The organism is Streptomyces paromomycinus (genome assembly GCF_003865155.1).
GTDB classification, from domain to species: Bacteria; Actinomycetota; Actinomycetes; order Streptomycetales; family Streptomycetaceae; genus Streptomyces; species Streptomyces chrestomyceticus.
In genome coordinates this window covers 4603780-4658398 of record NZ_BHZD01000001.1, presented here as the reverse complement: position 1 = coordinate 4658398, position 54619 = coordinate 4603780, and the positions used below count along the sequence as shown (strand labels likewise).

The following is a 54619-nucleotide window of genomic DNA, read 5'->3' as shown; positions in this document are numbered from 1 at the left end:
CGTCGGGCGACCCGTCATCCAGGGCACGCTGTGCGTACTTTTTCACCTCGGGCGAGGCGGTGTTGAGGGTGGAGAAGACCTCCACCCGTTCGTCTTCCTGCTGTGCGGTGTGCTGGGTCTGCTCCAGGAACTTCTTCAAGGCTGACCGGGTGCCCTGCTCCAGCGCCTTGGCGGCTTCCCGTTTCACAGCGGCGCCGCTGTTGTTCATGACGGTGAACACCGCCACCCGCAGGTCCTCTTCCACGGGCTTCTTGTAACCGTCACGCAGGTACGCGGCAACCGCGTCGTCTCCGGCGGTCAGTGCCGTGCCGGCGGACTCGCTGACAGCCACGCCCCCCTGGGCCATGCCGGTGAGGATCGCGAAGCGATTGTCTTCCGCCTTGGCGAAGGGCAGTTCGCGGGCGAGGAAGGCGGTCACGGCGGCCGGGCTGCCGACCAGAGCGGCGGCAGCCGCCTCACGGACCGCCCGGCCCCCGGACTTGTAAGCCCACACGGCCTGGCCACGTTCGGTGTGGGGCAGGACGTCACCCGTCTCACCGCTGTCGGAACCCGCAGCGTGGGCGGGAGCGGCTGTCAGGGTGACGATGGAAGGCAGGGTCGGGGCCGCAGCCGCTCCGGCGAGCGTGCTGAGTAAGCGGCGTCTGCTCCACAACGATGTCGTCAAGACGTACATCCTTCACATGCATGTCATTTCATTTCAGACGCGCATGAAGGGATTCAAATCATGGAAGTAGCAGTGAATTCAGAACTTCATGCTGCATCTGCGGCAACAGGCGGGCACATTACCTGATTGTTGCAGGTGTTCACAGAGTGTCAGGCTGGTGCGTGCGTGCTTCGGCATGTGCCCTTCGGCATGTGCCCTTCGGGGTGTGCGCGGAGTGCACCCGGGGGCGAGGACAGGGTCACCTGCTGTCGGCAGGCCTCTCCTGTCCCTCAACAGGCCGTCTTCGCCGGTGAAGGTGCACGGCAGGGTATCGATGTGGGCTGCCGAGCAAACACCCCTCCGACCGCGTTTTGGCAGTTCAGAGGGGTGTCACGGGCGGCAGGGGAAAGGATGCGACCTGCCGGACCGGCTCTTCTCGCCTGTGGCTCCGGAGAGCCCTTCAGAATCTTCGGAACCGATGCTGCGGGCCCTGCGCAGTCCGGCTGGGCGGGGCCCGGTGTTTCACGTGCAACACCGTGGCTGGCGTGTTGCGGTCACCTCTGCGCCGGTGCCGGGCCACGCAGAACTGGAGGTCAGGCCTCGCCGTTGAGCATGGCGGCGGTCAGGACGTTGCCGCCGACCCCCCAGCCGCCGTCGGCGACCTCGTCGACCAGGACGACGGTGGTGGGGCGGGCCCGCTCGCCGTAGATCTCCGCGTACAGGTCGGTGGTGCGCTCGACGATCTTCTGCTTGTCCTCGGCGGTGACGGTGCCCGCGGGAACCTTGAAGTGGGCGAAAGGCATGAGTGTTTCTCCTTGATGTGGTTTCTTGCGGCTCTTCAGGAGCCGGGGAGACGGGGGCGGCGTGCTGGTCAGGTCACACCAGGCCTCCGTTGGCCCGCAGGATCTGCCCGTTGACCCAGTGCCCTGCCGGGCTGCTGAGGAAGGCGACCACCTGGGCGATGTCCTCGGGGGTGCCCAGCCGCTCCAGAGGCGGGGCCTTGGCGAGCTGGTCGACCTGCTCGGGCGTCTTGCCTTCGAGGAAGAGATCCGTGGCCGTGGGCCCGGGCGCGACGGTGTTGACGGTGACGTCCCGCCCGCGCAGCTCGCGGGCGAGGATCAGCGTGAGCGCCTCGACCGCCGCCTTGCTCGCCGCGTACGCGCCGTAAGCGGGGAAGCTGGTGCCGACCACGGAGGTCGAGAACCCCACGAACGCGCCGCCCGCGCGCAGCCGCCGGGCGGCCTGCTGAGCGACGACGAAGGTGCCGCGGATGTTCGTGCGGTGTACGGCGTCGAGCACCGCCAGATCGAGTTCGGCGACCGGCGACAGGGCGAGGCGGCCGGCGCAGTTCACCACGACGTCCACGCCGCCGAACTCCCGCTCCGTCCGCTCGAACAGGGCGGCGACCGCGTCCTCGTCCGCCACGTCCGCCCGCACGGCGATCGCCCGCCCGCCGGCGGCGCCGACCGCCGCCGCCGTCTCCTCGGCGGCAGCCGCGTCGTGGGCGTAGTTCACCACGACGGCCAGGCCGTCCTGGGCGAGCCGGAGGCAGACCGCCCGGCCGATGCCGCGTGATCCGCCGGTGACGACGGCGACCCGCCCGGCCGCCGCAGCGGGGCCGGGACCGGGGCCGGAAGCGGATACGAGATCGGGCACGTGGGCGGGAGGGGGATGGTTGGCAGTCATGCCCTCCACGATGCGCGGTGCCGGGCGGCGCAACCAGGGGATGCCATCCCCTGGGTCGCCGGCCCGGCCGGGCGCACAATGCCAGGCATGGGGTCTGCGAAATACACCGAGCTGGGAGCCTTCCTGCGCTCGCGGCGTGCCCGTATCCGCCCGGCCGACGTGGGGCTCGCCCACGGGCCCCGCCGCCGGGTGCCCGGACTGCGCCGCGAGGAGGTCGCCCAGCTCGCGGGCGCGTCGGCGGACTACTACAACGAACTCGAACGCGGCGCCGGCTCCCAGCCCTCCGAACAGATGATCGCCGCACTGGCCAGGGCCCTGCGCCTGACCGCCGACGAGCGGGACTACCTCTACCGCCTGGCCGGCCGCCCGGTGCCCACGCACGGCGGGCCTGCCTCGCACGTCCACCCCGGCATGCTCGACCTGCTCACCCGCCTGCCCTCGACACCCGCCCAGGTGATCACCGACCTGCACGTCACCCTCGTACAGAACCGGCCGGCGGTGGCGCTGCTCGGCGACCACTCCGGCCTCCGTGGCGCCCGGGCCAGCTTCGTGCACCGGTGGTTCACCGAGCCCGCATCCCGGCAGCTCTACCCGGAGGCCGACCACCCGGCCCAGTCCCGGGCCTTCGTCGCCGACCTGCGGGCGGCCGCCGCCCGCCGCGACGCCAAGGACACCGAGGCCCGCTCGATGATCTCCGCGCTGCTCGCCGCCTCCGCCGAATTCGCCGCCCTGTGGGCCGAACACGAGGTGGCGTTCCGGCGCGACGACCGCAAACGCCTCCTCCACCCCGCGCTGGGCCTGATCGAGGTCAACTGCCTCAACCTGTTCAGCGAGGACGGCCGCCAGCGCCTCCTCTGGTTCACCCCCGCGGCCGGCACCGACAGCGCCGGCCTCCTCGACCTGCTGGCGGTCCTCGGCACCCAGGAAGTCACGGGCCCGGCGCGCTGACAGCCTTCCGTACGGGCTGTACGTACGCCCGCATCAGACCGTCCCGGCCCGCTACACGGCCAACGACGGATGCCGAGTGACCGGCAGCACCGACTCCTCATCGACGGCCGCCTCCACCCGGTCCACCCCATCCACCCCGTCCACCTGGTTCATCTCGGCCCAGACGGCGTCGAGGGACAGCCCGAGGGTGTCGGCGATCGCGGCGATGGTCGGGAAGGCGGGGGTGGCCACCCGGCCGGATTCGATCTTCCGCAGGGTCTCCGGCGAGATGTGGGCGGCGAGCGCCACCTCCAGCATCGAGCGGCAGCCCCGGGCTCGGCGGAGCAGGGCGCCGAGGCGCTGTCCGCGTGCGACCTCGGCGGGGGTGAGCGGCAACCTGACCATGACCCCATTATAATACCGGTATAGTTTGACCGGGATAGTTATTGGACTTACCGGAAAGGCCCCCATGATCGAGATCCTGAACGCCGCGCGGCTCGACCGGGCGAGGGACGCCGGCGCCCTGGTCGGAGACATCCTGCACACGCTGAAGCGGCGCTGCGCGGTCGGGACGAACCTGCTGGACATCGACCAGTGGGCCAAGGAAATGATCATCGAGGCGGGGGCGCAGTCCTGCTACGTCGACTACGCGCCGTCCTTCGGACGCGGCCCGTTCGGGCACTACATCTGCACGGCCGTCAACGACGCAGTGCTCCACGGGCGGCCGCACAACTACACGCTGGCGGACGGGGACCTGCTGACCCTCGACCTCGCCGTGTCCAAGCGCGGGGTGGCCGCGGACGCCGCGATCAGCTTCCTGGTGGGCGAGACCCGGCCGGCGGAGAGCGTCGCCCTGATCGAGACGACCGAACGCGCACTCGCCGCCGGCATCGCCGCCGCGAAGCCAGGGGCGCGCATCGGCGACCTCTCGCACGCCATCGGCACCGTCCTCGGCGAGGCGGGCTACCCGGTCAACACCGAGTTCGGCGGTCACGGCATCGGCTCGACCATGCACCAGGACCCGCACGTCGCCAACACCGGCCGGCCCGGCCGCGGCTACAAGCTCCGCCCCGGACTGCTGCTCGCCCTGGAGCCCTGGATCATGACCGACACCGCCACGCTCGTCACCGACGCCGACGGCTGGACCCTGCGCAGCGCGACGGGCTGCCGGACCGCACACAGCGAGCACACCATCGCCATCACCGACGACGGAGCCGAAATACTCACCCTGCCTTCGCAGGCACGGGCGTAAGAGAGCAGGCGGAGCGCACGGCACACGCAAAACACCCCCCTGATCGCGTCTCCGCGGATCAGAGGGGTGTTAGAAGCGGTAGCGGTGGGATTTGAACCCGTCCGGACGAGGCTTCTCGCATGCGGCTTCATCCAACGTCCGGACCAAGGCTGCCGATTCGATGCTGTCGGATCCTGTCTGGCCCCTCAAGCTCCACCCGGTGTTGCAAGGGCGACACAGGCCTTGATGCCGAGTCGCCGCTACCTCGGCGGCCTCTTCGTGGCGCGCTGTTCCAGTGGATGCCCAGGGTGGATCAGTCCGTTCCGACCCGCGCTCCTGCGGCACGCGCCATCGCTCGTGCCGCAGGACTGACGCCCTTCTTGCGGGGCGGCATCCGGGAGTCCGTCGCCTCCCGCTGGGCGACCCACAGGAGATGCCGTGGCCCAGGGGCCGCGACGACGCCCAGGTATCGAGGGTCGCCTGCGAACCAGGTTTCGGTGACGTGCCCGGACTTCACCGCGCGTACCCAGAAGTGTCCCCTCGTCCCGATCAGGCCGCCATGGCCCAGGCTCACGGTCTTCTCCGGCCGTTCCGGGTCCGACACGACGAACCGCGTACTGCCGTTCTCCTTCGGCTTGGCCTCCGCGACACCCACCTGCCAGGGATAGACGCGCAGCACTCGACGTGTCCGTGCCAAGGAAGTCGTCGCGATCACCGCGAGCAGGGTGTACCAGATGCCGACGCACAGCACCGGAAGCCACAGCACCAGAAGCCAGGCAGGCGTCATGACGACTGCGAAGAGCCATGCGAGAAAGCCCAGCAGCCAGGCCGGCAGAGCAGCACACCGGAGCACCGCGGTACGGCGCCACGCCCGGCGGGTCATCGGGTCTTGCCAGGCTGTCTTGCAGTGCACCGGATATGCCATCTCTGCCTCACACGTTTCTCGTCAGCCGAATGCGTCTCGCGCGGCAGCACTTTCCCTGGCCTCCGGCATCTGCTCGCGCAGGTGTGGCGGAAGAGGATTGTCGAAGCTCACCATGCGGGTGATGCCGTGAAACACGTCTCGGTAGTGCTCGTGGCCGGACTCAGCCGTTGTGCTGAGCGCCAGCACAGCGACACGACGGCCTTCGGGATGCGGCAGATGGGCGGTCATCTGAAAGACCTCTTGGCCCTCGCGTTGATCCAGACTTTCCACCACGGCTGCTGGACCGCAGGGCAGGTCGACCAGGTCGGCGCTGCGGGCCCCTCCGGATGCCAACGCAGCCTTCGCCGCCGCGAGTTTCGGTGGGGTCCACGGCAGCTCTTGCCACTTGATCAGAAACACGGAGTGCACCACACTGCCTGACTCGTCGTGGTGCACCCCTATCGAGAGGTGGGCGGCGCCGCTACGCGCCAGTAGGCCTCCCATGGCACGAGCTTCTTGCATGCGTTCGCGGAACGCCCCGTACTGTTCCTCCGGTACGAGAGTAGAGAGCAACTCCAGCCCGTCCGCCGATACGTCGGCATCGGGCACCAGCGGGACCTCGATGAACCCGGGCGGCAAGGCGAACCAGATGTCGCATTCGGCACTCATCGCCGATCCGACGATGGTGAACTCATTCATGTTTACCTCAGTGGCCGGCATCGAGGAGGACCTGCAAAGTTTTCAGGGCCGTAGCGCCGTGACCGGCACCGTCGAAACTGCCGGCGCGGACGCCGTCCATGCTGGTACCCACGTTGTTGGCGGTGTCGTCGTCCAGGGTGTCGATCAGGTCCTTGGCCGTGCCGTATGTTCCGGTGGCGGTCCCGGCACCGGTGACGCCGAGATCGATCATTCGTCCGGCTCGCTCCGGGTTTGCGGCACCTCTGACCACCCAAGTGGTCAGAGGGTTCTCGGCCCCGGCGATCCGGTTCGCGGCCAACCACGTCTTGCTTCCTGCGCTCGCCAAGTGGTCGGTGAGGGTCAGAGTTCCGGTTGCGGCGCCGGCCGAGCGAACTGCTCCGTTGATGCCACGTGCCACGGCGCCGACTCCAGGCACCATGCCCAGCGTGTCCCCGGCCACCCCTACCGCGTTGCTCCAGAAGCCAGCGTCGAACTCGCCTTTGGTGAAGCCATCCTTGAGCGAAGCCCTGACGGCGGGGTCCGACAGGCGGGAAGCCAGAGTGGCTGCGCTCGCTGTGGCGGCAACGAGGAGAAACGCCACGCCTATGGGACCACTCAAGACCAATGCGAGGAGGCCCGCGATCGCAGCGACCGTTCCCAGCACATCCGTGAGGTTGTCGTCCAGCCAGTCCATGGCCTTGCCGAACCAGCCGGGCTCCTTGGGCGCCAGTTTGTCTGTCGCGTCGCGGATCGAGCTGGCCTTGCCTCGCGCTGTGGACGAGTGTTCGCTCTCCAAGTCGTGGGCTCGCCGTTTGATGGACGAGAGGAGCCCCTGTGCATCGATGACGGATCCACGCGCGTCGTTGAGCGCCGTTGTGGCCTTGTCCAGCCGGGCCTGCGCGTTCTGCAGTGATGCTGCGTCAGTGAATGTCTGGTGAGCCAGCTTCAGGTCTGGGTTGTTACTGGCCTTCTTCTCCTGTTCTTTGGCCAAGTCGAGCTTGTCATGCGCGGCTTTGGCTTCAGCATCCAGCTTCTTGGCATCGCCTAGGTAGCCATGCAAGGCACGGCTCCAGCCAGCCAAGGCGTCCGCAGCTTTCAGCAGGGATGTATGGGCTTTCTTGAGGTTGTCCGGAAGTGCACCGTCCAGTTCCTCGCGAAATGCGACGGCAGCGTCGCCTTCCCACGAACTACCGGACTGCAACTGCTGCACCAATCGATACGCCTTGGCCAAGGTTTCCGCCAAGGAGGTCAGCTTCGCCTGCAGAGCCGAGACGGCGGCGATATTTCCGGGAGCGGGATCGAAGCCTAGGTGAGGGTACGGCTGTGTCACGTCGGTCCCGCCCTGCCTGTGGCTTTCTTGAAGACCTCCTCCAGGGACCGTTCGACCTCTTCGTAATTATCCTTGGTCTTGCTGACGGATTCGGTGAGTTTCTTGGTCTGCTCTGCAATCTGCTCGGAGCCGTACTTCCAGTGTTCTTGGAAGTCGTTGCAGGCCTGGTCCAGGTCGGTGGTGCCCATGCGGTCCGAGGTGACCTGATTCATCTGGTTTCGCACTTCTTCTAATGACTCATGCGCTTTCTTGAGTGTTCTCATGAAGTCACCCAACTCGCCGGTGTCGACCGAGAAGTTATTCCCCATGCGATTCCTCTTTGGTTGAACCCGGGGCATTGGTTCGCCGACCGGGCGGCTGGAGCGTGCGGAGACCGTACATCGTCTGGCGGCCGGCTCGCGCCTTGTTCAGCTCAATCGGCAACTGTTCCGTCCGCCGACCGTGCCGGGGTTGTTCGGATGTGCAAGTTGCATCGAACAACCTCGGTATTTCTCTGAGCGGCGGCGCCAGGTGGTTTTCTGCGGTCAGGTGGTCACGGACAGGTCCCGCGCAAGCATCCGAGGTGGTGGAAGTCATGGCATGAGCCTTGGGGTCACCACACTTTCCACGCTTCTCTGTCCGCGTTTCTGCAGATCAGGGGGTAAGCGGTGGCGATGGGACCTGGATCTGGCCTGCGGCCTCTCGGGGAAACCGTAAGAAGCGCGCCGAGGCGGCGCCGTACTGATCTGACGTGATCCGCCGCCGACGCAGGTGCGCCGCCCCCCGAACTGGTCTACGTATTCTCGTGCGGCCCTCGCCGCTTCCATGGCTTCTTGAATCCGCAGTCTGTGATGAAGCTTCTGCCGGCCATCAACAGGTGTGGTCGCGACCGGTGCCACGAACGAGGACCGCAGAGCGGTTGTTGATGTCTGCGGTCATCGGCACAGCGGAAGCCGGGCGCCCGCTCGCTCTAGTGACCGATTCAGCCTCTTCCGGGCCGCAGAGTGCTCGGTACACCGCCCTGCGCACTGCGGTCCTCCACCAGGTCATGGGTGTGGCACGTGCAACACCACCGTGCTGCACGTGCCACACGCAAAACACCCCCCTGATCGCGTCTCCGCGGATCAGAGGGGTGTTACAAGCGGTAGCGGTGGGATTTGAACCCGTCCGGATGAGGCTTCTCACCTGCGGTTTTCTCGAAGAGGCGGACGAATGGGGGCGTCTGGGACCTGTAGTGCCCGGTCCGGTCCTGCCCAATCGGGCTCCGTGCTGCACATGCAGCACGGAGGGAGCGGCGGGATAACCGGGTCGACGCAGCCACTCGGCACTTCGCAGATAAGCGTCGTCAAGCGCTATGGACGGCATCTGAGCCAATGTCTCAATACCGTGTGCATCAGCTCCTGCCTTTTCACTCTCCGTGGTCTATGGGCCTGCGTGGGGACCACCGAGGCCGCGACCGCACCGGCCACACGTCCTTGGACCACCCCCGCCTGCGTGGGGACCACAACCAGAACACCCGGTCCGGCGTCGGCGTCCAGGAACGCGGCATCCTCCATGAGGGCTGCTCGCCAAGGGACAGGTCGCAGCCGTATGCGCGGACCGCCGTGCTCTTGCCGAGTCCCGGATGGGCGTCCACCAGGGCGGCTGGTTTGGTCTTGTTGCCGTCCTGACGGTTCGACTCGATGATTTCGCGCAAGCCCGCGTGGGGAGCGAAGAGTTGAGGAGTGCCGATGGGGCCGATGTTGGCGTGCCGGACCTCCCGGCTGTCGTTGTGCACCGTGGGCGCCCGCGGCGAAGGCCGGCGGGCTGGGCCCGGCTCAGTTGCTCGGGCCGGATCCGGTCGGGGCCGTAGACCTCCTGAAGCCATCCGGGCAGCCGGGTCGGGCTGTACTGACGGTCGTCGCCTTCGAACGGCTCGGCGTCCGCGGCACTGCCCGCCGTCCTCAACGGCTCTCCCGGACGTCGGCGCCCGTGCCCGCTGTCAGGCTTCTCCCCACGCAGTCACAGCCACCCCGCCAGAGAGAGCCATTGTTCGGCTCCGCGGTTGAGATCACGCCGCTCGGACTCCCAGCTCGCAGGTTCCGCAGTCCATGCGCAGTGGGCCCAGCTCCTTTGTTCCTTCCGAGGGGGATGGGCGCTGTTCTGTGCGGCTGATCTGAGCAGAGCGGCGCCAGCGAGGGCGGGTCGGCGTCACTCTCTGCGGTCGCACGCTTCTGCGGCCGGTTGGGTTCTGCTTTCCGGGTAAGGCCACACACGCTGAGCGTCGTAGTGTGCGCGAGGACTCACTGGGAGTCTGGGTGGCTGCCGTCGTGCCGTGCGCCGCGTTCCCGGCCGGGTGCTGAACGACGGGGGCGAGCTATCGCTGTGCGGAGCCGTAGCGAGCCCACCCCTGATCGAGCAGCTCGAACCCCACCTCCATGGCCGACTCGGGATCGCCCTGACGGGCCATGAGCGGGATCTGTAGGGCGAACCGCGCGTAGAAGCGGATTTCCGCACTCGGTTCGGCGAGCCCGAACTCTTCGGTGAGCACCGCGATGAGGGCGTCCTCGTGACGCAGCCACATCCTCTCGGCGTACTCGATGAGGGAAGGGGTGTCCTCCATGAGGGCCATGATCCGGCTCATGGGCTCAGTCTGCAGCAGGGTGATCTCGGCGAGATAGTGCGCCTTCAGTGCTTCGGAGACCGTCGTTTGCGGGGTGCGGTTTCTGACGGCCGCCACGAGCCGGTCCTGCTGCTCGTTCTCCGTGCTGAAGACCAGCGCCTCTTTGCGGGGGAAGTGCGCGAAGACCGTCTTGGGCGTCACGTCCGCCTTGTCCGCGATCTCGCGCACCGTGACCGCGTCAAACCCGCGCTCAAGGAACAGGCTGGTCGCCGCTCCCAAGATCGCCGTCCGGGTCGCTGTCTTCTTCCGCTCACGTCGCCCGACGGGCGCGTCGTTCTCCATGCCCTCGATTGTACCCCCGAGATAGTCCTACACCAGGACTATAGATACACTAGGTATAGTAAGAGTCCGAGTGAAGCCAGCGAGGACTCTTGGGGCCCGGTTCGGGCGCCGCCTCCGGCGGACGAATGAAGGGCGCGAACATGACAGAAGGCATCGACTCGGTCCCGCCTCGCGACTCCGGACCTGCCGCGCCCGCTCAGCGCCGGAGCGCGGGAAGACTGCTGGTCGCCGGACCGGTGATCTTCCTGCTCGCGGAGTTCATCGCCGCGATGGCGTGGACCGATCCCGCTTACAGCTACACCCGTCACTTCATCAGCAACCTGGGCGTTCACGGGCCGTCGACTCTGTTCGGGCAGTACATGTACTCGCCGCTGGCCTGGGTGATGAATGCCGGCTTCTTCTTGTTCGGCCTCACGATCCTGGCGGGGATCGTCGCGTTGCGGGACCTGGCGGGGCGGGGCCGGTGGGCCACGTTGGTGCCCGCGGCGATGCTGGCCGTGGGCGGTGTCCTGCTCGCCCTGTTTCCCGGATCCGGCGAGGCGCTAGAGGACGGCTCCGGGCAGTACCACAGCACGGGCGCGTTCCTGGGCTTCGTCGGTGGAAATGTGCTGGCCGTCGTGCTCGGGCGTCGCTGGCAGCGCATCGGTGTCTCCCCGCGTACGGGGCGAGCTCTCATCACGGTGGGCGTGATCGGCCTGGTGTCGATGGCCGCCTACCTCGGCCTGATCGTGAGCGCGGGCGATGACCCCGTCGGCGTCATCGGGCTGATCGAACGCGGCGCCGTCCACCCGTTCCTGATCGGACTCAGCTGCGCCGGGGCGGCGATCAGTAAGCGGCGCGGCGCCAGCACGGCACCGTCTCTTCCTGCCGGCGCGCACGCAGCCGACTGACATCTGTCCCGTCGACTCCGGCACTGCCGGTATCCCTTCCCAGCAAAGGACAACGGCCATGGAAAACAGCGATGGCAACGGCGCCCGTGCCGCGGGTGCTCACACCACGTCGGGCTGGGTACGCACCTGGGGCGCCTCGCCGCAGGCCCCGGACAACACGGTCTCCGGCGTCGATCCGTTCGAGAACGCCACGTTGCGGCAGATCGTGCGGGTGAGCGGCGGCGGCAGCCGCATCCGTATCCGCCTCAGCAACGAATACGGCACCGCGCCCGTGACGATCGGTGCGGCCCGGGTGGCCCTCGCCGGCGACGGCCACCTGATCCAGGACGGCAGCAGCCGCACGGTGACGTTCAGTGGCCGGTCAAGCGTCACGATTCCCGCCGGGGCGCCGATACTCAGCGACCCCATCGGTCTGGTGCTGCCCGCGCTGGCGCATATGACGATCAGCCTGTACCTGCCGGGCCGGGTCGAAACCGTCACCGGACACGGCACCTTCCACGCGCCGGGCTGGATCGTGCCGGGCGACGCGACCGCGTCGAGCGCGCTGGACGCGGACGCGGCCCCGTTGCCCGCCCAGGCATTCATCTCTGCCGTGGAGGTGCTGCCCGACCGGCCGGCGAACACGATCGCCGTCCTCGGTGACTCCCGCGTCGACGGGATCGGCTCCACGCCCGGCGCCGACCGGCGCTGGACCGACGTCCTGGCCGAGCGCCTCATCGGCCGCGACGCGACGACGCGCTACGTGGTCAGTCAAGGCATCGGCGGTAACCGCCTGCTCAACGACGGCATCGGTACGTCCGCGCTGGCCCGCTTCGACCGGGACATCCTCGCCACGCCGGGTCTGGAACACGTGGTGATCGCCGTCGGCAACGACCTGGTCTTCTCCTTCGCCCCCGACACCGAGGAAAGCGCCGGCTTCCTCGCCATGTTCGGCGGCGAGCCCGTCACGGTCGAAGACGTGATCGCCGCCCACCAACAGGCCGCCGCCCGTGCCCGCGCTCACGGTGCGAAGGTGCACGCCGCCACCATCGCACCCTATGGCGGCTCGGACATGTACACAGCCGACGGAGACAAGGCCCGCGAACAGGTCAATGAGTGGATCCGCTTCAGCGGCGTCTTCGACGGCGTCCTGGACTTCGACGCCGTCTGGCGCGACCCGGCCGACCCCTCCCGCATCCGCGACGACCTCCACATGGGCGATCACCTGCACGGCAACGACGCCGGATACGAGGCCCTGGCCCGCTCGATCGACCTCTCCCTCTTCGACTGAAACCCCCGGCCCGCCAGCAGCCGGACCCCACCCCTGCTGGCGAAGGAGCTTTGCATGTATGGCGTAGTGATCGCAGGTGCGGGCCCTGTCGGCCTGTTCCTGGCGAACGAACTCGCCCTGGCCGACTGTTCCGTTGTGGTCCTGGAGCGCGACGCGGACCCGCACCCGCCGCTGAAAGCACTCCCGCTCGGGCTGCATGGCCTGAACGCCGCCTCCGCCGAAACGTTCTCTCGCCGGGCCTGCTCCAGCCCCTGCTGCAAGCGTCGGGCATCGGCGCCGCCACCGTCGGCGCCGATCCCGACGCGGCCCAGGCCCCCGCTCCCCGAAGCCTGGGCCACTTCGCCGGGATCACGCTGGACGCCGCGGACATCGACCCGGAAGCGCTGGTCCACCGGCTTCCCGGACCTGCGATGGACGGCCTGGTAGCCGTGCAGGTGCTCGGAATCGTGCCCGTCGGGTCCGGCCCGGCAGCTCGCGTGCGGCGGGCTGTCCCTGTGGGATCCGTGGGAGCAGGTCCCACGGAGGGGAGGGTGGGAAGGCCCGCGCCCCAAGGGAGGCGCTGCCGATCCGGGTCAAGCGGAGCGCATGTGCAGCACCGCTGTGCTGCACATGCAGCACGCAAAACACCCCCCTGATCGCGTCTCCGCGGATCAGAGGGGTGTTACAAGCGGTAGCGGTGGGATTTGAACCCACGGAGAGGTTGCCCCCTCACGCGCTTTCGAGGCGCGCTCCTTCGGCCGCTCGGACACGCTACCGAGAGGAACTCTAGCCCACGGGGGGCCGTACGCCGAAATCGGTATCCGGCGGTGGGGGTGTGCGGGGGGTCAGCGGGAGCGGAAGAAGGTGGTCAGGAGGTCGGCGCAGGGGGCGGCGAGGACGTCGGTGATCACTTCGGGGCGGTGGTTGAGGCGGCGGTCGCGTACGACGTCCCAGAGGGAGCCGGCGGCGCCCGCCTTCTCGTCGGCCGCCCCGTAGACGACGCGGTCCAGGCGGGACAGGACGATGGCGCCCGCGCACATCGTGCACGGTTCCAGGGTGACGACGAGGGTGCAGCCGGTCAGCCGCCAGTCGCCGGGCTGCCGCGCGTCGTCCGAAGGTGTGCCGTCGGAACGTGCGCCGTCCGAAGGTGTGCCGTCGGAACGTGTGCCGTCGGAAGGTGTGCCGTTCGAAGGTGTGCCGTTCGAAGGTGCGCCGTCCGAAGGTGTGCCGTCGGAGCGTGTGCCGCGCAGGGTGCGGGCCGCCTCGCGGATGGCGAGGATCTCGGCGTGCGCGGTCGGGTCGCCGGTGGCCTCGCGTTCGTTGCGGCCGGTGCCGATGACCGTGCCGTCGGGGGACAGCACGACGGCGCCCACCGGGACGTCACCGGTCCCGGGGGCACGGGCAGCCTCGTCCAGCGCCCGTCGCATCGCCGCGGTCCAGGGATCGCGCAGCGGGTCGGGCGCCGGGGTGTGGAGGGGGTCGGGCAAGGAGGCGGTCATGCCTCCCAGTGTCCGTGACGGGGGTTACCTCACGGCCTCCAGGACATCCGTGCAGCCGAGGGCGTCGGCGATCTCGGACAGCGCGTCGGTGTCGAGCGCGAGCAGCTCCTTGTCGCCGATGCCCAGGTCGGTCAGCAGGCCCGGGTCGCCGAGCGGTCCCGGCGGTGGCGCGGGGGCGTCGGCAGCCGCCGCCGTCCCGTCGCCCTCGCCCGGGCCGTCCGCCGGGTCGGGTTCGCCGTCCTCGGTACCGTCCAGGTCGAGGCTGTCGAGGTCGTCGGTGCCGTCCTCGTCGCGGCCGAGCAGTTCGTCGGTGAGCATCGCACCGTACGAGCTGCGGGCAGCGGCGGCGGCGTTCGAGATGAAGATCCGTGGATCGTCCTCGCCGTCCACACGGACGACGCCGAACCACGTGCCTTCCTGCTCGATGTATGCCACCACCGTGTCGTCGTCGACCGCGGCCTCACGGGCCAGGTCGGCCAGATCGGTCAGGGTCTCCACATTGTCGAGCTCCGTGTCGCTCGCTTCCCACCCGTCTTCGGTGCGCGCGAGCAGTGCGGCGAAGTACACCGTGACTCTCCCACTGGTCATAGGCGTGCCGGGCCGGACGGGGCGGCGCCTCGGCGCCGCAGGTCCCCGCCCATCGGAATCGTGGCAGAAACAACGCGATTGCGCGGGGTCTTCGGCGTTGCGTCGTGCGGGCGATATGAGAGATGTGGCTCACGTCTTGTGGGACGAGAGGTTCTGATGGGGCAAAAGTGACGTTCGGCTACCAGCGGAACGTGCGCATTCTCATGGCCTGCCGCATCCGTGCGGCCCGGGCGCGGCGCGGCTGGACGCGGTCGCGCAGCTCCTTGGCCTCGTTGAGATCGCGCAGGAACTGGGCGCGTCGCCGTCGGCGTGCCGCGTCGTTCTCGCCGCCGGTGGCCCCTTCGTCGATGGGCTCGTCGGTGGAGTCGTCAGGGGCGCCTTCGGCTGTGGCGTCCGCGTCGGGAGGCGGGGTGGTGGCCGGTTTGCCGGGTGGGTCGGCGGCCGGGGTCATGAGCGCGGGTGTGGGGCGCTTCGGGGACGGGCGCGGGGCCGGCGGGGCCTGGTCCGGTGTCCGGTCAGGTGCCCGGTCTGCCGTCCGGCCCGCTGTTTCCCGGGATTTCTGGGGGTCGGGGGCTGCCCGGGACGGTCGTACGGGGCGGGAGCCGGCGCCTCCGCCGGTCCGGCGGAGGCGCCGGTTCGCGGATCCGCTGCCGCTCCCGCCGCTCGCGCCGCGCCCGGTACCGCGTCCGGCCCCGGTTCCGTTGCCGCTCCCATTCCCGTCGGGCACGCCGTACACCGCCTTGGGACGAGGTCCGTGCCCGGCACCGGTGCTGCGTACCGGGCGTTTGTGCCCACTTTCCCCCGGACCGGTGGTTCGATGCCAACGGGGACGGAATCGCTTTCCGGGCCGCACGGCACGGACGGGCGGGCACCGGCGCCCGTGACCTCGGCTACTGTCGATGTCATGCGGATCCACGTCGTCGACCACCCGCTGGTGGCGCACAAACTCACTACCCTGCGCGACAAGCGCACCGATTCCCCGACCTTCCGGCGTCTCGCCGACGAGCTGGTCACCCTGCTCGCGTACGAGGCCACCCGCGATGTGCGGACCGAGCAGGTCGACATCGAGACCCCGGTGACGGCGACCACCGGAGTGCGGCTGTCCCACCCCCGCCCGCTGGTCGTACCGATCCTGCGGGCCGGTCTGGGGATGCTGGACGGCATGGTCCGGCTGCTGCCCACGGCCGAGGTCGGCTTCATGGGCATGGTCCGCAACGAGGAGACGTACGAGGCCCACACGTACGCCACGCGGATGCCGGACGACCTCTCGGGCCGCCAGGTGTACGTGGTCGACCCGATGCTGGCCACCGGCGGCACGCTGGTCGCGGCCATCCGGGAACTGATCAACCGCGGCGCGGACGACGTCACCGCGATCTGCCTGCTGGCGGCGCCCGAGGGCGTCGAGGTGATGGAGCGCGAGCTGGCCGGCGCGCCGGTGACGGTCGTCACGGCGGCCGTGGACGAGTGCCTGGACCCCGACCGCTACATCGTCCCCGGCCTGGGTGACGCGGGCGACCGGATGTACGGCACGGCGGGCTGAGGCCGCCGGTCTTCGGAGGCGGGTGGGCGTCCGGGCGGGTGCTTCAGGGCGGGCGCTCGTCCCCGGGCCGGTGTTCGTCCCGGACGGGCGCTCGGCCCGCGCCGGTCACTTACGGCAGCGCGGGTCCGTCTTGGGCGGTGCCGTCAGCGCGGTGAGCGCCTTCTGGGCCGCGGCCGGCTCGGCCAGCGCCTTGAACGTGTCGCCGATGAGCAGGTCGACGTCGCCCGTCTTACGGGTGTCGGTCTTCGGCTCCGCGCCGGCGAGCTGCGTGCCCAGCACCTTCTGGGCGCCCTCGGACGTCGCCTGCGCGCCCAGCAGCACGCCGGTGCCCTTGATCTTCTTGTCGTAGGCGGGCGGGGCGTTGCCCACCTTGCCGACCTTGAAGCCGCGCTTCTTCAGCTCGTCCGCGGTCGTCTTGGCGAGGCCGCCGCGGGCGGTCGCGTTGAAGACGTTGACGGTGACGTCGGCGGGCTTCGGCAGCGGCTTGCCCGTACCGGCGGCCAGGGCGCCGGCCGGCTTCGTGCCGTCCCCGCCCTTGTCGGGGCACTTCTTCTTGTCCTGCGCGGCCTGGGCCGTACCGCCCCGGCCCCCGAAGACGTCGATGAGCTGCAACGTGCCCCAGCCGGCCAGGGCCAGGGCGCAGACGGCGGCGGTGATCGCGAGAGCGATCCGCCGGCGGTGACGGGGGCGGCGCATCCGTGGATATCTGTCGCCCGTGATGCGGTACTTCTTACCGCCCATGCCAGGGGGCGTCAGCATGCTCATGTTCGCAGCGTAGTGCGGGGTCGAGCCCGTGCCTATCAAATGATCAATACGCGTCGTGAGGCCCACCCGAAAGGGCCAATACCGTGCGCCGATCAGGGGGTGGGCCGTGTCGGACGGCGGCTGCGGGCCTGCGGCCCCGTACGCGGGCCGTCTGTGCCGGCCGGTACCTCAGCCCAGTTCCAGGACGCGGGCGTGCAGCACCTGGCGCTGCTGGAGGGCCGCGCGCACGGCGCGGTGCAGCCCGTCCTCCAGGTAGAGGTCGCCCTGCCACTTCACGACGTGTGCGAAGAGGTCGCCGTAGAAGGTGGAGTCCTCGGCGAGCAGCGTCTCCAGGTCGAGCTGCTGCTTGGTCGTCACCAACTGGTCGAGGCGTACCGGACGGGGGGCGACATCCGCCCACTGGCGGGTGCTTTCCCGGCCGTGGTCCGGGTACGGCCGCCCATTTCCGATGCGCTTGAAGATCACACGGAAAGCCTACCGGGCCACCGGCTCCGGGCGCAGCCATGCGGCCGGAGAGCGAAGACGGCAAAGAGGGGCATTTCCGGAGTGGGGCGGGAAGAAGGCGGCTGACGGGCGGCATCGGGGAGGTGGCCCGCGTCCCGCGCGGCCATGGTGGGGAAAGGGCCGCTCCCGGTGCCGAAAGGCGGCCGCCGCCCCGGAAAAGTGGCGCGACGTACGTCCGAGGACGGCTGGAAATGAGCGTCCGGCGGGGTGTGGTGGGCGGGGCGGGCGGGCGCGGCAGGGCGGGCGGGAAGAAGGCCGAATTCCGCAAAGTCCGTGAAGGATGGGGTGTGGGGGAATTCGACACGATCGGAGTACTGCTCGTCGCGCCGGGCGGACGACGAGCGGGGGGAGTGTTAAGTCCGCCCCGTTCCGAGTGCCCCTCCTGTCCCGCCCGTACGCGCAGTCGTAGTACGTGCGTACGGCGAGGCGCGTACGTCTGGCTGCGCGCCCCTCAGCGCCTGGATGCGCTGCTCGGGACCCCCGCCCGGCCCGACGGCCGCGACGGCCGCGCGTCGGGCACCACCGTCGCCGAACGGTCCGTCCCGGCCGGGGGCGGCGCGGACGTCTGCCGCTGGGTTTTCGAGGGGGTGGAGCCGCCACTCGGGCCGGGGGTGGCCGCACTCGGAACGGACGCACCGGGCCGCGCGGTGGGGCCGGGTGACGGGGAGTGCTTCGGAGGGGAAGAGGTGGCCGTGTCGGCGGAGGGCGACGGGGTGGGGACGGGGTCGGCGTCGGCGGATTCGGGACCGGCGGATTCGGGATCGGACGGTGTGGGGCGGGGCGGTACGGGGTGGGGCGTGGCTGCGGGGACGGGACGCGGCGAGACCGGGGTGTCCGGGGCCAGGACCAGGTAGCCCACCGCGGCGGCGGCCACCGTGGCCGCCGCCGTCAGCGGCAGGACGAGACGCCGCAGCCGTCGGCCGAGGAACGGGCCGCGGCGCAGGTTCGGCGGGCCGGGGGGTGCGGCGGGCCGCAGGTCGCGGAGGTCGATCTGTTCGGCACGGGCCGTGAGGGCGAGGCGCAGCCGTGCTTCTACGGGGTGGGGGGCGGTGGGCTGCCGGGGGTTACCGGACTGTCGGTGTTCCTCGAGCTGTCGGAAGTCTTCGGGTTGTCGGACGTCTTCGGGTTGTCGGAAGTCTTCGGGCTGCCGGGGGCGCCCGGAAGCCCGGGGCTTTCCGGGAGCGGGCCCGGACTCCGGGTTGTGCGGTGTCATGGCCGCGCCTCCAGCATCTTCTCCAGGGAGTCCAGCGCGCGGCTGGCGATCGACTTCACCGCGCCGCGGCTGATGCCCAGCGTGGCCGCGATCTGCGCCTCGGTCAGCTCGCCCCAGTACCGCAGGACGAGGACCTCGCGGCGGCGGGTGGTCAGGCGGCCGAGGGCGGCGAGCACCTCGCGGTGCTCCTCGTCGAGTACGACGCGTTCCTCGGCGGAGGGCGCGTCCGTCTCGTGCGGGGGCGTGTAGTCGCGGGCCGTGCGCCGGCGCCGCAGGACCGAGCGGGCCGCGTTGACCACGGCGGTGCGCAGGTACGCGAGGGCGTTGTCGACCTCGTCGAGGCGTTCGCCGTGGCGTTTGTAGAGGGCCGCGAACGCGTCCTGGACGACATCCTCGGCCGTCGCCCGGTCGTCCACCAGCAGCACCGCCAGCCGCACCATGGACAGCCGGTGGGCGTGGTAGAGGTCCGTGATGGTGGGGCTCTCGTCGGGGAGGCGGGCGGCCGGGCCGTCGTCGTGGAGGTGCGCGGTGGGGCCGGTGGGGCCGGTGGGGCCGGTCCGGGCGGCGGACCGCTGGGCGGGCGCCGGGCCGTACCCGTGCCGCGGCGCCGTGACGCGGCTGAGCAGGCGCCGGCGCAGGGCGCGCCAAGGCCCCGGCACGGCGGACCGTGCCGGGGCGAGGGACGCGGCGGCGGTGAACTCCATCGGTTCCTGGGCCGTCGGTGGCGCTGCGGGTGGCTCAGGCGGCGCTGCGGCGGCGGGCGGCGTACACGGCACCGCCGCCTCCGGCGATCAGCAGGGCGGCTCCGGCGCCCAGCGCCACGTTGGTGGTGGTGGAGGTGCCGGTCTCGGCGAGTTCGTCCTTGGCGTGCGAGGGCGCGGGGGCGGGCTTCGCGGCGGAGTCGCCGGACGGCTGGGCGGCATCGGCGCTGCCGGAGCCCTGGCCGGGCACCTTGCTCGCGCTCGGCACGGGGTGCGGCGCGCGGCTGGGCTCGGCGCTCGGGCGCGAGGCGGACGGGGTGCTCGTCTCGGGGGCGGGCTTCGGGGCGGAGCGGTCCGCCTCCGGGGCGGCGCTGGGGGCACTCGCCTTCGGCGTCCGCTCTTCGGCGTGTGCCGTACCGGTCAGGGAGAGCACGGGCAGGGCGACCGCCACCAGCAGCCCGGCGGTCACGGCACTCCGTACCCTGCGGCGGGCCCCGCGTCCGGCGCCGCCGGACAGCGCGTACGAGGTGGCGGACGAGGGGGACGAGGCGGAGGTGCGAGAGTCGTTCACGATGGCTGCTCCACGATCGGCGGGACGGCGCCGGACGGCGCCCTCACCCGTCACGACGTGCGGGAGTCGCGGGGGTTGCCGGTGGGGCGGGAAATTCTTCGCGGGCCGCGCCTCAGTGGTCGTCCCAGTGATCCTCGTGCGCCGCGTGCCGGTGGCCGTCGTGGACGAAGTCGACATGGGTGCCGTGCGGTACGGCGACGTGGCCGCAGCCGGGGCGGTGGTCGTGGTCGTGGCCCTCGTGGACGGTGTGCGCGGCGGGCTCGCACTCGTCGGCGTGGTCGTCGTGCGGGCGGTGGAGGTGGCCGTCGTGGACGTAGTCGACGTGATCGTCGTGGGGTACGGCGACATGGCCGCAGCCGGTGCCGTGCTCGTGGGTGTGGTGCGGATGCGGGGTGTGGGTGGTGGCTGTCATGGCAGGCGCCTTCTTTCCTTTCTCGCCGCTTCCCTCCCTTGCCGTGGATGCGCGGCGGATTCGCCGCGGTTCCGCTTCGGAGGTGCGCCCCCTCTTCGAGTCTCCCGCCACCCGGCGCCGGGCGCATCGCGGTACGGACCGCGTAGCCCGGGGCCCCGGAGCACCTGGCCATGGACCCCGGAGTTACGCGCGCGCCCCGGTGCAGCGGGCGCAGATGCCGCTGAGTTCCACGGTGTGCTCGACGGCGCTGAAGCCGCTCTCCGCGCCCACCCGCTCCGCCCAGCGCTCCACCACGTCGGAGTCCAGCGGGCGGCTGTGGCCGCAGCGGCGGCAGAGCAGGTAGTGGCGGTGGCCGTCGGCGGGCCGCGGCCGGTAGAGGCGCTCGCCCGCCTCGTCCCGTACGACGTCGACCTGCCCGGTCCGCTCCAGGGCGTGCAGGGCCCGGTAGACGGTGGACAGGCCGACGGGTACGCCGGCGGCGTCCAGGCGCAGGTGCAACTCCTGTGCCGAGACGAAGTCCTGGCACCCGGCCAGTACGCGCAGCACGGCGGCGCGCTGTCGGGTCAGCCGCCCGCCCATGCCGGTTCGCCCTCGTGGTCGCAGCTGTCGTCCACGCCGTACGTGTCCCAGGCCGGGAACGGGTCGGCGCCGTACGCCTCCGTACGCGTCTCGGCGGCCGTGACGAGGCAGTCTTCGAGGGCGGTGTGCAGGGCTGCGGCCCGCAGCCCGGTCCCGATGAAGACCAGCTCCTGGACGTCCCCGCCCCCGGGAAGGGCGTCCCGGTCGTCTCCGCCGGGTGCGTGGGTGCCCGTCGGCTCGAAGCGGGCGACGGAGCCCGCCTGCGACCACAGCCCGGTCACGCGCGGACGGCCGGCGAGGCGGAAGAAACCTTTGGAGCGCAGGATCTCTCCGTACGCCCCGCTGTCCATGTCCTCCGTGACGAAGGTCCAGAGCCGGCCGGGGTGGAAGGGGCGCGCCGCGCGGAAGACCGTGCTGGAGATCCCGTACTCCTCGGTCTCCGGTACGTGGTCGCCGTTCAGCTCCCTGACCCAGCCGGGAGCCTGCTGGGCGCGCTCCAGGTCGAAGCGGCCGGTGCCCAGGAGCTCGGCGGGCGCCACCCGGCCGTGCCGGGCGGGGACGATCCGGGCCGCCGGGTTCAGCCGGGTGAGGGCGGCCCGCAGCCGCGCGGCCCGCGCCTCGTCCACCAGGTCGAGCTTGTTGACCACGATGACGTCGGCGAACTCGACCTGGTCGACCAGCAGGTCGCTGACGGTCCGCTCGTCGTCCTCGTACGGGGCGAGGCCGCGCTCGGCGAGGCCGTCGCCGTCCGCCAGTTCGTCGTGGAAGTTCGCGGCGTCGACCACGGTGACCATGGTGTCCAGCCGGGCCAGGTCGCCCAGCGTCGCGCCGTCGTCGCGCGGGAACGCGAAGGTGGCGGCCACCGGCAGCGGCTCGGAGATGCCGCTGGACTCGATGAGCAGGTAGTCGAAGCGGCCCTCCCGGGCCAGCCGGGCGACCTCTTCGAGGAGGTCGTCGCGCAGGGTGCAGCAGATGCACCCGTTGGTCATCTCAACCAGGCGTTCCTCGGTGCGGGACAGGGCGGCCCGGCCGCCGCGGACGAGCGCGGCGTCGATGTTGATCTCGCTCATGTCGTTGACGATCACGGCGACGCGCAGTCCCGCCCGGTGGTGCAGGACATGGTTGAGCAGCGTGGTCTTGCCCGCGCCGAGGAATCCGGAGAGCACGGTGACGGGCAGCGGGCCGGCCGGGGGCGGCGGGGCCATGGGCGGTCAGTCCTCCGGGCGCAGCAGGCCGAGCCGGTACGCCTTCACCAGGCGGCGCGGCACCTGGTAGACGGAACCGTCCACGGTCACCGGGACCAGGGCGGGCGTGCGGGCCTTCCACTGGGCACGGCGGTGGCGGGTGTTGCTGCGGGACATCTTCCGCTTGGGAACGGCCATGGTCCGGGAACCTCTCCTGGGGCGCGGGTGTGGTGACGGGCACGCGGCGCGGCATGCCGCTATGGGGCGTGCGCGGACACGTGCCGGTGCCGGTTCCGGACGAGGCTATATGAAAATGAATCCCATTACGAGCTAAGGGGTGCGGCGTCCCGGACGGGGTGACGGCCGCGGGCCGGGCAGGGCGGCTATCTCCTCGTCCAGCTCGGGGTACGGGATGACGTGCCCGCGGCCGAAGCTCTTGTAGGCCGCCGGGCGGTTGCGGCGCCCCGCGTTGTTGGCGTGGCATATCTCGCGGCGCCCGCACTGCGCGCAGTACAGGCTGGCGACGAACGGCGACAGGGCGACCGGGCCCGCCGGGCTGAGGACGTACACCGTGTCGTCGGCGACCGGGGCCGGGCAGGAGAAGGTCAGCCGGTCGAAGTCCGGGTGGTCGCCCATCAGGTGGTCCGCCACGACCTCGAACGTGCCGGTGCGGCGCTGGTAGGCGCACGAGACGGTGAGCAGCCAGGGCAGTCCGGTGAGGAACTGGGCGGACGTCAGCGCCTGTTCGAGGGTGAGCCGGTGCTCGGCGACGCGCAGGGCGGCCTCCTCCTGTGTCCGCGGCTTGTCGCCGTGCGAGGTGCGGTTGCGTTCCCCCTTGAGGCGGTCGAGGAACTGGGCGAGCCCGGGGTCGTCCGGCCGGGCCGCCATCTCGGCGTCGTCCCGGAGGGCCTCCGCGAGGCCGGGGACCACGTCCGTGCGCTCCCGCGCGACCTTGCACAGGTGGTGGAGCCAGACCGTCCAGGTGCCGAAGGTGGTGCCGGTGCCGGCCAGAGCGGTACGCAGCTCCGCGAGGTTGCGCTCCCCGGTGCCGTGCGCCGTGAGCAGTCCGGCCGCGGTGACGGCGACGGTGGCGGCGAGCGTCTCACCGGCTTCGAGCAGCGCCTCGTGGCGGTCCTTGGCGGTGTGCGCCCGCTGCATCTCGTGCACGGTCCGCGCCACCGGGTGCGGAAAGGCCCGGCGGGCGGCGGCCAGGGGATCGGGGGACGGCGGGTACGCGGACTCGGGGTGGGCGGGGCCGTGGGGAGGGGGTGGGGGCGGGCGTCTCGGTTGGGTGGTGGCGTGAGGGGGAGGGGTGGTGTGCGGGACCTCGTCGGCGTGAGCGGGTGGGGCGGTGCGCGGGGCCGAGGTCGGGGTCGGGGTCGCGCCAGGGGGCGGCTTCGGGGAGCTCTGCCGCCTGCGCCACCGCCACCGGCGAACGCCCAGCCGTATCCAGGCGGGTACAACCCCGAAGAGCAGGGTGAAGATCAGCACCGCCAGTAGCGTGTCCAGCCAGCGGGGCAGGCCGCTCGGCGACCCGGGGTAGGTGAGAACGCTGACGGCCTCCAGAACGGCGAGGCCGACGGTGAGCCAGAAAGCCCAGTCCCGGTGCAGGGGTGCGTCGTACAGCCGGAGCACGGCGTTGTACCGCCGCGGCGACGGCTGCGGCGGCCCCGACGGCGCACGGCCGGTGGCCCTGGTCATGTACCCATAGTGCCTTTGTGGCGTGGCTCACAACCAGTCCTGTGGATAACCCGGATCGGCTTTAGCGGTCCGGGCTTTCGTACGACGGGCTCCCGTAGGCGGGCCTTCCGTAACCCGGGCTGGCGTACTCGGGGCCGGCGTACTCCGGGCTGCCGTATCCGGGGGCGGAGTAGCCGGGGCGGGTGCGAGGGGCCGGGGCTGCGGTCGGGGCGGTGCGTGCCTCCTCCTCCCGGGTGCGGATGCGGTCCAGCAGGAACGGCAGGACGGCTCGCTCCAGTAGGGCGCGCTGCCAGGCCGCGCGGGCCTGTGCCACCTCGGGCTCCAGCTCCCCGGTGCCGGCATCGGTGCCTGGGGTGCCGTCCGCGGTCGTCGCCGAGCGGTTGCGGGCCGCGGTCACCAGCATCCAGGCCAGCCCGGCCACGGTCGCCGCCGCCGCGATGCCGGCGGCGAGCCAGCCCGCGTACACCAGCTCGTCGGCGAACTGCCGGTGGAAGCCGACGAGCCGCATGCCGAAGCCGATCGCGAGGAAGAGGACGGCGGCCACCGCGCCCAGGCTCGGTACGAGGACGGCGAGGGCGGGCAGCAGGCCGCCGCCGGAGTCCGCGGACGTAAGGGGCTCCGGGTGTGCCGCGTCGGGAGGCGGCGCGCCGTTCGCGGAGCGTAGTCGGGCGTACGTCGCGTACTCGGGTGCCGCGGCGGCGCAGAGGGTGTCGCGTTCCCGGTGGGCCTGGGTGCGCAGCTGCTCGCGGTCGGCGGCTCCCGGGGCGCGGCGCATCGCCTCCCCGACCTCCGGGGAGGCGAGTGCCTGGCCGAGGGCGTGCGCGAAGGCGGCGTCCACCTCGGTCCGTAGGGAGTCGGTGCCTGGCATGTGGATCCCCCGGCGTTTCGGTGCGCTCCCGCGCAGCGCTGATTAAGTTGCTGGATTGCGCAACTGTACAACTCCGTAGGGTGGTGACCGCCCGGACGCTGCCGACTTCCAGCCATTCGGCAGGCCATCGGCGACCCGTCGGCGGTCCGCAATCCCCGGATCGGGTGGCTGTCCACGGCCGGGTGAACCGTGCCGCGCACGACCCGTGCCGGGCCGCGCGTTGACGGTCCGGTCGAACTTTCGACCGAGAGGGCGCCCGCGTGGGACCGTGACGAACGGTCCGCGGGCCTCGTTCTGCGAGCACCCGTCCGAACCGGCGTCAACCGAGGAGGAACTGTGCCAACCGTCCCGAACCCCGTCGCCGCCTGGGCCCGCAGCCGGGCCGGCGGTGAGATCACCGAGGTCCGCGACGTCTCGCGGCAGCGGGCCGGCGCGCGGGTGTGGGAGCTGACGCGCGCGGACGCGGCCCGGTTCTTCCTCAAGGTGGCGCCGACGCCGGACCGCTACACGCGGGAGACGCACGCGTACCGGCACGCCGTCCCCGCCCTCGGGCACGCGCACGCGCCGGTCCTCGTCGACAGCGACCCGGGCCGTCTCGCGCTGCTGCTCACCGCCGCGCCGGGGACCGGTCTGCCCGACTCCGCGCCGGGCCGTGCCGACCGTACGGAGGTGTACCGGCAGGCGGGCGGGCTGCTGCGCCGTCTGCACGACGCGTGCGGCCCGGCGGGTGCGGCGGGCCCGGTGGGCGGCGCGGACCGCTGGGCCGCCGGACGGTGCGCCGCCGCAGAGGCGCAGGTGGCCGAGTTGACGGACGCGGGGGTACTGGACGCGGCGGAGCGGCGGTTCGTCCTGGACCGGGCCGCGGTGCTCCACCTGCTCCCGCCGCTCCCCGCGGGCTTCCTGCACGGAGATGTCGGCGTGCACCACTTCCTGTGGGACGCGGCGGGCCGGCGCCTGGCGCTCGCCGGGTTCGCGCAGGCGCGGCTGGGGTGCGCGGCGGAGGACCTCGTACGGGTGGCGTACGGCGCGTGCCTGCGCGATCCGGGCCTGCGCGCCGCCTTCCTGCGCGGTTACGGGCGGGAGCTGACGGACGCGGAGCGGTACGCGCTGCCGGCGCTCGCCGCGCTGGACGCCGCGGAGGCGTGGGCGCGCGGCCTGCGGACGGGGGACGAGGACGCCGTCGGGCGGGCCCGGGGGGTGGTGGGGGCGCTGATGGACGGTGTTGGGTTGCGGGTATGAGTGGTGACAACGATCTCGCCGGAGCCGGAGCCGGAGCCGGAGCCGGAGCCGAAGCCGGAGCCGCCACCGGCACCGGGCCCACCGGTGTCGACACCGGCACCGACACCGACCTCACCTCCGCCGACGCCACCGACCTCGCCGCCCGCATCCGCCGCCGCGAGGTGTCCGCGCGCGAGGTCGTACGGGCCCACCTGGACCGCATCGAGCGCGTCAACCCGCAGGTGAACGCCATCGTCTCGCTCGACCCCGAAGGCGCGCTGGCGGCCGCCGCGGCCGCCGACGAACACCTGGCGCGCGGCGGGGCGGCCGGGCCCCTGCACGGGCTGCCCATCGCCTTCAAGGACACCCACCTCACCCGGGGAATGCGCACCACGTTCGGCTCGCCGCTACGCGCGGACACCGTCCCCGACGAGGACGAACTGCTCGTCCACCGCATCCAGGCCGCCGGGGCGGTCCGCATCGGGAAGACCAACGTGCCGGAGTTCGGCGCCGGTTCGCACACCTTCAACCCCGTCTTCGGTGTGACCCGCAACCCGTACGACCTCACCCGCTCGGCGGGCGGCAGCAGCGGCGGTGCGGCGGCCGCGCTGGCCGCCGGGCTGCAACCCCTCGCCGACGGCTCCGACATGGGCGGTTCGCTGCGCAATCCCGCCTCGTTCTGCAACGTCGTCGGGCTGCGCCCCACCCCCGGCCGGGTGCCGTCGTACCCGGCGTGGAATCCGTGGGACACGCTGACCGTGCCAGGACCGATGGCCCGTACGGTCGCCGACGCCGCGCTGCTGCTCTCCGTCATGGCGGGGCCCGACCCGCGCTGCCCGGTGAGCCTGGAGGGGCCGGGAGCGCCGTTCCGTGAGCCGCTGGAGTGCGGCCTCGCCGGGGTGCGCGTGGCCTGGACGCCCGATCTGGGCGGCCGGGTGCCGGTCGACGCCGAGGTGCGGGCGGTGCTGGAGCCGCAGGCGGAGGTGTTCCGGCGGCTGGGCTGCCGGGTCGAGGAGGACTGCCCGGACCTGGACGGGGCCGACGACGTCTTCCGGATTCTGCGGGCCCACCACTTCGACCTCGCGCTCGGCGCGGCGCTCGACGCGTCCCCCGAGGCCCTGAAGCCGAGTCTCGCCTGGAACATCGAGCAGGGCCGCCGCCTGACCGGCCCCGACCTGGCCCGCGCGACGGCCTGCCGCGCGCGGCTGCACCGGAGCGCCGTCGACTTCTTCACCCGGTACGACGTGCTGCTGGCGCCGGTGTCCCAGGTCGCGCCGTTCGACGCGGCGGCGGAGTACCCGGACACGGTCGAGGGGCAGCCGCAGCACACCTACATCGACTGGATGCGTTCGGCCTATTTCGTGTCCGTCCTGGGCGTGCCCGCCCTGTCCGTGCCGGCGGGCTTCACCCCGGGCGGCCTCCCGGTGGGCCTCCAGATCGTGGGGCCGCCGCGCGCCGACCTGGCCGTTCTCCGGGTCGGTGCCGCCTACGAGGCGGCCACGGGGCACGGCCGACGCCATCCGGACATCCTTGGCAAGATCACCACCTGAGCCCGTGACGGGTCACCCCTCGTCTCTAGAATCACAATCATGAGCGAGGGGGAGAGTGCGGAACAGCTCGGCAACCGGGCGGCCCGTATAGCGGTGTCCGTGGTGTGCGCCGTCCTGGTGGTGGGTCTGGCCCTGTTGCTGGCCTGGTGGTTGGGGCTGTGGGCACCCGGCTTCGCGTGGCTGTCGACGAAGCTGGCCGTCAAGGCCGCCGTCGCCGGGCCGATCGCGCTGGCGGGGCTGCTCGCCTGGCGGCGTAAGTGCCTGTGAGGCGACGTCCGTTCATGGGATTCTGACCCTCCGCCTCACCCCGGCTCGTACGCTTTCGCCCACGCCGTGGTGAACGGAAAGGTGACCCGGTGGGGCACCGTGTTGCCGTGAATCGGGTGGGGGTCCGGGGTGAGGGCCGAGTAGGCGTGGACGGTGGCGCAGTAGAAGCGTTTGGGGGAGCCGCCCTGGAACTCGTCGGGTTCGCGGGCCCTGCGGGCGCGGACGGCGGGGTCGGGGTAGCGGCGGGCGTAGAAGACCGCGAGGGCCGCCGGCAGGTCGGCCGGGGCGAGGGCGTGCGCGGTGCCTTCCCCGTAGAGGGCCTGTGCCTCGGAGTCGGACACCCGGGAGTCGAAGACCAGGAGCGAGACGGCGGGGTTGGCGGCGATGTTGCGGGAGTGCGCCGCGTCCGACGCGGACCACCAGTAGAAGTGGTCCGCGTCGTCCCAGGCGTAGGTGACGGGGACGGCCCAGGGGGTGCCGTCGGGGCCGGCGGTCCCGAGGGTGAGGTAGCGGTTGGCGTGCAGGAGGCGGGCTGCCTCGGCGCGTAAGTCGGGGATGGTGGACATGGTCAGGAGCCTTCCTGGGGGAGGGCGGGAGCCGTGGTGGGGAGCAGGTCGGGTGCGGTGCGGCGGCGGGCGATGAGCCAGTACGCGACGGTGGGGACCGCCAGGCCCACGGCCCAGGAGAGGTCTATCCCGTCGAGGGCCGAGGCGACCGGCCCGGTGTAGGCCGAGGTGTGCATGAAGGGGACCTCCAGCGCGAAGCTGACGGCGTAGACCAGGACGGCGGGGCCGTTGACCCGCCCGTACACGCCGCCGCCGGGGGCGAAGAAGGACGGTACGTGGTAGTGCCCGCGCCGGATCAGGTAGTAGTCGACGAGGTTGATGGCGGTCCACGGGATCAGGACGTACTGGAGGATCGCCAGGAAGTCGGTGTACGAGGCGAGGAAGGTGTCCTGGAAGGCCAGGGCGAGGGTGAGGCCGAGGGCGAGCGGGCCCGCGATCAGCGCCGTACGGGTCAGGCGGCCCGGCAGCCAGCTGTGCCGGAATGTCTGGGCGGCGGTCACCAGGCACAGCGAAGTGCCGTACAGGTTCATGGAGTTGACGTGGACGACGATGACGGCGAAGGAGCACAGCACGACGGCGGAGAGGGTGCCGCCGAGCACGGTGTCCAGTCCGGCGATCGCGTCGTCCGCGACCGCGATGCCCATGACGATGCCGAGGAACATCGGCAGCACGCTGCCCAGGACGCTGCCCCAGTAGGTGAACCACAGGGTGGAGCGGCGGGACGCGGCGTGCGCGGGCATGTAGCGGGTGTAGTCCGAGACGTACGGGGCGTAGGTGATCTGGAGCAGGATGCCGATCGCGGTCATGCCGACGAAGCCGGAGAGGGTGAAGCCGGTGGCGTCCGTGGCGCGTGCGAGGACGCCGGGGGTCAGGAACACCCGTACGGCGCACAGGGCGAGCAGCGCGAGGGTGACGACGGTGGCCCAGCGGCCGACGCGGTGGATCAGGCGGTAGCCGACGACCGCGACGACCAGCCCGGCCAGCGCGCACAGCACCAGCCAGCCGGAGGTGTCCACGGCGGGTACCGACCGGTTCAGCGCCTGCCCGGCGATGACCAGGTTGGACGCGAACCAGCCCGCGTACATGAAGACGACGACGAGCGTGACGAGCAGCGAGCCGTGGCTGCCGAACTGGCCACGGCTCTGGATCATCTGGGGGACGCCGAGCCGCGGGCCCTGCGCCGCGTGCAGGGCCATCAGGAAGCCGCCGAGCAGGTTGCCCAGGGTCACGGCGGCGATGGCGGGCCACAGGCCGAGGCCGAAGACGAGCGGGGCGATGGTGCCGGAGACGATGGTCAGCGGGCTGATGTTGGCGGCGAACCAGACGGCGAACAGGTCGCGCGGGCGGCCGTGCCGTTCGGTCTCCGGCACGGCGTCGATGGTGCGACCCTCGACGAGGTGGTGGGCCGGGCCGCCGGACCCGGCGTGGGGGCCGGTTCCGGTGGTGTCGGCGGCGGGGTGGGGGGCTCCGGAGCCGGCGTGGCCGGCACCGGAGACAGGGTGCTTCATGGTCGGGCCCCTTTCAGGGGAGGAGAACCCGGCTGGGAAGAGCGAACCCGATGGCCCGCCCCCGGTGGCGGTCCGCCGCGCCCACTGCGGTGTACATGCCCGTTTCCCCCACCTCCGCCGCGCCGCGGGCAGACCTGGTCAGCGGGGGCCGCGCGGCCGGTCAGGGCCGGGTCGGCAGCCGACGCGGGTGTCCGGCTGGGGCGGGCTGTGCCCGCGTACGGGCACGGGCGCGACCGCTTGCGCCCGGCTTGTGCCCGGCCGTGGACGCTCATGCCCGTACGCGACCGCTTGTGCCCGGCCGTGGCCGCTCATGTCCGTACGCCTTCGCGGGCGTGGAGGAGGTCCCAGGCCAGCAGCCCGGCGCCGATCCGGCCCGCCCGTTCGCCCAGCCGGGCGAAGACGATCTCGGGCAGCGCCTGGAAGGCGGCCCGCTGTTCGAGGCCGCGCCGCAGCGGCGCGCGCAGCTGCTCGCCCGCCTGGCTGAGCCCGCCGCCCAGCACCAGGACGGCCGGGTCGAAGAGCGTGACCGCCGCCAGCAGCGTCTGGGCCATCGCGTCGGCCGCCTCCTCCCACACCTGTACGGCCGCCGGGTCGCCGGCCGCCGCGCGCCGCGCCACTTCCTCGGCGCCGGAGACCGGGGACAGGGTGCCGCACCGCTGGTTGTAGCGGCGGGCCACGGCGACGCCGCCCGCGATGGTGTCCAGGCAGCCGCGCTGGCCGCACGGGCACGCGTCGCCGTCCGGCCGGGTGACGACGTGCCCGACCTCCGCCGAGCGCCAGTGGCTGCCCGGGAACGGCTTCCCGTCCAGCAGCAGCGCGCCGCCCACCCCCGTACCGACGGGCACGAACAGGACGACCCGGTGGCCGCGCCCGGCGCCCAGCCGCGCTTCGGCCAGGCCGCCGGACCGTACGTCGTGCCCGAGGGCGACCGGCAGGCCGAGGCGCTCGGCCGCCAGCCGCCGCAGCGGCAGGTCGCGCCACTGGATGGAGGCGGAGAACACGACGGTGCCCGCGTCCTCGTCCACCAGCCCGCAGGAGGCGATGCCCACCGCGCGGACGTCCTCGCCCGCGTCGCGGGCCACGGCCAGGGTCTCGGCGGCGTGGTCGAGGACGGCGCGCAGGACGGCGTCGGGGCCGTCCGCGCTCCGGGTCGGGCAGCGGCTCTCGTGCCGGACCGTGCCGTCGGCGGCGACCAGCGCGGACTTGACGAAGGTGCCGCCGATGTCGAGGCCGAGGGTGCAGCCGCCGGGCCCGCCGGGTCCGCCGTACGCCCGGCCGGGTCCGGGCGTGGTGAGGATCGTGCCGGGCAGGGTCAGTACGGCGTCGGCCGCCCCCGCCTGCTGGTGGGCGCTCCGGTCCGGGTCCGTCATGAGTCCTCCGATCGCAGCCGGCCTCAGTGGTCCTGGGGCCGCGGCGCGTGAACGCTCCGCGGGCCCATGGTCTCCAAGTGACGCCGGATGCGGTCGTACTGCCGCACGCCCGTGTCGACCGCGAGGTGCGCCCCGTACAGGGCGGCCCGTACCTCCGGGGGGGTGAGGCGGGGGCGCTGGGCGCGCAGGCCGTCGCACAGTTCCCGGCTGTGGCGGGGGTCGATGCGGGTGTGGGCGGTGTAGTACACGCGCATGTCGTCGTCGTGGATGCCCACCCGCGTCATTCCCTCCAGGAGGAGGGTGAAGTGCGGTTCGACCCAGCTCTCGAAGACGAGGAAGCATCCGTACGCGGCCTGTACGCGCGCCGGGCGCAGCAGCAGCGCGGCGAAGAGGTTGGAGGTGGGCTTGGCGAACCAGGGGTGGTCGCGGCGGTAGGAGGCCAGCGCTTCCCAGCCGGCGGGGGAGCCGAGCTGGCGGCGCAGCCAGTACGTGTGGAAGTTCTCCAGCCGCCCGCGCCCGCACTCGTCCCACAGGTTGGCCGCCGCGACGGCCTTCTGCTGTCCCTGAAGGCCGACGACGAGCAGGGCGACCTCGTCGTCCACGATCTCGTTGCGGATCAGTTCGCAGCGCAGGAAGTACTCGATCTGCTCGCGGGTGGCGTCGGTGGCGAGGAAGCGGAAGAGGGGGTGGGAGGCACCGGGATTGTCGGCGGCCAGCGCTTCCAGGTGGTCGGCGGCCGCCTCCTGGTCCCGCGGGGCCGGTACGGGCGCGGGGGCGCAGCCGTACGTCAGGAACTCGTGCTCCAGCCGGGTGCGCGCCGCGTACAGGGCGATCTCCAGGTCGTCGTCGGGGGCGTGGGCGGCCGGGCCGTCGCGGTAGCCGAAGGAGTGGGCGTAGAGGGTGGCCAGGTGGTCGTGGAGGAAGCGGCCGTGGGCCTCGGGGTCGGCGCGCAGGCGGGCGAGGTGCGCGGCCTGGGCAGGCGGGGGAGCGGCCAGGAAGCGGACGAGCGCGGGGTCGAGGGAGCGGAAGGGGTGGACGGGCGGCCAGTACAGGTCCTGCAGATCGTCGGAACAGTCCGGGGCTGCGGCGACCGGAGCGGCGTTCGCGGTGGGCGGGTTCATTCAACGCACCTCCTCTGGGGCGGGCTGCGCGGCGCCGGGCGCCCGGGGGCGGCCGGCCGCCGCGGCGCCGAAGTGCTCGGTGACCCAGGCGTCGTCGTACACGGTGTCCAGGTAGCGGTCCCCGAGGTCGGCGGAGAGCGCCACCACCCGGGCGCCCGGCGGGATGCCGGACCGCAGGCGCAGGACGGCGCAGAGCACGGAGCCGGTGGAGCCGCCGACGGCCAGGCCGTGGGACCGGGCGAGGCGGCGGCACATCCGTACGGCGTCCCGTTCGGGTACGGCGACCACCCGGTGCACGGCGCGCGGCCGGCAGAGCTCCGGCACCCGGCTGGTGCCCAGGCCCGGTATGCGGCGGGTGCCGGGCGGGCCGCCGAAGGTCACCGAGCCCGCGGCGTCCACGGCGACCACGGTGGTGCGGGGCGAGCGGCGGCGGAAGTGCGCGGCGCAGCCCATGACGGTGCCGGTGGTGCCGGCGCCGACGAAGAGGTAGTCCACGGTGCGGATCTCGCGCAGCACGGCGGCGGCGGTGCGGGCCGCGTGCACGGCCGGGTTGGCGGCGTTGACGTACTGGTTGAGCCAGGTCAGGGACGGGTCGAGGTCCAGGGCGCTGCGGATCAGGGCGATCCGGCTGCCGAGGTAGCCGCCGTTGCCGTCGGGGGTGTCCGCGACGCACACATGGGCGCCGAACGCGCGCATCAGCGCGACGCTCTGCCGCGGTACGTGCGGGTCGGTGACGCAGGTGAAGGTGTAGCCCTTGGCCGCGCAGACGGCGCTCAGGGCGATGCCCAGGTTGCCGGAGGAGGACTCGATCAGCGCGCCGCCGGGGTGCAGCAGGCCGCGGCGTTCGGCGTCCTCGACCAGGCCGGTGGCGGTCTTGAGCTTGACCGATCCGGCCGGGTTGAGCCCTTCCAGCTTGAGGAAGAGTTCGGCGTGCGGCAGCAGCCCGTGCAGGCGCAGGAAGACGTCGTCGGTGATCAGTTCGTAGGCGTGGTCGACGATCATGGGCCCGCGGTCCCTCCGTCCCCGGAGCCGCCGCGCGCCGCGTCGGCGGCGCGGGCCGCACCGGCCTCGCGGGGCCCGTCGGCCGTGTGGGTCCCGTACGCCTCCTCCGGCACCCCCGCCACGCCCGGCGCGATGCGCAGCGCGTTGGCGGCGATCGTCAGTGCCGGGTTGACCGCCGCCGACGACGGGAACCAGGAGCTGTCCGCGACCCACAGGTTGTCCAGCTCGTGGGCCTTGCACCCCGGGTCGACGACGCTGGCCGCCGGGTCCTCCCCGGCCACCGCCGTGCCGCACTGGTGCGAGTTGACCGCGATGCCCATCCGCCGGGTGCGGACCAGGGGGAAGCCCGCGCGGCGCATCATCTGTACGGCGCGGCGCACCAGTTCGCGGTGCGGCGGCAGGTTGACCGGCCGCCAGTGCACCTCGATCCGGTCTCCGGGGCCGACGGCCACCCGGTTCCCCGGCACCGGCAGGTCCTCGCTGGTGAGGTACAGGTCGAAGCTGCGCCGGGTGGCGGCGGCGAGCAGGGGGCGCGGTGTCCGGGGCCACAGTCCGCCCGCCGACGGGGGGCGCAGCTTGCCCAGGGCCTGGATGTTGCCCAGGGGCCCGCGCGAGCCGTTGCCCAGGTACCAGTCGTTGACGCCCAGCGTCTTCTGGAACACCACGTCGTTGGCGTGGCGCGGGGCGACGGCCATGAGGAAGGTGCTGTTGTGCACCATGTAGTTGCGCCCGGCCTGCCCGGACCCGTTCGCCAGGCCCGTGGTCCGTACCGGCCCCGTGTGCAGGGGGCCGGGGTCCGAACGCAGCAGCAGTGCGGCCGTGTTGACCGCGCCGCAGGCCAGGACGAACCGGTCCGCGCGGATGCGCAGCTCACGGCCTTCGTACTGGGCCAGCGCCTCGGTGACCCGCCGTCCGGACGGCCCGGTGACGAGCCGGGTGACCGTGGCCCGGGTGAGCAGCGAGACGTTGCCGGAGGCCAGCGCGGGCCGCAGCGCGCACACGTCGGCGTCGCTCTTGGCCTCGACCAGGCAGGGGAAGCCGTCGCAGGTGCCGCAGCGCAGGCACCCGCCGTCTTCCCGGAGGTCCACGCCGGTGGGCAGGGCGAACGGTGTCAGGCCCTGGTCGCGCAACGACGCGGCGAGCGTGGCGACGGCGGGCTCGTGCGGTACGGCCGGCCAGGGGTAGTCGCCGGAGCGCCACGGGTCGGTCGGGTCGGCGGCGCGGGCGCCGTGCACCCGGTAGAGGCGTTCGGCCCGCGCGTAGTGCCGTTCGAGCACGCCGTACGGGAACGGCCAGCCGGGCGAGACGCCCTCGGCGTGCTCCAGCGGCCCGAAGTCGGCCTCGCGGAAGCGCGGCAGGGTGGCGCCGAAGACCTTGGTGTTGCCGCCGACGTAGTAGTGCACGCCCGGGGAGAAGAACCGGCCGGACGCGGCGTCGTACCAGGGTTCGGCGTTGCGGTAGCGCGCGGCGGTGAAGACGTCGGGCGTCGACCAGTTCTGCCATTCCCGCGGCAGGAAGTCGCCGCGCTCCACGACCAGGACCCGCGCGCCGGTGCCGCGCAGGGCGTAGGCCAGGGTCGCGCCGCCCATCCCGGAGCCGAGCACGGCGATGTCGCAGTCGAGGACGGTCCCGGCGGGGCGCAGCAGGCCGCGCGGGCGCCCCGTGGCGTCAGGGGGTGGTGTCGCTGTCACAGTGCCTCCTCGTGGGGACCTGTGGTGCGCAGGAGAGGTGGCGGGCGACGATCTCGTGCGCGAAGGCCATGACCGTGCCCTGGGGGCTGATACCGGCCGGACCCGGCAGCACCGACGCGTCGCACAGCCGGAGGTTGGTGAAACCGTACGGTCGGCCGTCCTGGTCGCACACCCCGCCGAGTGCGGGCCGCCCCATCGGGCAGGACGCCATGGCGTGGACGGAGACCAGGTTCCAGCCGCGCGGGTCCGACCGGGCGGCGAACTCCTGCGCCGTACGGTCCGAGCGCAGCACACCCGGACACGGCGGGTACAGCTCCACGGCCCCCGCCCGGAAGAGCAGCCGCGTCGCCCGGCCGAGCGCGAAGCGCAGCAGGCCGTGGTCGTACGGAGTGAGGTGATGCCGTAGAAGCCGGGTGCCGCCGCGCAGTTGGCGTACGGCGACGCGCCCGGTCATCCGTACCTGCACCGTGTACACGGCGACTCTGGCCAGGTCGGCCAGCAGTGTGTCCAGCACCGCGGGGCCGTGTCCGGCGAGGGCCGCCGCCAGTGATCCGGCGGTGAGGTTGGCGGGCATCAGGTGGATGCCCAGCTCGTCGAATTCCCGTACTTGCGCGGTGAAGATGGTGCCGCGTGTGGCGTGCACCGGGTCGGGGAAGCGGGCCGCCAGGCGGAAGTTGACGTGGAAGCCCATGGCGCGCCCGGCCTGGCGGCGGTGGATGCCGCTGCGCTGGAGGAGGAGGGCGCTGCCGACGGCCCCGGCGGCGAGGAAGACCGTACGCGGGCGGTAGTCGATGCGGGTGCGGCCGCCCGGCCGGTCCGTCCCGTGCGGCCCGGCCGGTCCGTCCGGGCCGCTGAGGGCCGTCACGCCGTGCACGGTCCGGCCGTCGTGCCGCAGCAGCACGGCCCGCGTCCCGGGTTCGATCCGGGCGCCGTACCGCTCGGCCTCCGGGAGGTAGCTGACGAGCATGCTGCGCTTGGCGCCGCTCGGGCAGCCGGTCGGACAGCGGTTGCGGTGGCGGCAGCCGGGGGCGGCCCTCCGGGTGGCGGCCCAGCGCCAGCCCAGGGCGTCGGCCGCGCCCGCCAGCAGCCGGGAGTCCGCGTTGCCGTCACCGTGCGGCTGCTCGCCGACGCCGAGGCGCTCGGACACCGTACGGATGTGCTCCGCCAGGCGGTCGGCGCGGTAGTCGGTGGTGCCCATCTCCCGCGCCCAGCGTTCCAGCAGCCCGTCCGGCGGCGCCCACAGGATTCCGCCGTTGACGACCGTGCTGCCGCCCACGCAGCGGCCCTCGCCGTACGGGATGACCGGGCTGCCGAAGACCGGGGTGAGCCCGGCGTCGCGGTAGAGGCGGCGCAGGTTCTCGGCGGGTGCCGCCGCGGCGATCTCGGCCGTGCTCGTCCGGGGGCCTTCCTCCAGGACGACGGTACGGTGACCGGCCCGCGCCAGTTCCAGCGCGGCGACCGCGCCACCGGCGCCGGAGCCGATGACCAGGGCGTCACAGGCAACGGTGCGGGGCGGGGGGCGGCGTCGGGTCATGAGTCCCGCTCACCGTCCAGAGCGCCGTACAGCGCGAGGGCGTCGATGAGGTCGAGGAAGCGGCCGAAACCGGGGAGCCGCGAGAGCCGGTCGTGCCCGGCGGGTGCGGAACTCCCCGCCGGCACGGGCCCGGCGACCCGCAGTGCCAGCCCGGCGGTCCGCAGCGCGACCTCGGCACCGAACCGGTACGACCTCGGCAGCCGCTCCAGCGTCCCACTGACATGCGCGGCAGCGCGCGCGCTCGCGAGCGGGCCGGCGAGCGCCGGATAGCGGGCCGCCCACCGGCGGGGCAGTCCGCTCGCGCGCAGTGCCCGCGCCATCCGGCTGCCGTTCTCCGCGTGCGCGCCGCTCACCGGGCCACCGCCTGCTCCCTGGCCTCCTTGCCCCGTACGGGCACCTGCTGCGCCAGCACGTCCTTGGCGAAGCGGGCCAGCAGCCGCCCGGCCCCCTGCTCCAGCACCGAGTCCAGCGCCTGGAGAAACAGCTCGACCTCGGTCTCCCCGGCGACCAACGGCGGCGAGGCGATGAGCGGCAGGCCGTGATTGGAGCCGTAGTAGGCCAGGACACCGAAGTCGCGGTAGAGAGAGGCGATCACGGCCGCCGTGATGAGCTTGCGGCGAGCCCGCGGGTCGCGGACGAAGGAGGAGGGGACCAGGCGCAGCAGCCGGTCCAGTGCGGGGTTGCCGTCGTTGAGGAACAGGCCGTGCAGCGCGCCCTGGCCGCAGGTGCCGGACACCAGGGCGCGGTGGCGGGCGGCGAGATCGGCGAGACCGTCGCCCAGCCGCTCGCCGATCCGTACGGCGCGCGCCGGGTAGTCGTCCTCGACGGCGACAGCGACGGCTTCCAGCGCGGTCGCGGTCTCCTCGCCGAAGCCGTAGTACGTGGTGCTGTGCAGCGTCGCGTCGGCGAGGTTGTCGTACGCGGCGCGGAAGACCGGCTCGCGCGCGACGTAGCCGGAGATGGACGCCTTGCCGCCGCCGAACGACTTCGAGGTGGTCAGGACGTCGGGCAGCAGGCCGGGGTGGCGCATGAAGTGGAAGAGCGTGCCGGTCCGTCCCCAGCCGGTGTACACCTCGTCGAAGATCAGCACGATGTCCCGTTCCGTGCAGAGCCGGCGCACCTCGTACAGGAACTCCGCCGAGCACGCGCGCACGCTCGACGCGCTGAACGGCTCCAGCACCACCGCGTACACGTCGCTGCCGCCGTCCCCGGTCCGGTGCCGTTCCAGGGCGAGGGCGAAGGACTCCGGGTCGTCGTAGGCGAAGTGGTCGGTGCCCGGCAGGCCGGGGTACGGGAAGTCGACCTCGGGGGAGGCGGTGAGGCTGCCCGCGCCGAGGAGCTTGCCGTGGAAGGAGATGTCGCTGTGCAGCACGGTGCCGCGGTGGCCCCGGTGGTACTTGTACGCGAGTTTCACGGCGCCTTCGACGGCCTCCGCGCCGGAGTTGGGGAAGTAGCTGATGCTCAGATCGCCGGGGAGCAGCCGGGCCAGGTTGTGGCTGAGCGCGGCCACGTACGGGGACAGGAAGTTCTTGTGGACCTCCATGACGCGCCGGTCGGCGAAGCGGCGGCGCGCGGCGAGCAGCCGGGGGTGGTTGTGGCCGTGGTTGAGGACGCCGATGCCGCCGGTGAAGTCCAGGATGCGCCGCCCGTCGCGCAGGGTGATCCAACAGCCTTCGGCGTGGTCGACCAGGTCCTGGCCGAAGCCGAAGGAGCCGAGCAGCGAGACCTGGGCGCGGCTGACGTACTGCCGGTAGAGGTCGTGCACCTGGCGGGCGGGCATCCGCTCGCAGTCGTCGACGCTGAACAGGGGCTGCCGCGGTCTCCGGGTCTGCCGGGTCCGCTGCGCCTGCTGGGCGCGGGGGTCAGTCATGGTCCTCTCCGGTCCGGTGGGTGGGGTGGGCGGGGGCGGCGCCGGCGGTGCGGCGCTCCGCCGTACGGATGCGGTCGGCGATCAGCCGTCCGGCGCGCTGCCCGCCGCGCAGCGCGTAGTTGGTGCCCCGGTCCTCGGGGAAGACCTGGGCCATTCCGGCGAGGTAGAGCCCGGGTACGGCGTGCTCGACGCCGGGCACGGTCCGCGAGTAGTGCCGGGTGATGACCGGCTGCGCGTACCGGGCGCGCCAGACGTGGTGGGCGCGCACCCACTCCGCGCGGAACGCCGGGAACATCCGCCGCAGGTGGGGAAGGCTGTACCGGTAGACCTCCGGGTCGCTCATCCGGTAGAGCGGGGCGTCCGCCGGCAGGTACGTGGACAGGTAGACGAGGTGCCGCCCGCCGTAGTGCTCCGGGGCGTCGAGGTTGGTGTGCTCGATGACGCCGACGTACGGGAAGTGCGGGTCGCTGACGTTGAGCCAGTACGTGTCGGACAGCGGCCGGTCGTTCTCCAGCACCAGGCAGAGGTTGGCCAGGTACGGGATCGCCGTGAGGCGGCGGCGCAGGGCCGGGGCGGCGGGGTGTGCGGACCGGTCGAGCAGCGCGGCGGCGGGCCCGGGGGCGCAGGTCACCAGCACCCGCGGGGCGCGTGTCACCTCACCACCGCAGCGCACGCCGCGTACGCCCTCCGGCCCGGTCAGCACCTCCGTCACCGGGCTGCCGGTCCGTATCCGTACGCCCAGCCCGGCCAGCCGGGGGAGCCAGGCGTCCAGCAGGGCGCCGCAGCCCCCGCGCAGGTAGTGCAGCACCTCGCGGCCCGACCGGCTGCGGCTGCCGCCCCGCAGGTGCAGCTTGGTCCACATCCAGGTGGCGCCGACCTCGGGCGCGTACGGGCCGAACTTGCCCTCCAGCAGCGGCCGCCACACCCGGTCGTAGACCCGCCGCCCGCCCAGCCCGACCAGCCACTCCTCGGCGGTCAGCGCCTCCAGCTCGCGCCAGTGCCGGACCCGGCCCGCGCGCAGCACCGAGCGGCCCAGGCGCAGCCGGTCGGCGGGGGGCAGCGGCGCGAAGCGCAGCACGTCGAGGGGGGTGGAGAGGCGGTGGATGCCGCCCGCGTAGTAGAAGCCGGTGCGGCCGTGGTGGCGCTGGACGAGGTCGGCGCGGCCGAGGTCGGCGCAGAGCCGGAAGATGTCCGTGTCGGAGGCGAACCAGTGGTGGTAGAAGCGCTCCAGCCGCCGGTCGCCGACGGTGAACGTGCCCGCGAGGCCGCCTGCGTGGTCGTCGGCCTCCAGGACGAGGCAGCGCAGCCCGGCCCGGCCGAGTTCGTGGGCGGCGGCCAGGCCCGTGAATCCGGCCCCGACGACGATGACGTCCCAGTCCGCGTCGCCGGGGTTCCCGTCCCGTACCTCCCGGTCGCCGTGCACGGCCGTCACCGCGCGCTCCCGGCGGTCCACGCCTCCCGCGGCCCGGCCACGTCGTCGGCCGTCAGCTCCACCGGTGCCGGGACGCCGGCCGCCCACCGCTGGCGGACCACGTACGGCGGCCTGCCGCGCACCTCGCGGTGGACCAGCAGCAGGTACTCGCCCAGCACCCCGAGCAGCACCGCCTCGCAGCCGAAGGTCCACGCGGCGAGCGGCAGCGGGCGGCGCCGCACGGCCGAGGCCACGGCCGTACCGCCGAGCCAGGCCAGGCCGACGGCGGCGGGCACCCGGGCCGGGGCCGAGGAGCAGGCGAGCAGGCCGCGCCGGGACAGGCCCGCCATCTTGCGCAGCGTGTACTTCGTCCGCCCGGCGAGCCGCGGCCGCCGCCCGTACTCCAGGCTCGTCTCGGGAAAACCCGCCCAGCACACGGAGCCGCGCAGGTACAGCTCGCTCTCCGGGAGCAGCGTGAGGGTGCGGACGACCTCGCGGTCCAGCAGCCGGAAGTCGCCGGTGTCGAGGTTGACGGGGTGGTCGGCGACCGCCGCCAGCAGCCGGTAGAAGACGTGCGCGGTGCCGGTCTTGAAGCGGCTCTCGCCCTCCCGGCCGGTGCGCCGCGCGGAGACCACCGGCCAGCCCGCGCGCCAGCGTTCGACCATGTCGGCGATGAGGCCGGGCGGGTCCTGGAGGTCCGCGTCGATGGTCACCACGGCGTCCCCGGCCGCCTCGCGCAGGCCCGCGAGGACGGCCGGCTGGTGCCCGAAGTTGCGGGTCAGCCGCACCAGCCGGACCCGCGCGTCGGCGGCGGCGAGCGCCGTGAGCCGGTCCCAGGTCCCGTCCCGGCTGCCGTCGTCCACGTACACGACCTCGTACTCGCACTCCGGCAGGCCGCGCAGTACGGCGCGGAGCCGGCGGTGCGTCTCCCCGATGACGGCGGCCTCGTCGAAGCACGGCACCACGACGCTGACCAGGGGCCTGGCGGCCACGGCGGTGAGCTGCGCGGGCGTTCGGGTCGCGGGCATGACGGTCCTTAGGTCGGTGGGCTGGGACGGGTGTGGCGTGGGCGCGCGGGGCCGGTCAGCCGAGAACTTCCGCGACCGTCTCGCGGAACCGTTCGGCGACCTCGGCGACCTCGTCCGTACCGCTGAAGACGGTCACCCCGAAGTCGGCGCCCAGGTAGGTGTCGGTGGTGCCGACGGTCATGGCCAGCGACCGGCTCAGCACGTCGTCGGTGCGCGGCAGCGCCCCCGCCCGCCAGCCGTCCCGCCGCCAGGACTCGGCGGCCGGGCGGAACGGGCACGAGGAGCCGTCCGGGGCGGCCAGCGCGGCCAGCTCGGGAATCCCGCCGTAGTAGTGCTTGGGCGAGTGCAGCAGCGTCTTGGTGCCGAGGCGCTTCGCGACGGCCTCGGCGTCCGCCCGCTCGTCGAAGACGTGCACCAGGAGGGTCGCGCAGTCGCCCGCCGCGTCGTGCAGGGGGCGGCGGACCAGCCCGTCCCGTACGGGGATCTGCGCCAGCAGGTCGTCCCGCAGCTCCCGGGTACGGGCCAGCACGGCGTCCAGCCGGCCGAGCTGGGCGCGCGCCACGGCCGCAGTCAGCTCCGTCATCCGCAGGTTGAGGCCCCACAGCCGGTCGCCGGGGCCGTCCTCGCGCCGGTACGGGAACCAGCCGTGGTCGTGGAAGCCGTACGCCCGCTGGAAGATCCGCTCGTCGGCGGTGAGCAGGAAACCGCCGTCCCCGCCCGTGATCACCTTGAACATGTTGAGGGAGAAGGCCCCCGCGTGCCCGAACGTGCCCAGCGCCTGGCCCCGGTACGTACCGCCGCACGCCTGCGCGGCGTCCTCCAGCACCAGCAGTCCGTGCTCGTCCGCGATCCGCCGCAGCGCCGCCACGTCACAGGCCGCGCCGAGCATGTGCACCGGCATCAGCGCCTTCGTGCGCGGCGTGATCCGCTGCCGTACGTCGTCGGGGTCGAGGGTGAGCGAGGCGTCCACCTCGGCCAGCACCGGCGTCGCCCCGCTGTACGCCACGGCGGCGAGGCACGCGCCGTACATGTACCCGGGCACGATGATCTCGTCACCGGGCCCGATGCCGAGCGCCGCGAGGCCCGCCTGCAGCGCGGACGTCCCGCTGTTGACGGACAGGCAGTACGGGCTGCCCAGCCGGTGCGCCGCAGCCTGCTCGAACAGCCGGGTCTGGGTCAGATCACCGAGCGGGTAGGAGTGCGCTGCGGTCGTGCGCGCCCAGGCGTCCAGCACCTGCTGCACGTTGTCGCGCTCCGCGTCGCCGAAGAAGGCATAACCGGGTCCGGGCATGGGGACTCCTCGCAGGAAGATGGAAGATGCGGACACCGGCAGCCGTCCTCATGGTCACGGGGCCGGAGCCGCGCGGCTTCTGACGGCCGGGCAGCGGTCACGGGGCCGCCGGGCACCGGCCTCAGAAAGCCGTCGGACAGTACGGCGCCGGGTCGTGGCGGAAGGCGGCGGAGGCGGCGCGCAGCGCGCCCGGCCGCAGCTCCGCGACCCGGCCCGCGAGCGCGAGCTGGGCCAGCGAACCGCCGCCGAGCAGCACCGCACCGACGTCACGGGCGCCCAGCGCGAGATCGGCGGCAGCCCCCGTCCGCACACAGACGGCACCGCCCCCGGGCTCCGCGCACAACCGCCAACGCCCCTCGTTCCAGGGGCACATCACATCCCGCACCTCAAGCACCACGTCCACCGGCGCGCTGTACGTACGGGCGGTGAGGGCGCGGTCCAGGTCCACGGCACGGGCGTACAACTGATCACGTATGGTCGGTGCGGCACTGCGCGGATCGTCGAGCAGGGCCAGCAGCGGGTCGTCGACCGGGCAGCATGCCGCGGTGACGGCCCCTGCCAGGTCGGTGTCGAGCAGTGACCGCCACACGAAGGCGTACGCGGCGGGGTCGCACGCGAACACCTCCCGGACGGACAGGGCATAGCGCGGCCGGGACCGCTCCCAGGCGGGCCGCAGCCGGTACAGCGCGTACGCGCGCGCGTCGCCGCCGGGCCCCGACACCACCATGCACAGCAGCCGTCCCGCGCCGTGCCGGGTGTCCGGCTCGTCCTCGACGGCGCGGCGCTGCCAGGCGGCGTCCCTGCGCAGCAGACCGGGCCGCTGGGGCAGACAGGCGCGGTAGACGTCCGCGACGGCAGTGTGCGCCTCATCAGGGGAGACGACGTCCAGCGTCAGCCCCGCGGCAGCCACCTGCCCCGCGAACGCCCGCGCCTCGGGCGGCACGGACACCTCGACGGCCTGCGAGGCGAGCCCGAACCCGAACCGCCCGTAGATTCCCGGTTCGGTCGAGTGCAGGACCGCGACCGGCTCGGCCCGCTCCTCGTGCAGCGTGGTGAGCGCCTGCCGCAGCAGCTCCCGCATCAGCCCGCGGCGCCGGTGCGGCGGCGCGACCGCCACGTACCCGATGCCGGCCACCGGGGCCGGGCCGCCCGGCAGCGTCATCTCCAGCGCGTACCCGGCGAGGGTGGCGCACGGGCGCCCGCCGTAGCACGCGACCAGGGAACGCTTCGGTTCGAAGAGGGCTCCGACCACGGCGCTGTGGGCGGGCGAGTGCGGATGGCCGCCGTACGCGAGGTCGAGCACCGCCCCGAATTCCGCCCATTCCGCGGCGGCCCGGAAGGTGTAACCCGCGGCGGCCCGGCCACCGCCCGCACCGGTCCGCGCGGCCGTTCCGGTACCCGGCCGCACATCCTTCGGCGCTCCCACGTCCGCCACGTTCTCCACTTTCCTCTCCAAAGCCTGTCATCGGCCTCGTGCCCGGGAAGAGATGCGACGAGCGCGGCGCGAAAAGGTCGTCGGCGTCCGACGCAGAGGCCTGCTCCGGAGCGGCGAAGTACGCCGCAACACCGGAGAGATGATGATCGCGAGGCCCGGATCGCGAATTCCTCATGCGTCGACGTACCGGGGCCGCCGGAAAGGCTGAGTCCTAGATTTGTGAGGCCGCGGGAGACTGTCAACCCTCCCGAAAAAAGAATCATGCTCCCGTCGCAGCCCCCGGCTACGCCCGCCCCGCCCTCCGGTCAACCCTCCATTCCGGCCAGCGGCCCCGGGCCCGGCGGGCACTCCCCACATCTGGCCAACGTTGTCGAACGCCCTTGCTAGTCACGGAGGTCCGGGCACAAACTGCCCTAGCCGCCGATCAGTTGATCGCCGGTTCGCATTCCTACGAGGACGCGACAGGAGCAGGCAATGCAGAACGGCAAGTTCCTTTCCGGCAGGACCGCCCCCGGTGAAGGCTGGCAGAACTACCCCGACCGCAATGGCGACGGCGTCTACATCGACGTCGACACCAGCGCCGGGGAATTCGCCGACACCCCCGCCTATATCGCCGCCCTCACCGGCGACGACCGCATGTGGATGACCACCGGCGGAAACACGGTTTACGCCGCCACCCCCACCGGCTTCCGCATCTACGTCCGCCGCGTCGACCGCCAGCCCATCGACCCCGAATACGCCGCCAAGAACGGCTGGCACATCGCCTGGATTGCCGCCGAGACGTGACACCAGGGCCCCACCCGCCGGCCTCCGCGGGGATGCTGCGGGGGTCGGTGGGAGTGGGGGAGGACGTCCGCCGGGTGGATCAGCTCAGGACAGCGGCCTCGGCCGGGTCCGGTGCGGAGGTGCGGCGCGCGGACCGGCGCTCTGTGCTGCCGGGCTGCGTGAGATGGGCGACGACACCCGCGTAGAACCGGTCCACGGCCTCGTCGACGCTGCGGATGAACCCGGACTCGGCGTTTCCGCGGGTGCTGCCCATTCCCTTGAACAGGGACAGCCGGAACCCGTTGATGGGCACCCCGTCCTTGGGCAGGAGGTCTCCGGGCTCCGGGCGCAGCCGCTCCAGTGTGCCGCGCGGCCCCCTGTTGCCCTCCACCAGCGTCTCCACATGAAGGTCCGCCGGCGCTTCGGCGAGCTGCCTGACCAGGCGCTTGGCCCAGCTGAGGGGATAACCCTGCTCCGGCGCCGGGATTTCGATGGACGTGCGCAGCTTTCCGGTCCGCAGGTCCGCGGCGATCGCGAGGATGCCGGGCGTGGTGTCGATGCGCAGCTCGGCGGAGAGGCGCCCCTCCTCGCAGAGCCGGTCGGCGAGCGCCGCGCGACGGCTGGCCTGGTCGGTCCCGCGCTTGGCGCGTTGCACGGGCAACACCTTCTGGCCCAGTTCCCCGCCCAGCCGCAGGCAGACCTGGCGGATGAGCCGTTCCCAGCTCTCGACGACGGCCACGGCGCGCTCGTCACCCTGGCAGAGCGTGTCCGTGTCGATGCCGTTGCGCACCGGCACCCACGCCGGGCCCATGTTCTGGAAACCGTGGCAGCCGGAGTTCTCGTGCTGGAGGTAGTGCAGCAACTCCTGGAGCAGCCAGGCGTGCGCCGCGTTCCCCACGCCCTCGTGGCGGATCAGCAGCTGAGCCTGGTGCGCCACCTCGGCCCAGGAGAGGTGCCACAGCGTCACCTTGTGCTTGCGGCGGCCGTCGGTCTTCACCTCGACCAGCGGACTGCCCTCCAGCGCCACGTCGTTGGAGAGGGTGATCACCACCTCGTAGCCGCGCCGGGCCGCGATGTCCATGTAGTCCTGGACCTGCTCGGACCTGAGGGGATTGCCGTTGGTCTTCGTCTCGACCAGCGCGGTCCACAGCTTGCCTGCCCGCTCCACCCGGATCACGCCGTCAGGGCGCCGGGGCGTGTCCCCGTTCGGCAGCGTGACCTCGGTGAACGTCTGCATCCGGCCGGCCGGGGCGCCGAAGGCCGCGGTGAGCCGCCGCCCGAACTCCGGGACCTGCGCCATCACGGCCAGCAGGACCGATGTGGCGCGCATCTCGCGCTCCCGGTCGCTCTTCAGCGTGGGCGCGGGGAACAGCCGGGCCTGGCGCCAGGAGTCGTTCTCGGCGAGGGACTTCTTCGCCACCTTGGGCAGGGTGACCTTCTTCTTCGCCGTACGCGGCCCACGGGGACGCCGTGCGGGAGCCGGGTCCGGCCCGGCCGACGGCGCGGGCGCGGGTGCCTGGACCGCCGGCGCGGGGGCCGCCACCGGGCCGACGGGCGACGGCGCCGCAGCCGCCCCCGCTTGCTCCGCGGCTTCGGGGTGCGCCTCGCCCGCTCCTGTCTCTTCCTCGTCCGCGGGCACCGGCTCTTCCTCCTCGTCCACGGATATGCCGAAGTCCGTGGCCAGCCCCGCCAGGCCCGTCGCGTAGCCCTGTCCGACCGCGCGGAACTTCCACTCCCCGGCCCGCCGGTACAGCTCACCGAAGATGAACGCGCTTTCCTCCCCGGCGTCGGCGATGGTGAATCCCAGCAGCGCCTCGCCCGTACGGTCGGCGACGGTCACCCGCAGGTCGTCCAGTTCCCCGAAGTGGCCCGTGCCGTACTGGCTGGCCGCTACGACCAGGCTCTCGACATCGTCCGGTACGGCGGTCAGATCGATGCTGACCCGGTCCTCACTGCCGTTGGCCGTGGGCGTCTTGCCCAGTAACTGAACGCTGCCGTCGGCGGCGGCCGGATTGTTGTAGAAGAAGAAGTCCGCGTCGCCGCGCACCTTGCCGTCGGCGCTCAGCAGCAGAACAGAGACGTCCGCGTCGCCGTCTCCTGAAGCGCTGCTCCAGCTCAGGCTCACCATCAGTGAACCGGTGTCCTCGCTCAGGGTCGCAAGTCCGACGTTGCCACCCTTGGTCATCTCGTGCATGGAGCCCCCACAAATGCCGCCGCATCCAGGGGCACGGGCACACCCGGCAGGCTGCTACGTGGTGACCTGCGATGCAGCACAACTCAGTGTGTACGCCGCGAACCTTAGACCCGTATCAGGTGTTTCGGGAGGTGCGGGGACCGGCGGAAGTCCGGATCTTCCGGATGCGGGACGACCTGCGGACGTCGGGCACCGTGCCACCGCACCCGCGAGTCGTGTCACTGCCAGGGAAGACGGCGGCAGCTGCCTCGCGCCCAGAAATTCACGTGCACTCCGCCGCACCACCGCCTACCCTCGCCACCATGTCGACCCCCCGGATCTCCTAGCTCGGACACCCGCTTCCACGCCACCCGTGTGTCCTTGAGCTGTTCCGGAGTGTTCATCCATGATTACCGTTCGTGGTGCCGACGTGCGTGTCGGTGCCCGGCTTCTGCTGTCCGGCGTGTCCTTCCATGTGGGGCCCGGTGACAGGGTCGGTCTCGTCGGCCGTAACGGGGCGGGGAAGACGACCCTGCTCGACGTCCTGGCGGGGCGGGTGCCGCCCGCTGCCGGGGACATCGTGCGTACGGGGAGCCTCGGCCATCTGCCGCAGGACTCCCGGGCGGCCGATCCGGCCGTCACCGTCACCGACCGCATCCTGTCCGCGCGCGGGCTGGACCGGGCCGTGGCGGAGCTGCGGCGGGCCGGGGACGCGCTGGCCGCGGCCGTGGGGCCGGGGGCGCAGGAGAAGGCGATGGCCGCGTACGCGCGGGCCGAGGACGCCTTTCAGGCGCGTGGCGGGTATGCGGCCGAGGCCGAGGCGGCGCGGGTCGCGGACGGGCTGGGGCTGCCCGAGCGGGTGCTGCGGCAGCCGGTGGGCGGGCTGTCGGGCGGACAGCGGCGGCGGGTGGAGCTGGCCCGCATCCTGTTCGCCGGGCACGGCACGCTGCTGCTGGACGAGCCGACCAACCACCTCGACGCCGATTCGGTCGCCTGGCTGCGCGGCTACCTGGCCGCTCACCGGGGCGGCCTGGTGCTGATCAGCCACGACACCGGGCTGCTCGCCGACACCGTCAATCGGGTGTTTCACGTGGAACCGTCGCGTGCCGCCCTCGACGTGCACAACACCGGATGGCACGAGTACCTCGCCCAGCGCGCGGCCGACGACCGGCGCCGGGCCCGGGAGCGCGCCAACGCCGAGCGCAAGGCGGCGGCGCTGCACAGCCAGGCCGACAAGATGCGCGCGAACGTGGCGACGGCCGTCTCCGCGAAGAACATGGCCCGCCGCGCCGACCGCATGCTGGCCGCACTGGAGCCGACGCGCCGCAGTGAGAAGACCGCGCGCATCCGGCTGCCCGAGCCCGCGCCCTGCGGCCGGGTGCCGCTGGGGGCCGTGAGCCTGGCCAAGGCGTACGGAGAACAACAGGTGCTGAACGGTGTGGACCTGGCCGTCGACCGGGGGAGCCGGCTGGTCGTGCTCGGCCTCAACGGGGCAGGCAAGACGACGCTGCTGCGGCTGCTGGCCGGGCGGGAGACGCCCGACGCGGGCCGGGTCGTAGCCGGGCACGGCCTGCGGCTGGGCTACTTCGCGCAGGAGCACGACACGCTGGACCCCGCCCGTACGGTCCGGGAGAACCTGGCCGCCGCGGCGCCGCACTTGAGCGACGGCGAGGCCCGGCACGTCCTCGGCTCGTTCCTCTTCTCCGGAGACGACGCGGACAAGCCGGTACGGGTGCTCTCCGGCGGCGAGAAGACCCGGCTGGCACTGGCCGGACTGGTCCACTCGCGCGCCAACGTCCTGCTCCTGGACGAGCCGACCAACAACCTCGACCCGGCTTCCCGGGAAGAGGTGCTGGGCGCGGTCGGCACCTACCCCGGCGCGATCGTGATGGTCAGCCACGACCCGGGCGCCGTCGAGGCCCTCCGGCCCGACCGGGTGCTGGTGCTGCCGGACGGGACGGAGGATCTGTGGGGGCGGGAGTATGCGGAGTTGGCGGCTCTGGCGTGAGGGAGGTGCGAGCGGGCGGGCGCGGGCTCGCGGTTCTCGGCAGGGAGGTCAGGCGGGTTTCCGGGCCTCGATGAGGAACCGGGTGGCGTGCGCCACGAACGGGCCCTCCGCCCGGATCTTCGCGTCCAGTTCCCGCAGCCGGTCGCGGTAGCGGTCCACCGTGAAGCCCGGGACCATCCAGATCACCTTGCGCAGGAAGTAGACCACCGCACCGATGTCGAAGAACTCCGTACGGAGGGACTCGGCGCGCAGACCGGTGATCTCCAGACCGGCGGCCTCGGCGTCCCGGCTCTCGTCGTCGGGGTGGCGCCGGCGCCGTACTTCCTCGGGCTGCGGGCCGAGGAAGTACTCGACCAGCTCGAAGACGCTGGCCGGGCCGACGTGCTGGGCGAAGTACGTGCCGCCGGGCCGCAGCACCCGGGCGATCTCCGGCCACCACACGGTGGCCGGGTGGCGGCTGGTGACGAGGTCGAAGGCGCCGTCGGCGAAGGGCAGCGGCGGCTCGTCCGGGTCGGCGACGACGACCGCGCCGAGCGGGTGCAGCAGCGCGGTCGCCTTCGCGACGTTGGGCGGCCACGACTCGGTGGCCGCCATGACGGGCGGCAGCGGCCCGGCGCCCGCCAGGACCTCGCCGCCGCCGGTCTGGATGTCCAGCGCCGCCCGGGCATCGGCCAGCCGCTCGCCCAGGCGGCGCTGGTACCCCCAGGAGGGGCGCTGTTCGGTGGCCCGGCCGTCCAGCCAGGAGAAGTCCCAGCCTTCGACGGATACGGATTCCGCCTCGGCCAGGAGGTCGTCGAAGGTGCGTGTGGTCATGGGGGGATGGTCTCAGGGGGCGGGCTGTATTTGCCATGTAATTTGGCGGTTTGTCATGGGGGAGGAGACGGTACTGCCCGTGGACGGCATCGCCGCCCGCACGCACGGTCCTCAGGGTGCGGCGCCGCGGGTCGGCGACCACCGCGGCGGTGACGGTCCGCAGGACGCCGCTGCGGGGGGCGGTGAGTCCAGGGCGGTGGAGAACTGCGACTGGCCGCCGGGGCGCTGGACGAAGACGACCAGTTCGCGGGCGACCCGCCGGGCCAGGTCGCTGCCGTGGTCGTCTTCGACGAGGGCGAGCGCGAGGCCGATACCCGCGCTGACGCCCGCCGAGGTGAGGTAGCGGCCGTCGCGAACGTGGAGCGCGTCCGGCTCGACGCGTACGAGGGAAGGTCGTCACGGCACCGCCCCGGGCGGAGACCAGCACCGGTCGTACGGACGGCCGAACTGCTCCGCCGGGTGGAACACCTCGCACGGCCCGCTGACGTCGAGTGCCCGCACACCGTCGAAGACGAGGAAGGCGATGCGGAGCGTCATGGGCGGGGCCTCTTCCGATGGGCGGACATGGTGGGTGGTGGCGGTCGGCGTCCGGCCGGGGGAGTGGTGGTCGGTGGCGGCCGGTGGCGGTCAGTGTGCACGTCGTCGGCCGGGGAGGTGTCGGGGCGTACACCGTGTGTCCGGATGTGTGGGCCTCCTGTCCGTACGGCCATGGCGCCGGGCGCGCCGGCGGGCGAAGGTGGAAGCCGACCGAGAGGACGCAATCCTTGGGCCGAGAGGCCGGAACCCCCCCGGGCCGAGGCGCCGGAACCCTTGGGCCGAGAGGCCGGACCCCCCGGGCCGAGGCGCCGGAACCCTTGGGCCGAGAGGCCGGACCCCCCGGGCCGAGAGGCCGGACCTCTGGGTGAGAGGCCGCAACCCTTTGGGCGGGAGACCGGAGCCCTGGGGCCGAGATGAAGAAGGAGGACGTCGTGAGCGAGGTGATCGCCGATGTGCGGATCCCGGACAGCGCCCTGGCGCGGGAGGCGACCGAGTTGGTGCGCGAGGCCGCGCCGCCGCTGCTGTTCGACCACTCCCGTCGGGTGTTCCTGTTCGGGGCGCTGCGCGGCCGGGAGCAGAAACTGGAGTTCGACCCGGAACTGCTCTACGTAGGAGCGATGTTCCACGACCTCGGGCTGACCGAGCGGTACCGCCGCACCGACCAGCGCTTCGAGATCGACGGTGCCGACGAGGCCCGTGCCTTCCTGCACCGGCACGGCATCACCGGCGAACCGGCCGACCGCGTCTGGACGGCGATCGCCCTGCACACCACGCCGGAGATCCCGCTGCACATGGCCCCCGAGGTGGCCCTGGTCACCCGGGGCGTCGAACTGGACGTCCTGGGCATCGGCTACGACGCCGTCTCCGACGAGCAGCGGGCCGCCGTGGTCGCGGCGCACCCGCGGCCCGACTTCAAGAACCGCATCCTGGCCGCCTTCACCGACGGCATCAAGGACCGGCCCGACACCACCTTCGGGAACGTGAAGGCCGATGTCCTCGCCCACTTCGTCCCCGGGTTCGAGCGCGGCGACTTCGTGGAGGTGATCCGGGGGTCCGACTGGCCGGAGTGACGGGAGGGCGGAGGCTGTGCGCGGTCGTCACGCGCGGCTGAGGGACCACGCCAGGCAGCGGCGCAGCAACTCCCGTTCCTCGCCCAGTTCCACCAGCCACTGTCTGCCGTAGGCGCGGGCGCCCCGGGGCATGTGGAAGAGCGCGTCGGGCGCCGCCCGTGTACTCGGGGACACCGCCTCCCGCAGGATCAGCGACTGCCGTTCCAGCCCCGCGAAGGCGACGGCCAGGGATTCGGGTGGCAGCCGCTCGTCCCCGCACACCACGTCGGCGTCGGACGCCGTGAAGGCCGACGGGAAGACGCTGCACCGGGCCCACAGCAGCCGCTCCAGCGGTGTGCAGAGCTGGAGGCTCCAGCGCAGCGATCCGCGCAGGGTGCGCTGCCGTTCGGGCCGGCCGGGGAGCGGGACGGGCAGGTCGAGGACGTACTCCGGCCGGGACAGACAGGACAGCAGGTCCGCCGCGGTCCGCCGGGCCAGCTGCGCGGCCGCGGTGTGTACGGCGAGCGGCAGCCCGTCCAGGAGGCGGCAGATCTCGCGGGCGGCCCCCGAGCCGATGTCCTCGGTGCCGTACTCCCGGGCCCGGGTCCGGAACAGGGCGGTGGCCGCGCCGAGCGGGAGCGGGCGCAGCGGAAACGTGCCGTCCGGCGCGTGCGGTGCGCTGCGGCGGCTGGTGGCCAGTACGTGGAGGCCGGGGCACTCCGCCACCAGCCGCGCGAACATCTCGGCGCAGGGGCCGGCGAGCCGTTCGCAGGTGTCCACGACGAGCAGTACGGGGCGGGCGCCCACCGCCCGTACCAGGGCGTCGGGTTGTGGGCGGCCGGGGTCGCCGTCGAGCCGGAGGGCCCGCGCGAGGTGGTGCGGCACCAGGCCGGGCTCGTCCAGCGCGGCCAGGTCGCCGAACCCCACGGCGTCCCACCGGTCGCCCGCCATGCGGTGGGCGACCTCCGCGGCCAGGTCGCTCTTGCCCACGCCGCCGGGTCCGGTCACCGTGACCAGGCGCGTGGTCCGCAGCAGCGTTTCCAGTGCATCGGCCGCGGCGTCCCGGCCGGGCAGTCCGGAGGGGCCGGGCAGTCCGGAGGGGGCGGACCGCCCGGAGGGGCCGGGCAGTCCGGATGGGCCGGGAGGCCCGGTCGGCCGGGGGTACCGGGGCTTTTGCATGGGGTCCTGCCTCCGCGGTGGGGTCTGGCGTACGGCTGTACGCGAGGGACCGCAAGCCTGGAACGACCGGAACCGTCCGGACATCGGTAGGTGCACGGAATCGGTATACCTAGGTGCGGCGCGCGCCCGACGTTCCGCGCCGGTCAGCGCTCCCGGCCTCTTGCTCCGCGCCCGTCACGCTCCTCGCGCGCCCCTTCGCACCTGTCAGCCCTCATCGCCCGCCCCTTCGCACCTGTCAGCCCTCGCCGCCCGCCTCCGACGCCCCCTCTTCCCGTAACAGCGCGCTGATTTGGGTCCGTGACGAGTAGCCGAGTTTGCCGAGGATGTGTTCGATGTGGGCGTCGACGGTGCGTTTGGAGATGACGAGGCGTTCGGCGATCCGGCGGTTGGACAGGCCGGCCGCCACCAGCTCCGCGACCTCGCGTTCGCGCCGGGTCAGGGCGGCGGACGCGGGAGCGGCGCGGGCCGTGAGGGCGCGGCGGCCCGTGCCGGACGCGGGCCGACCGTCCTCGGCGGCGTACCGGACGGCCTGGTCGAGGGTCAGCGACGCGCCTTCCGCGGCCAGCGCGGCGAACCGCCGGGCGCCCAGGGCGGTACGGGCCTGCCGCTCGTACTCGTCGTGCAGGGCCTGCAACTGCGCGTTCCCGACCATCGGATGCGGCCCGACCCGCCGCCACAGCGCGGCGGTGGCCCCGAACAGCCGGGCCGCCCGCCGGGCCCGGCCTTCGTCGGCCGCGAGCCAGGCGAGCAGTTCCGTCGCGGAGGCGACGCCCAGTACGTCCTCCAGGCAGCCCTTGAGGAGTACGGCGCGGCGCAGCGCGTCCGCCGCCTCGGCGGGTGCGCCGAGCATCAGGTGCGCGAGGCCGCACGTGGACAGCTGGGAGCCGTAGATGTAGCACTCGGTACTGTCCTGGCCGCTGTGGCCGCTGTGGCCGCTCTGGCCCCTCTGGCCGTTCTGGTCGCTCAGGTCGCTGTTGCCGGTCTGACCGCTCTGGTCGTCCTGACCGTCCTGACCGTCCTGGTCGTCCTGGTCGTCCTGACCGTCCTGGACATCCTGGCCGTCCTGGTCGCCTTGCTCCGCACCGTTCTCGCCGAGCAGTTCCAGGGTCGTGCGCGCGGTGTCGAGTGTCGCCGCGGGCTGTCCGGCGAGGAGGTGCGCGAAGCTCAGGTGGAGGGCGGCGATCCGGCGGCCCGTACGGTCTCCTGCCCGGTGCATCAGCGTCCCGGCCGCCCGGACAAGTGCGGGCCCGTGGGACGGTCCGCCGTCGTGGAAGCGGGCCGCGGAGGCGGCGAGCGCGGCCCATGCGGAGGCGCGGGTGTCCCGCAGGCGGTCCGCCGTGGCGACCGCTTCGTCGGCGAGGGACGACGCGCCGGCCCGGTCGCCCTGGTTGCCGGTGAACATCGAGCACCAGGCGAGCGTCATCACCCGGTCCTGCGACGGCTCCTGCCGCTCCCGCAGGGCTCTGGCCATCCAGGTGGTGGCTTCGACGGGCAGTCCGGCGCAGAGCCAGTAGGCCCACATGACGGCGGTCAGTCCCTGCAACCCGCCGTCGGCGGCGGCGTATTCGAGGGCGGCGTCCAGGTTCTGGCGTTCGGCTGCCAGCGCGCGGTAGCGGGCGAGCTGCGCGGAAGTGGCGAAATCGGCTCTGAAAGCGACCAGTTGGGCACGGTAGTGCGCGACGAACCGGCCCCTGCACGCCTCGCCTCCTTCCCGCCCCCGCTCCCGGAGCCGCTCGGCCCCGTATTCGCGCAGGAGGGCGGGCAGCCGGTAGCAGCCGCGCCGCTCGTCCAGACGCTGCACGACCGACTTCTCGGTGAGCCCGACCAAGGCCGTCAGGAAGGCGGGCGCTGGCAGTTCCGCGTCCGTGGCCACCGCGTCGGCGGCGGTCAGGCCGAAGGGGCCGGCGAAGACGGACAGCCGTGCCCACAGCAGTCGTTCGGCGGGTGTGCACAGCTCGTGGCTCCAGTCCACGGCCGCCCGCAGCGTCCGGTGCCGCGCCGGACTCGTCGACCGGCCGGGCCCGAGCAGCGCGAACGTGTCACCGGCCTGCGCCAGGAGCCGGTCGAGCGGCAGGGCCCGCAGGCGTACGGCGGCCAGCTCGATGGCCAGGGGCAGGCCGTCCAGGCGGCGGCAGAGCGCGGCGGCCTGCGCGCGGTTGGCGTCGGTCAGGGTGAAGCCGGGCGCGACGGCGGCCGCCCGCTGGACGAGCAGCGTCAGCGCGTCGCCGTCCCCCGTGGCGCCGGGCGCCGGGAGGGGCAGGGGCGATACGGGCAGGACGTGCTCGCCGGGTACGTCGAGGGCTTGACGGCTGGTGGCCAGGACCGTCAGGCCGGGGGACCGCGCCAGCAGCGGGCCGGTCAGTGCGGCGCAGGCGTCGAGGAGGTGTTCGCAGGTGTCCAGGACCAGCAGCAGTTCGCACTCGGACAGGTACGCGGTCAGCGCGTCCAGGGGCGGGCGGCAGGCCTGCACGGCCACGCCGAGTGCGTCCGCGACGGTCTGCGGCAGCAGGCGGGGGACACGGAGGTCCGACAGTTCGACGCAGCGGGCGCCGTGCGCGTAGTTCCCGGCCGCCTGCGCGGCGGCCCGCAGCGCCAGCCGGGTCTTGCCCACTCCGCCGGGGCCCAGCACGGTCACCAGCCGGGACCG

The 54619-nt window shown here is 72.7% G+C and carries 53 protein-coding genes, 1 tRNA gene and 1 pseudogene (2 of these 55 running past the window's edge); 12 read left to right on the top strand and 43 right to left on the bottom strand.

Annotated features, from left to right (window positions below; all coding sequences use genetic code 11):
- The 3 genes from OEIGOIKO_RS19565 to OEIGOIKO_RS19555 all read right to left on the bottom strand — a co-directional run.
- On the bottom strand, positions 1-664 hold the 5' end (the start) of the coding sequence (locus tag OEIGOIKO_RS19565) for an ALF repeat-containing protein (protein ID WP_246177424.1). It extends 2711 nt beyond the left edge of the window; the window shows 664 of its 3375 coding nt (coding positions 1-664); its start codon is at positions 662-664; its stop codon lies off the left edge, out of view.
- A 572-nt stretch (positions 665-1236) separates the two neighbouring features.
- Complete coding sequence (locus OEIGOIKO_RS19560) at positions 1237-1446, bottom strand: 4-oxalocrotonate tautomerase family protein (protein WP_125055146.1); 210 nt, start codon at positions 1444-1446, stop codon at positions 1237-1239.
- Between the two features lie 73 nt (positions 1447-1519).
- Complete coding sequence (locus tag OEIGOIKO_RS19555; protein WP_125055145.1) at positions 1520-2329, bottom strand: SDR family oxidoreductase; 810 nt, start codon at positions 2327-2329, stop codon at positions 1520-1522.
- 78 nt (positions 2330-2407) lie between these two features.
- Between OEIGOIKO_RS19555 and OEIGOIKO_RS19550 the strand changes: the two genes are divergently transcribed.
- Entirely contained in the window at positions 2408-3277 is an 870-nt protein-coding gene (locus OEIGOIKO_RS19550) for a helix-turn-helix transcriptional regulator (protein WP_170251768.1), read from the top strand.
- A gap of 51 nt (positions 3278-3328) precedes the next feature.
- Here OEIGOIKO_RS19550 and OEIGOIKO_RS19545 read toward each other — a convergent pair whose 3' ends face one another.
- Positions 3329-3661 (bottom strand): helix-turn-helix domain-containing protein, encoded by a 333-nt coding sequence (locus OEIGOIKO_RS19545; protein ID WP_125055143.1) that lies wholly within the window; start codon positions 3659-3661, stop codon positions 3329-3331.
- A gap of 64 nt (positions 3662-3725) precedes the next feature.
- On the opposite strand from OEIGOIKO_RS19545, the gene map reads away from it, so the two are divergent.
- Positions 3726-4508, top strand: coding sequence for a type I methionyl aminopeptidase (map, locus tag OEIGOIKO_RS19540; protein WP_125055142.1), 783 nt, complete (start codon positions 3726-3728; stop codon positions 4506-4508).
- 292 nt (positions 4509-4800) lie between these two features.
- Here the strand turns inward: map and OEIGOIKO_RS19535 are convergent, their stop codons facing one another.
- The 5 genes from OEIGOIKO_RS19535 to OEIGOIKO_RS19510 all read right to left on the bottom strand — a co-directional run bounded on the left by OEIGOIKO_RS19535 (position 4801) and on the right by OEIGOIKO_RS19510 (position 10322).
- The gene (locus tag OEIGOIKO_RS19535; RefSeq protein ID WP_125055141.1) at positions 4801-5400 is read right to left on the bottom strand and encodes a hypothetical protein; all 600 of its coding nucleotides are present in this window, start codon (positions 5398-5400) and stop codon (positions 4801-4803) included.
- Between the two features lie 33 nt (positions 5401-5433).
- Positions 5434-6090, bottom strand: a complete 657-nt coding sequence (locus OEIGOIKO_RS19530; RefSeq protein WP_125055140.1) for a hypothetical protein — start codon at positions 6088-6090, stop codon at positions 5434-5436.
- A gap of 7 nt (positions 6091-6097) precedes the next feature.
- Positions 6098-7399, bottom strand: a complete 1302-nt coding sequence (locus OEIGOIKO_RS19525) for a hypothetical protein (protein ID WP_125055139.1) — start codon at positions 7397-7399, stop codon at positions 6098-6100.
- The gene (locus OEIGOIKO_RS19520) at positions 7396-7707 is read right to left on the bottom strand and encodes a hypothetical protein (protein ID WP_125055138.1); all 312 of its coding nucleotides are present in this window, start codon (positions 7705-7707) and stop codon (positions 7396-7398) included. Before OEIGOIKO_RS19520 ends, OEIGOIKO_RS19525 begins: the two co-directional genes overlap by 4 nt.
- Positions 7708-9734: 2027 nt before the next feature.
- The gene (locus tag OEIGOIKO_RS19510) at positions 9735-10322 is read right to left on the bottom strand and encodes a TetR/AcrR family transcriptional regulator (RefSeq protein ID WP_125055137.1); all 588 of its coding nucleotides are present in this window, start codon (positions 10320-10322) and stop codon (positions 9735-9737) included.
- Positions 10323-10558: 236 nt separating this feature from the next.
- Between OEIGOIKO_RS19510 and OEIGOIKO_RS19505 the strand changes: the two genes are divergently transcribed.
- The 3 genes from OEIGOIKO_RS19505 to OEIGOIKO_RS19495 are packed head-to-tail and all read left to right on the top strand — an operon-like array spanning position 10559 to position 12908.
- Positions 10559-11212 carry a DUF998 domain-containing protein gene (locus OEIGOIKO_RS19505; RefSeq protein WP_246177423.1) on the top strand — a complete coding sequence of 218 codons (654 nt, stop codon included), beginning with the start codon at positions 10559-10561 and terminating at the stop codon, positions 11210-11212.
- A gap of 58 nt (positions 11213-11270) precedes the next feature.
- On the top strand, positions 11271-12482 hold the full coding sequence (locus tag OEIGOIKO_RS19500) for a GDSL-type esterase/lipase family protein (RefSeq protein ID WP_125055136.1): 1212 nt from the start codon (positions 11271-11273) through the stop codon (positions 12480-12482).
- 54 nt (positions 12483-12536) lie between these two features.
- A complete protein-coding gene (locus OEIGOIKO_RS19495; protein WP_371858941.1) occupies positions 12537-12908 on the top strand; it encodes an FAD-dependent oxidoreductase in 372 nt (123 codons plus the stop codon).
- 242 nt (positions 12909-13150) lie between these two features.
- Here OEIGOIKO_RS19495 and OEIGOIKO_RS19490 read toward each other — a convergent pair.
- From OEIGOIKO_RS19490 to OEIGOIKO_RS19475, 4 genes are all read right to left on the bottom strand, one after another.
- Positions 13151-13237, bottom strand: a tRNA-Ser gene (locus OEIGOIKO_RS19490).
- A gap of 69 nt (positions 13238-13306) precedes the next feature.
- Positions 13307-13960 (bottom strand): nucleoside deaminase, encoded by a 654-nt coding sequence (locus OEIGOIKO_RS19485; protein ID WP_170251766.1) that lies wholly within the window; start codon positions 13958-13960, stop codon positions 13307-13309.
- Positions 13961-13984: 24 nt separating this feature from the next.
- Positions 13985-14527 (bottom strand): tRNA adenosine deaminase-associated protein, encoded by a 543-nt coding sequence (locus OEIGOIKO_RS19480; RefSeq protein WP_125055135.1) that lies wholly within the window; start codon positions 14525-14527, stop codon positions 13985-13987.
- A 199-nt stretch (positions 14528-14726) separates the two neighbouring features.
- On the bottom strand, positions 14727-14999 hold the full coding sequence (locus OEIGOIKO_RS19475; RefSeq protein ID WP_125055134.1) for a hypothetical protein: 273 nt from the start codon (positions 14997-14999) through the stop codon (positions 14727-14729).
- A 453-nt stretch (positions 15000-15452) separates the two neighbouring features.
- On the opposite strand from OEIGOIKO_RS19475, the gene upp reads away from it, so the two are divergent.
- Positions 15453-16088, top strand: coding sequence for a uracil phosphoribosyltransferase (gene upp, locus OEIGOIKO_RS19465; protein ID WP_030018025.1), 636 nt, complete (start codon positions 15453-15455; stop codon positions 16086-16088).
- A 105-nt stretch (positions 16089-16193) separates the two neighbouring features.
- Here upp and OEIGOIKO_RS19460 read toward each other — a convergent pair whose 3' ends face one another.
- From OEIGOIKO_RS19460 to OEIGOIKO_RS19415, 11 genes are all read right to left on the bottom strand, one after another.
- Positions 16194-16853, bottom strand: a complete 660-nt coding sequence (locus OEIGOIKO_RS19460) for a LytR C-terminal domain-containing protein (RefSeq protein WP_125055132.1) — start codon at positions 16851-16853, stop codon at positions 16194-16196.
- A gap of 168 nt (positions 16854-17021) precedes the next feature.
- Entirely contained in the window at positions 17022-17318 is a 297-nt protein-coding gene (locus tag OEIGOIKO_RS19455; RefSeq protein WP_003986294.1) for a type II toxin-antitoxin system VapB family antitoxin, read from the bottom strand.
- 490 nt (positions 17319-17808) lie between these two features.
- Positions 17809-18570, bottom strand: coding sequence for a hypothetical protein (locus OEIGOIKO_RS41195; protein WP_148112432.1), 762 nt, complete (start codon positions 18568-18570; stop codon positions 17809-17811).
- Entirely contained in the window at positions 18567-19274 is a 708-nt protein-coding gene (locus OEIGOIKO_RS19450; RefSeq protein WP_174857187.1) for an RNA polymerase sigma factor, read from the bottom strand. The genes OEIGOIKO_RS41195 and OEIGOIKO_RS19450 overlap by 4 nt, the downstream gene beginning before the upstream one ends.
- A gap of 34 nt (positions 19275-19308) precedes the next feature.
- On the bottom strand, positions 19309-19842 hold the full coding sequence (locus OEIGOIKO_RS19445) for an LPXTG cell wall anchor domain-containing protein (RefSeq protein WP_170251764.1): 534 nt from the start codon (positions 19840-19842) through the stop codon (positions 19309-19311).
- Positions 19843-19954: 112 nt separating this feature from the next.
- Positions 19955-20254 (bottom strand): hypothetical protein, encoded by a 300-nt coding sequence (locus OEIGOIKO_RS19440; protein ID WP_125055130.1) that lies wholly within the window; start codon positions 20252-20254, stop codon positions 19955-19957.
- A 183-nt stretch (positions 20255-20437) separates the two neighbouring features.
- Entirely contained in the window at positions 20438-20833 is a 396-nt protein-coding gene (locus tag OEIGOIKO_RS19435) for a Fur family transcriptional regulator (protein ID WP_125055129.1), read from the bottom strand.
- Positions 20818-22038: a GTP-binding protein gene (locus OEIGOIKO_RS19430; protein WP_125055128.1), complete on the bottom strand. Its 1221-nt coding sequence runs from the start codon at positions 22036-22038 to the stop codon at positions 20818-20820. Before OEIGOIKO_RS19430 ends, OEIGOIKO_RS19435 begins: the two co-directional genes overlap by 16 nt.
- A gap of 6 nt (positions 22039-22044) precedes the next feature.
- On the bottom strand, positions 22045-22215 hold the full coding sequence (rpmF, locus tag OEIGOIKO_RS19425; RefSeq protein ID WP_030018017.1) for a 50S ribosomal protein L32: 171 nt from the start codon (positions 22213-22215) through the stop codon (positions 22045-22047).
- Between the two features lie 132 nt (positions 22216-22347).
- Positions 22348-23718, bottom strand: a complete 1371-nt coding sequence (locus tag OEIGOIKO_RS42140) for a hypothetical protein (RefSeq protein ID WP_174857186.1) — start codon at positions 23716-23718, stop codon at positions 22348-22350.
- A 61-nt stretch (positions 23719-23779) separates the two neighbouring features.
- The gene (locus OEIGOIKO_RS19415; protein ID WP_125055127.1) at positions 23780-24586 is read right to left on the bottom strand and encodes a hypothetical protein; all 807 of its coding nucleotides are present in this window, start codon (positions 24584-24586) and stop codon (positions 23780-23782) included.
- A 336-nt stretch (positions 24587-24922) separates the two neighbouring features.
- On the opposite strand from OEIGOIKO_RS19415, the gene OEIGOIKO_RS19410 reads away from it, so the two are divergent.
- The 3 genes from OEIGOIKO_RS19410 to OEIGOIKO_RS19400 are packed head-to-tail and all read left to right on the top strand — an operon-like array spanning position 24923 to position 27621.
- Positions 24923-25825: an aminoglycoside phosphotransferase family protein gene (locus OEIGOIKO_RS19410; RefSeq protein ID WP_170251762.1), complete on the top strand. Its 903-nt coding sequence runs from the start codon at positions 24923-24925 to the stop codon at positions 25823-25825.
- Complete coding sequence (locus OEIGOIKO_RS19405) at positions 25822-27354, top strand: amidase (RefSeq protein ID WP_125055125.1); 1533 nt, start codon at positions 25822-25824, stop codon at positions 27352-27354. Before OEIGOIKO_RS19410 ends, OEIGOIKO_RS19405 begins: the two co-directional genes overlap by 4 nt.
- Positions 27355-27393: 39 nt before the next feature.
- Positions 27394-27621, top strand: a complete 228-nt coding sequence (locus OEIGOIKO_RS19400; protein ID WP_125055124.1) for a hypothetical protein — start codon at positions 27394-27396, stop codon at positions 27619-27621.
- Positions 27622-27656: 35 nt separating this feature from the next.
- On the opposite strand, the gene OEIGOIKO_RS19395 is transcribed toward OEIGOIKO_RS19400, so the two are convergent.
- The 13 genes from OEIGOIKO_RS19395 to OEIGOIKO_RS19335 all read right to left on the bottom strand — a co-directional run bounded on the left by OEIGOIKO_RS19395 (position 27657) and on the right by OEIGOIKO_RS19335 (position 43439).
- A complete protein-coding gene (locus OEIGOIKO_RS19395) occupies positions 27657-28187 on the bottom strand; it encodes a pyridoxamine 5'-phosphate oxidase family protein (RefSeq protein WP_125055123.1) in 531 nt (176 codons plus the stop codon).
- 2 nt (positions 28188-28189) lie between these two features.
- Positions 28190-29695: a purine-cytosine permease family protein gene (locus tag OEIGOIKO_RS19390; protein WP_125055122.1), complete on the bottom strand. Its 1506-nt coding sequence runs from the start codon at positions 29693-29695 to the stop codon at positions 28190-28192.
- A gap of 308 nt (positions 29696-30003) precedes the next feature.
- The gene (locus OEIGOIKO_RS19385; RefSeq protein WP_125055121.1) at positions 30004-31065 is read right to left on the bottom strand and encodes an ROK family protein; all 1062 of its coding nucleotides are present in this window, start codon (positions 31063-31065) and stop codon (positions 30004-30006) included.
- 23 nt (positions 31066-31088) lie between these two features.
- The gene (locus OEIGOIKO_RS19380) at positions 31089-32186 is read right to left on the bottom strand and encodes an iron-containing redox enzyme family protein (RefSeq protein ID WP_246177422.1); all 1098 of its coding nucleotides are present in this window, start codon (positions 32184-32186) and stop codon (positions 31089-31091) included.
- The gene (gene sbnA, locus OEIGOIKO_RS19375) at positions 32187-33188 is read right to left on the bottom strand and encodes a 2,3-diaminopropionate biosynthesis protein SbnA (RefSeq protein ID WP_125055120.1); all 1002 of its coding nucleotides are present in this window, start codon (positions 33186-33188) and stop codon (positions 32187-32189) included.
- Positions 33185-34879 carry a GMC oxidoreductase gene (locus OEIGOIKO_RS19370; protein ID WP_218040001.1) on the bottom strand — a complete coding sequence of 565 codons (1695 nt, stop codon included), beginning with the start codon at positions 34877-34879 and terminating at the stop codon, positions 33185-33187. Before OEIGOIKO_RS19370 ends, sbnA begins: the two co-directional genes overlap by 4 nt.
- Complete coding sequence (locus tag OEIGOIKO_RS19365; protein WP_125055119.1) at positions 34857-36413, bottom strand: GMC family oxidoreductase N-terminal domain-containing protein; 1557 nt, start codon at positions 36411-36413, stop codon at positions 34857-34859. The genes OEIGOIKO_RS19370 and OEIGOIKO_RS19365 overlap by 23 nt, the downstream gene beginning before the upstream one ends.
- Complete coding sequence (locus OEIGOIKO_RS19360; protein ID WP_125055118.1) at positions 36410-36766, bottom strand: hypothetical protein; 357 nt, start codon at positions 36764-36766, stop codon at positions 36410-36412. Before OEIGOIKO_RS19360 ends, OEIGOIKO_RS19365 begins: the two co-directional genes overlap by 4 nt.
- A complete protein-coding gene (locus OEIGOIKO_RS19355; protein ID WP_125058794.1) occupies positions 36763-38193 on the bottom strand; it encodes an aspartate aminotransferase family protein in 1431 nt (476 codons plus the stop codon). Before OEIGOIKO_RS19355 ends, OEIGOIKO_RS19360 begins: the two co-directional genes overlap by 4 nt.
- An 82-nt stretch (positions 38194-38275) precedes the next feature.
- A complete protein-coding gene (locus tag OEIGOIKO_RS19350; RefSeq protein ID WP_218040000.1) occupies positions 38276-39736 on the bottom strand; it encodes an NAD(P)/FAD-dependent oxidoreductase in 1461 nt (486 codons plus the stop codon).
- Entirely contained in the window at positions 39712-40722 is a 1011-nt protein-coding gene (locus OEIGOIKO_RS19345; protein WP_125055117.1) for a glycosyltransferase family 2 protein, read from the bottom strand. The genes OEIGOIKO_RS19350 and OEIGOIKO_RS19345 overlap by 25 nt, the downstream gene beginning before the upstream one ends.
- A gap of 55 nt (positions 40723-40777) precedes the next feature.
- Positions 40778-42013, bottom strand: a complete 1236-nt coding sequence (locus OEIGOIKO_RS19340) for a DegT/DnrJ/EryC1/StrS family aminotransferase (protein WP_125055116.1) — start codon at positions 42011-42013, stop codon at positions 40778-40780.
- Between the two features lie 121 nt (positions 42014-42134).
- Positions 42135-43439 carry a GNAT family N-acetyltransferase gene (locus OEIGOIKO_RS19335; protein WP_170251761.1) on the bottom strand — a complete coding sequence of 435 codons (1305 nt, stop codon included), beginning with the start codon at positions 43437-43439 and terminating at the stop codon, positions 42135-42137.
- A gap of 483 nt (positions 43440-43922) precedes the next feature.
- Here OEIGOIKO_RS19335 and OEIGOIKO_RS19330 point away from each other — a divergent pair, with 483 nt between their 5' ends.
- Complete coding sequence (locus tag OEIGOIKO_RS19330; RefSeq protein ID WP_125055114.1) at positions 43923-44234, top strand: hypothetical protein; 312 nt, start codon at positions 43923-43925, stop codon at positions 44232-44234.
- 79 nt (positions 44235-44313) lie between these two features.
- Here the strand turns inward: OEIGOIKO_RS19330 and OEIGOIKO_RS19325 are convergent, their stop codons facing one another.
- A complete protein-coding gene (locus OEIGOIKO_RS19325; protein ID WP_125058792.1) occupies positions 44314-46398 on the bottom strand; it encodes a TerD family protein in 2085 nt (694 codons plus the stop codon).
- 394 nt (positions 46399-46792) lie between these two features.
- Between OEIGOIKO_RS19325 and OEIGOIKO_RS19320 the strand changes: the two genes are divergently transcribed.
- The gene (locus OEIGOIKO_RS19320; protein WP_174857185.1) at positions 46793-48394 is read left to right on the top strand and encodes an ABC-F family ATP-binding cassette domain-containing protein; all 1602 of its coding nucleotides are present in this window, start codon (positions 46793-46795) and stop codon (positions 48392-48394) included.
- Between the two features lie 48 nt (positions 48395-48442).
- Here OEIGOIKO_RS19320 and OEIGOIKO_RS19315 read toward each other — a convergent pair whose 3' ends face one another.
- From OEIGOIKO_RS19315 to OEIGOIKO_RS42880, 3 genes and pseudogenes are all read right to left on the bottom strand, one after another.
- Positions 48443-49207 (bottom strand): class I SAM-dependent methyltransferase, encoded by a 765-nt coding sequence (locus tag OEIGOIKO_RS19315; protein ID WP_125055113.1) that lies wholly within the window; start codon positions 49205-49207, stop codon positions 48443-48445.
- Positions 49208-49334: 127 nt separating this feature from the next.
- A pseudogene (locus OEIGOIKO_RS43950) lies at positions 49335-49588 on the bottom strand (AraC family transcriptional regulator); the annotation flags it as partial.
- 15 nt (positions 49589-49603) lie between these two features.
- Positions 49604-49744 (bottom strand): hypothetical protein, encoded by a 141-nt coding sequence (locus OEIGOIKO_RS42880; protein ID WP_174857183.1) that lies wholly within the window; start codon positions 49742-49744, stop codon positions 49604-49606.
- A gap of 413 nt (positions 49745-50157) precedes the next feature.
- Here OEIGOIKO_RS42880 and OEIGOIKO_RS19305 point away from each other — a divergent pair, with 413 nt between their 5' ends.
- Positions 50158-50814, top strand: coding sequence for an HD domain-containing protein (locus tag OEIGOIKO_RS19305; RefSeq protein WP_218039999.1), 657 nt, complete (start codon positions 50158-50160; stop codon positions 50812-50814).
- A 27-nt stretch (positions 50815-50841) separates the two neighbouring features.
- Here OEIGOIKO_RS19305 and OEIGOIKO_RS19300 read toward each other — a convergent pair whose 3' ends face one another.
- Both OEIGOIKO_RS19300 and OEIGOIKO_RS19295 read right to left on the bottom strand, forming a co-directional pair.
- Positions 50842-51972 carry an ATP-binding protein gene (locus OEIGOIKO_RS19300; RefSeq protein WP_125055111.1) on the bottom strand — a complete coding sequence of 377 codons (1131 nt, stop codon included), beginning with the start codon at positions 51970-51972 and terminating at the stop codon, positions 50842-50844.
- A gap of 235 nt (positions 51973-52207) precedes the next feature.
- A protein-coding gene (locus tag OEIGOIKO_RS19295; protein WP_125055110.1) for a LuxR C-terminal-related transcriptional regulator crosses the window boundary here: on the bottom strand, positions 52208-54619 show its 3' portion. The gene runs 105 nt beyond the window's last position; only the last 2412 of its 2517 coding nucleotides appear in the window; its start codon lies off the right edge, out of view — the gene reads right to left on this strand; it ends in the stop codon at positions 52208-52210.

Excerpts from the sequence above, each read along its gene's own strand:
- OEIGOIKO_RS19475 (WP_125055134.1), bottom strand. The coding sequence starts at position 14,999 with ATGACCCCGGCCGCCGACCCACCCGGCAAACCGGCCACCACCCCGCCT.
- OEIGOIKO_RS19485 (WP_170251766.1), bottom strand. The coding sequence starts at position 13,960 with ATGACCGCCTCCTTGCCCGACCCCCTCCACACCCCGGCGCCCGACCCG.
- OEIGOIKO_RS19305 (WP_218039999.1), top strand. The coding sequence starts at position 50,158 with ATGAAGAAGGAGGACGTCGTGAGCGAGGTGATCGCCGATGTGCGGATC.
- OEIGOIKO_RS19395 (WP_125055123.1), bottom strand. The coding sequence starts at position 28,187 with ATGTCCACCATCCCCGACTTACGCGCCGAGGCAGCCCGCCTCCTGCAC.
- OEIGOIKO_RS19380 (WP_246177422.1), bottom strand. The coding sequence starts at position 32,186 with ATGAACCCGCCCACCGCGAACGCCGCTCCGGTCGCCGCAGCCCCGGAC.
- OEIGOIKO_RS19300 (WP_125055111.1), bottom strand. The coding sequence starts at position 51,972 with ATGCAAAAGCCCCGGTACCCCCGGCCGACCGGGCCTCCCGGCCCATCC.
- OEIGOIKO_RS19365 (WP_125055119.1), bottom strand. The coding sequence starts at position 36,413 with ATGACCCGACGCCGCCCCCCGCCCCGCACCGTTGCCTGTGACGCCCTG.
- sbnA (WP_125055120.1), bottom strand. The coding sequence starts at position 33,188 with ATGATCGTCGACCACGCCTACGAACTGATCACCGACGACGTCTTCCTG.
- OEIGOIKO_RS19520 (WP_125055138.1), bottom strand. The coding sequence starts at position 7,707 with ATGGGGAATAACTTCTCGGTCGACACCGGCGAGTTGGGTGACTTCATG.
- OEIGOIKO_RS19560 (WP_125055146.1), bottom strand. The coding sequence starts at position 1,446 with ATGCCTTTCGCCCACTTCAAGGTTCCCGCGGGCACCGTCACCGCCGAG.
- map (WP_125055142.1), top strand. The coding sequence starts at position 3,726 with ATGATCGAGATCCTGAACGCCGCGCGGCTCGACCGGGCGAGGGACGCC.
- OEIGOIKO_RS19555 (WP_125055145.1), bottom strand. The coding sequence starts at position 2,329 with ATGACTGCCAACCATCCCCCTCCCGCCCACGTGCCCGATCTCGTATCC.
- rpmF (WP_030018017.1), bottom strand. The coding sequence starts at position 22,215 with ATGGCCGTTCCCAAGCGGAAGATGTCCCGCAGCAACACCCGCCACCGC.
- OEIGOIKO_RS19340 (WP_125055116.1), bottom strand. The coding sequence starts at position 42,013 with ATGCCCGGACCCGGTTATGCCTTCTTCGGCGACGCGGAGCGCGACAAC.
- OEIGOIKO_RS41195 (WP_148112432.1), bottom strand. The coding sequence starts at position 18,570 with ATGACACCGCACAACCCGGAGTCCGGGCCCGCTCCCGGAAAGCCCCGG.
- OEIGOIKO_RS19405 (WP_125055125.1), top strand. The coding sequence starts at position 25,822 with ATGAGTGGTGACAACGATCTCGCCGGAGCCGGAGCCGGAGCCGGAGCC.
- OEIGOIKO_RS19385 (WP_125055121.1), bottom strand. The coding sequence starts at position 31,065 with ATGACGGACCCGGACCGGAGCGCCCACCAGCAGGCGGGGGCGGCCGAC.
- OEIGOIKO_RS19390 (WP_125055122.1), bottom strand. The coding sequence starts at position 29,695 with ATGAAGCACCCTGTCTCCGGTGCCGGCCACGCCGGCTCCGGAGCCCCC.
- OEIGOIKO_RS19440 (WP_125055130.1), bottom strand. The coding sequence starts at position 20,254 with ATGACAGCCACCACCCACACCCCGCATCCGCACCACACCCACGAGCAC.
- OEIGOIKO_RS19460 (WP_125055132.1), bottom strand. The coding sequence starts at position 16,853 with ATGAGCATGCTGACGCCCCCTGGCATGGGCGGTAAGAAGTACCGCATC.
- OEIGOIKO_RS19550 (WP_170251768.1), top strand. The coding sequence starts at position 2,408 with ATGCCAGGCATGGGGTCTGCGAAATACACCGAGCTGGGAGCCTTCCTG.
- OEIGOIKO_RS19345 (WP_125055117.1), bottom strand. The coding sequence starts at position 40,722 with ATGCCCGCGACCCGAACGCCCGCGCAGCTCACCGCCGTGGCCGCCAGG.
- OEIGOIKO_RS19500 (WP_125055136.1), top strand. The coding sequence starts at position 11,271 with ATGGAAAACAGCGATGGCAACGGCGCCCGTGCCGCGGGTGCTCACACC.
- OEIGOIKO_RS19450 (WP_174857187.1), bottom strand. The coding sequence starts at position 19,274 with ATGGAGTTCACCGCCGCCGCGTCCCTCGCCCCGGCACGGTCCGCCGTG.
- OEIGOIKO_RS19330 (WP_125055114.1), top strand. The coding sequence starts at position 43,923 with ATGCAGAACGGCAAGTTCCTTTCCGGCAGGACCGCCCCCGGTGAAGGC.
- OEIGOIKO_RS19435 (WP_125055129.1), bottom strand. The coding sequence starts at position 20,833 with ATGGGCGGGCGGCTGACCCGACAGCGCGCCGCCGTGCTGCGCGTACTG.
- OEIGOIKO_RS19415 (WP_125055127.1), bottom strand. The coding sequence starts at position 24,586 with ATGCCAGGCACCGACTCCCTACGGACCGAGGTGGACGCCGCCTTCGCG.
- OEIGOIKO_RS19400 (WP_125055124.1), top strand. The coding sequence starts at position 27,394 with ATGAGCGAGGGGGAGAGTGCGGAACAGCTCGGCAACCGGGCGGCCCGT.
- OEIGOIKO_RS19315 (WP_125055113.1), bottom strand. The coding sequence starts at position 49,207 with ATGACCACACGCACCTTCGACGACCTCCTGGCCGAGGCGGAATCCGTA.
- OEIGOIKO_RS42880 (WP_174857183.1), bottom strand. The coding sequence starts at position 49,744 with ATGACGCTCCGCATCGCCTTCCTCGTCTTCGACGGTGTGCGGGCACTC.
- OEIGOIKO_RS19325 (WP_125058792.1), bottom strand. The coding sequence starts at position 46,398 with ATGACCAAGGGTGGCAACGTCGGACTTGCGACCCTGAGCGAGGACACC.
- OEIGOIKO_RS19320 (WP_174857185.1), top strand. The coding sequence starts at position 46,793 with ATGATTACCGTTCGTGGTGCCGACGTGCGTGTCGGTGCCCGGCTTCTG.
- upp (WP_030018025.1), top strand. The coding sequence starts at position 15,453 with ATGCGGATCCACGTCGTCGACCACCCGCTGGTGGCGCACAAACTCACT.
- OEIGOIKO_RS19510 (WP_125055137.1), bottom strand. The coding sequence starts at position 10,322 with ATGGAGAACGACGCGCCCGTCGGGCGACGTGAGCGGAAGAAGACAGCG.
- OEIGOIKO_RS19430 (WP_125055128.1), bottom strand. The coding sequence starts at position 22,038 with ATGGCCCCGCCGCCCCCGGCCGGCCCGCTGCCCGTCACCGTGCTCTCC.
- OEIGOIKO_RS19530 (WP_125055140.1), bottom strand. The coding sequence starts at position 6,090 with ATGAATGAGTTCACCATCGTCGGATCGGCGATGAGTGCCGAATGCGAC.
- OEIGOIKO_RS19545 (WP_125055143.1), bottom strand. The coding sequence starts at position 3,661 with ATGGTCAGGTTGCCGCTCACCCCCGCCGAGGTCGCACGCGGACAGCGC.
- OEIGOIKO_RS42140 (WP_174857186.1), bottom strand. The coding sequence starts at position 23,718 with ATGACCAGGGCCACCGGCCGTGCGCCGTCGGGGCCGCCGCAGCCGTCG.
- OEIGOIKO_RS19495 (WP_371858941.1), top strand. The coding sequence starts at position 12,537 with ATGTATGGCGTAGTGATCGCAGGTGCGGGCCCTGTCGGCCTGTTCCTG.
- OEIGOIKO_RS19355 (WP_125058794.1), bottom strand. The coding sequence starts at position 38,193 with ATGCCCGCCCGCCAGGTGCACGACCTCTACCGGCAGTACGTCAGCCGC.